This window comes from Brevundimonas sp. VNH65 (assembly GCF_049445955.1).
Classification (GTDB): Bacteria; Pseudomonadota; Alphaproteobacteria; order Caulobacterales; family Caulobacteraceae; genus Brevundimonas.
Genome location: NZ_JBMSDX010000001.1, coordinates 329,387 through 385,696 on the forward strand (window position 1 = coordinate 329,387; position 56,310 = coordinate 385,696).

The 56,310-nt window shown below is 68.7% G+C and carries 51 protein-coding genes (2 of these 51 only partly in view); 24 read left to right on the forward strand and 27 right to left on the reverse strand.

Features of this window, described 5'->3' with window-relative positions:
- The 3 genes in view from ACO2Q1_RS01620 to ACO2Q1_RS01630 are tightly spaced (at most 57 nt apart) and all read right to left on the reverse strand, a layout consistent with a single transcriptional unit that may run on beyond the window.
- On the reverse strand, positions 1-763 hold the start of the coding sequence (locus ACO2Q1_RS01620) for an ABC transporter ATP-binding protein (protein WP_423327796.1). It extends 1,079 nt beyond the left edge of the window; 763 of the gene's 1,842 nt are visible here — the first part of the coding sequence; its start codon is at positions 761-763; the stop codon falls past the left edge of the window.
- A 57-nt stretch (positions 764-820) separates the two neighbouring features.
- Positions 821-1,087: a Txe/YoeB family addiction module toxin gene (locus ACO2Q1_RS01625; RefSeq protein ID WP_423327797.1), complete on the reverse strand. Its 267-nt coding sequence runs from the start codon at positions 1,085-1,087 to the stop codon at positions 821-823.
- Positions 1,084-1,338 carry a type II toxin-antitoxin system Phd/YefM family antitoxin gene (locus ACO2Q1_RS01630; protein WP_423327798.1) on the reverse strand — a complete coding sequence of 85 codons (255 nt, stop codon included), beginning with the start codon at positions 1,336-1,338 and terminating at the stop codon, positions 1,084-1,086. Before ACO2Q1_RS01630 ends, ACO2Q1_RS01625 begins: the two co-directional genes overlap by 4 nt.
- Positions 1,339-1,412: 74 nt before the next feature.
- On the opposite strand from ACO2Q1_RS01630, the gene ACO2Q1_RS01635 reads away from it, so the two are divergent.
- Positions 1,413-2,078, forward strand: coding sequence for a fused DSP-PTPase phosphatase/NAD kinase-like protein (locus ACO2Q1_RS01635; protein ID WP_423328233.1), 666 nt, complete (start codon positions 1,413-1,415; stop codon positions 2,076-2,078).
- Positions 2,079-2,082: 4 nt separating this feature from the next.
- Here the strand turns inward: ACO2Q1_RS01635 and ACO2Q1_RS01640 are convergent, their stop codons facing one another.
- From ACO2Q1_RS01640 to ACO2Q1_RS01670, 7 genes are all read right to left on the reverse strand, one after another.
- Positions 2,083-2,292, reverse strand: coding sequence for a hypothetical protein (locus ACO2Q1_RS01640; protein WP_423327799.1), 210 nt, complete (start codon positions 2,290-2,292; stop codon positions 2,083-2,085).
- Positions 2,289-2,525 carry a hypothetical protein gene (locus ACO2Q1_RS01645; RefSeq protein ID WP_423327800.1) on the reverse strand — a complete coding sequence of 79 codons (237 nt, stop codon included), beginning with the start codon at positions 2,523-2,525 and terminating at the stop codon, positions 2,289-2,291. Before ACO2Q1_RS01645 ends, ACO2Q1_RS01640 begins: the two co-directional genes overlap by 4 nt.
- Positions 2,526-2,544: 19 nt before the next feature.
- Positions 2,545-2,781, reverse strand: coding sequence for a DUF4170 domain-containing protein (locus ACO2Q1_RS01650; protein ID WP_423327801.1), 237 nt, complete (start codon positions 2,779-2,781; stop codon positions 2,545-2,547).
- Between the two features lie 91 nt (positions 2,782-2,872).
- Positions 2,873-3,667, reverse strand: coding sequence for a 3'(2'),5'-bisphosphate nucleotidase CysQ (locus ACO2Q1_RS01655; RefSeq protein WP_423327802.1), 795 nt, complete (start codon positions 3,665-3,667; stop codon positions 2,873-2,875).
- Positions 3,664-5,013 carry a TldD/PmbA family protein gene (locus ACO2Q1_RS01660; RefSeq protein WP_423327803.1) on the reverse strand — a complete coding sequence of 450 codons (1,350 nt, stop codon included), beginning with the start codon at positions 5,011-5,013 and terminating at the stop codon, positions 3,664-3,666. Before ACO2Q1_RS01660 ends, ACO2Q1_RS01655 begins: the two co-directional genes overlap by 4 nt.
- Before the next feature lie 50 nt (positions 5,014-5,063).
- On the reverse strand, positions 5,064-6,104 hold the full coding sequence (locus tag ACO2Q1_RS01665; protein ID WP_423327804.1) for a glycerophosphodiester phosphodiesterase family protein: 1,041 nt from the start codon (positions 6,102-6,104) through the stop codon (positions 5,064-5,066).
- Positions 6,105-6,146: 42 nt separating this feature from the next.
- Positions 6,147-7,058, reverse strand: coding sequence for an HpcH/HpaI aldolase/citrate lyase family protein (locus ACO2Q1_RS01670; RefSeq protein ID WP_423327805.1), 912 nt, complete (start codon positions 7,056-7,058; stop codon positions 6,147-6,149).
- 142 nt (positions 7,059-7,200) lie between these two features.
- On the opposite strand from ACO2Q1_RS01670, the gene ACO2Q1_RS01675 reads away from it, so the two are divergent.
- Genes ACO2Q1_RS01675 through ACO2Q1_RS01685 form a run of 3 tightly spaced genes read left to right on the forward strand, consistent with a single transcriptional unit; the run spans position 7,201 to position 10,269 of the window.
- Positions 7,201-7,902, forward strand: a complete 702-nt coding sequence (locus ACO2Q1_RS01675) for a hypothetical protein (RefSeq protein ID WP_423327806.1) — start codon at positions 7,201-7,203, stop codon at positions 7,900-7,902.
- Positions 7,899-8,993: a hypothetical protein gene (locus ACO2Q1_RS01680; RefSeq protein ID WP_423327807.1), complete on the forward strand. Its 1,095-nt coding sequence runs from the start codon at positions 7,899-7,901 to the stop codon at positions 8,991-8,993. Before ACO2Q1_RS01675 ends, ACO2Q1_RS01680 begins: the two co-directional genes overlap by 4 nt.
- Positions 8,983-10,269, forward strand: coding sequence for a hypothetical protein (locus ACO2Q1_RS01685; RefSeq protein ID WP_423327808.1), 1,287 nt, complete (start codon positions 8,983-8,985; stop codon positions 10,267-10,269). Before ACO2Q1_RS01680 ends, ACO2Q1_RS01685 begins: the two co-directional genes overlap by 11 nt.
- A gap of 2 nt (positions 10,270-10,271) precedes the next feature.
- On the opposite strand, the gene ACO2Q1_RS01690 is transcribed toward ACO2Q1_RS01685, so the two are convergent.
- Positions 10,272-11,180 (reverse strand): DUF2855 family protein, encoded by a 909-nt coding sequence (locus ACO2Q1_RS01690; protein ID WP_423327809.1) that lies wholly within the window; start codon positions 11,178-11,180, stop codon positions 10,272-10,274.
- 15 nt (positions 11,181-11,195) lie between these two features.
- Between ACO2Q1_RS01690 and ACO2Q1_RS01695 the strand changes: the two genes are divergently transcribed.
- From ACO2Q1_RS01695 to ACO2Q1_RS01725, 7 genes are all read left to right on the forward strand, one after another.
- Positions 11,196-12,542: a sensor histidine kinase gene (locus tag ACO2Q1_RS01695; protein WP_423327810.1), complete on the forward strand. Its 1,347-nt coding sequence runs from the start codon at positions 11,196-11,198 to the stop codon at positions 12,540-12,542.
- A gap of 20 nt (positions 12,543-12,562) precedes the next feature.
- Positions 12,563-14,491 carry a response regulator gene (locus ACO2Q1_RS01700; protein WP_423327811.1) on the forward strand — a complete coding sequence of 643 codons (1,929 nt, stop codon included), beginning with the start codon at positions 12,563-12,565 and terminating at the stop codon, positions 14,489-14,491.
- Entirely contained in the window at positions 14,488-14,973 is a 486-nt protein-coding gene (locus ACO2Q1_RS01705; protein WP_423327812.1) for a response regulator transcription factor, read from the forward strand. The genes ACO2Q1_RS01700 and ACO2Q1_RS01705 overlap by 4 nt, the downstream gene beginning before the upstream one ends.
- Positions 14,974-15,078: 105 nt before the next feature.
- Positions 15,079-16,632 (forward strand): putative bifunctional diguanylate cyclase/phosphodiesterase, encoded by a 1,554-nt coding sequence (locus tag ACO2Q1_RS01710; protein ID WP_423327813.1) that lies wholly within the window; start codon positions 15,079-15,081, stop codon positions 16,630-16,632.
- Between the two features lie 102 nt (positions 16,633-16,734).
- Positions 16,735-17,703, forward strand: a complete 969-nt coding sequence (locus tag ACO2Q1_RS01715) for an SDR family NAD(P)-dependent oxidoreductase (protein ID WP_423327814.1) — start codon at positions 16,735-16,737, stop codon at positions 17,701-17,703.
- Complete coding sequence (locus ACO2Q1_RS01720; RefSeq protein ID WP_423327815.1) at positions 17,700-18,680, forward strand: kinase; 981 nt, start codon at positions 17,700-17,702, stop codon at positions 18,678-18,680. Before ACO2Q1_RS01715 ends, ACO2Q1_RS01720 begins: the two co-directional genes overlap by 4 nt.
- Positions 18,681-18,690: 10 nt before the next feature.
- A complete protein-coding gene (locus ACO2Q1_RS01725) occupies positions 18,691-19,317 on the forward strand; it encodes a D-sedoheptulose-7-phosphate isomerase (protein ID WP_423327816.1) in 627 nt (208 codons plus the stop codon).
- Between the two features lie 5 nt (positions 19,318-19,322).
- Here the strand turns inward: ACO2Q1_RS01725 and ACO2Q1_RS01730 are convergent, their stop codons facing one another.
- The 3 genes from ACO2Q1_RS01730 to ACO2Q1_RS01740 all read right to left on the reverse strand — a co-directional run bounded on the left by ACO2Q1_RS01730 (position 19,323) and on the right by ACO2Q1_RS01740 (position 25,097).
- Positions 19,323-20,846, reverse strand: a complete 1,524-nt coding sequence (locus ACO2Q1_RS01730; protein WP_423327817.1) for a type IV secretory system conjugative DNA transfer family protein — start codon at positions 20,844-20,846, stop codon at positions 19,323-19,325.
- A complete protein-coding gene (locus ACO2Q1_RS01735; protein WP_423327818.1) occupies positions 20,821-22,272 on the reverse strand; it encodes a hypothetical protein in 1,452 nt (483 codons plus the stop codon). The genes ACO2Q1_RS01730 and ACO2Q1_RS01735 overlap by 26 nt, the downstream gene beginning before the upstream one ends.
- 62 nt (positions 22,273-22,334) lie before the next feature.
- Entirely contained in the window at positions 22,335-25,097 is a 2,763-nt protein-coding gene (locus ACO2Q1_RS01740; protein WP_423327819.1) for a M14 family metallopeptidase, read from the reverse strand.
- 163 nt (positions 25,098-25,260) lie between these two features.
- Here ACO2Q1_RS01740 and ACO2Q1_RS01745 point away from each other — a divergent pair, with 163 nt between their 5' ends.
- On the forward strand, positions 25,261-26,571 hold the full coding sequence (locus tag ACO2Q1_RS01745) for a sugar MFS transporter (RefSeq protein ID WP_423327820.1): 1,311 nt from the start codon (positions 25,261-25,263) through the stop codon (positions 26,569-26,571).
- Positions 26,572-26,646: 75 nt separating this feature from the next.
- On the opposite strand, the gene ACO2Q1_RS01750 is transcribed toward ACO2Q1_RS01745, so the two are convergent.
- The gene (locus ACO2Q1_RS01750) at positions 26,647-27,063 is read right to left on the reverse strand and encodes a cupin domain-containing protein (RefSeq protein WP_423327821.1); all 417 of its coding nucleotides are present in this window, start codon (positions 27,061-27,063) and stop codon (positions 26,647-26,649) included.
- 5 nt (positions 27,064-27,068) lie between these two features.
- Positions 27,069-28,511 (reverse strand): aldehyde dehydrogenase family protein, encoded by a 1,443-nt coding sequence (locus ACO2Q1_RS01755; protein WP_423327822.1) that lies wholly within the window; start codon positions 28,509-28,511, stop codon positions 27,069-27,071.
- Positions 28,512-28,756: 245 nt separating this feature from the next.
- On the opposite strand from ACO2Q1_RS01755, the gene kdgD reads away from it, so the two are divergent.
- From kdgD to ACO2Q1_RS01770, 3 genes are read left to right on the forward strand one after another with little or no spacing between them, the layout of a single operon-like run.
- Positions 28,757-29,701, forward strand: coding sequence for a 5-dehydro-4-deoxyglucarate dehydratase (gene kdgD, locus ACO2Q1_RS01760; protein ID WP_423327823.1), 945 nt, complete (start codon positions 28,757-28,759; stop codon positions 29,699-29,701).
- A 39-nt stretch (positions 29,702-29,740) separates the two neighbouring features.
- Positions 29,741-30,649: a LysR substrate-binding domain-containing protein gene (locus ACO2Q1_RS01765; RefSeq protein WP_423327824.1), complete on the forward strand. Its 909-nt coding sequence runs from the start codon at positions 29,741-29,743 to the stop codon at positions 30,647-30,649.
- Between the two features lie 22 nt (positions 30,650-30,671).
- Positions 30,672-32,267, forward strand: coding sequence for a carboxylesterase/lipase family protein (locus ACO2Q1_RS01770; RefSeq protein WP_423327825.1), 1,596 nt, complete (start codon positions 30,672-30,674; stop codon positions 32,265-32,267).
- Positions 32,268-32,433: 166 nt separating this feature from the next.
- On the opposite strand, the gene ACO2Q1_RS01775 is transcribed toward ACO2Q1_RS01770, so the two are convergent.
- From ACO2Q1_RS01775 to ACO2Q1_RS01795, 5 genes are all read right to left on the reverse strand, one after another.
- Positions 32,434-32,772 carry a hypothetical protein gene (locus ACO2Q1_RS01775; RefSeq protein ID WP_423327826.1) on the reverse strand — a complete coding sequence of 113 codons (339 nt, stop codon included), beginning with the start codon at positions 32,770-32,772 and terminating at the stop codon, positions 32,434-32,436.
- 8 nt (positions 32,773-32,780) lie between these two features.
- Positions 32,781-33,128 carry a hypothetical protein gene (locus tag ACO2Q1_RS01780; RefSeq protein ID WP_423327827.1) on the reverse strand — a complete coding sequence of 116 codons (348 nt, stop codon included), beginning with the start codon at positions 33,126-33,128 and terminating at the stop codon, positions 32,781-32,783.
- Positions 33,129-33,429: 301 nt separating this feature from the next.
- Positions 33,430-34,629, reverse strand: coding sequence for an SGNH/GDSL hydrolase family protein (locus ACO2Q1_RS01785; protein ID WP_423327828.1), 1,200 nt, complete (start codon positions 34,627-34,629; stop codon positions 33,430-33,432).
- A gap of 815 nt (positions 34,630-35,444) precedes the next feature.
- Positions 35,445-37,289: a hypothetical protein gene (locus ACO2Q1_RS01790; protein ID WP_423327829.1), complete on the reverse strand. Its 1,845-nt coding sequence runs from the start codon at positions 37,287-37,289 to the stop codon at positions 35,445-35,447.
- 2 nt (positions 37,290-37,291) lie between these two features.
- A complete protein-coding gene (locus ACO2Q1_RS01795) occupies positions 37,292-38,626 on the reverse strand; it encodes an MFS transporter (RefSeq protein WP_423327830.1) in 1,335 nt (444 codons plus the stop codon).
- A gap of 390 nt (positions 38,627-39,016) precedes the next feature.
- Between ACO2Q1_RS01795 and ACO2Q1_RS01800 the strand changes: the two genes are divergently transcribed.
- Positions 39,017-41,821: a TonB-dependent receptor gene (locus ACO2Q1_RS01800; protein WP_423327831.1), complete on the forward strand. Its 2,805-nt coding sequence runs from the start codon at positions 39,017-39,019 to the stop codon at positions 41,819-41,821.
- Between the two features lie 356 nt (positions 41,822-42,177).
- Here ACO2Q1_RS01800 and ACO2Q1_RS01805 read toward each other — a convergent pair whose 3' ends face one another.
- The 4 genes from ACO2Q1_RS01805 to ACO2Q1_RS01820 form a co-directional block, all read right to left on the reverse strand.
- Entirely contained in the window at positions 42,178-44,460 is a 2,283-nt protein-coding gene (locus tag ACO2Q1_RS01805) for a CHASE2 domain-containing protein (protein WP_423327832.1), read from the reverse strand.
- Positions 44,461-44,467: 7 nt separating this feature from the next.
- The gene (locus ACO2Q1_RS01810; protein ID WP_423327833.1) at positions 44,468-45,841 is read right to left on the reverse strand and encodes a FecR domain-containing protein; all 1,374 of its coding nucleotides are present in this window, start codon (positions 45,839-45,841) and stop codon (positions 44,468-44,470) included.
- Complete coding sequence (locus ACO2Q1_RS01815; protein WP_423327834.1) at positions 45,838-46,527, reverse strand: response regulator transcription factor; 690 nt, start codon at positions 46,525-46,527, stop codon at positions 45,838-45,840. The genes ACO2Q1_RS01810 and ACO2Q1_RS01815 overlap by 4 nt, the downstream gene beginning before the upstream one ends.
- 90 nt (positions 46,528-46,617) lie before the next feature.
- On the reverse strand, positions 46,618-47,334 hold the full coding sequence (locus ACO2Q1_RS01820) for a Crp/Fnr family transcriptional regulator (protein WP_423327835.1): 717 nt from the start codon (positions 47,332-47,334) through the stop codon (positions 46,618-46,620).
- A gap of 155 nt (positions 47,335-47,489) precedes the next feature.
- Between ACO2Q1_RS01820 and ACO2Q1_RS01825 the strand changes: the two genes are divergently transcribed.
- Positions 47,490-47,729: a hypothetical protein gene (locus tag ACO2Q1_RS01825; RefSeq protein WP_423327836.1), complete on the forward strand. Its 240-nt coding sequence runs from the start codon at positions 47,490-47,492 to the stop codon at positions 47,727-47,729.
- Here the strand turns inward: ACO2Q1_RS01825 and ACO2Q1_RS01830 are convergent.
- Positions 47,677-47,946, reverse strand: a complete 270-nt coding sequence (locus tag ACO2Q1_RS01830) for a DUF6894 family protein (RefSeq protein ID WP_423327837.1) — start codon at positions 47,944-47,946, stop codon at positions 47,677-47,679. The genes ACO2Q1_RS01825 and ACO2Q1_RS01830 overlap by 53 nt on opposite strands.
- 99 nt (positions 47,947-48,045) lie before the next feature.
- Between ACO2Q1_RS01830 and ACO2Q1_RS01835 the strand changes: the two genes are divergently transcribed.
- The 7 genes from ACO2Q1_RS01835 to ACO2Q1_RS01865 all read left to right on the forward strand — a co-directional run bounded on the left by ACO2Q1_RS01835 (position 48,046) and on the right by ACO2Q1_RS01865 (position 55,093).
- Entirely contained in the window at positions 48,046-49,038 is a 993-nt protein-coding gene (locus ACO2Q1_RS01835; protein ID WP_423327838.1) for a LacI family DNA-binding transcriptional regulator, read from the forward strand.
- A 104-nt stretch (positions 49,039-49,142) separates the two neighbouring features.
- Positions 49,143-50,294, forward strand: coding sequence for a fumarylacetoacetate hydrolase family protein (locus ACO2Q1_RS01840; RefSeq protein WP_423328234.1), 1,152 nt, complete (start codon positions 49,143-49,145; stop codon positions 50,292-50,294).
- Positions 50,291-51,049, forward strand: a complete 759-nt coding sequence (locus ACO2Q1_RS01845; RefSeq protein WP_423327839.1) for an SDR family NAD(P)-dependent oxidoreductase — start codon at positions 50,291-50,293, stop codon at positions 51,047-51,049. The genes ACO2Q1_RS01840 and ACO2Q1_RS01845 overlap by 4 nt, the downstream gene beginning before the upstream one ends.
- A 64-nt stretch (positions 51,050-51,113) precedes the next feature.
- Positions 51,114-52,550, forward strand: a complete 1,437-nt coding sequence (locus ACO2Q1_RS01850) for a sugar porter family MFS transporter (protein WP_423327840.1) — start codon at positions 51,114-51,116, stop codon at positions 52,548-52,550.
- Between the two features lie 3 nt (positions 52,551-52,553).
- The gene (locus ACO2Q1_RS01855) at positions 52,554-53,426 is read left to right on the forward strand and encodes an SMP-30/gluconolactonase/LRE family protein (protein ID WP_423327841.1); all 873 of its coding nucleotides are present in this window, start codon (positions 52,554-52,556) and stop codon (positions 53,424-53,426) included.
- On the forward strand, positions 53,423-54,283 hold the full coding sequence (locus ACO2Q1_RS01860) for an aldose 1-epimerase (protein WP_423327842.1): 861 nt from the start codon (positions 53,423-53,425) through the stop codon (positions 54,281-54,283). Before ACO2Q1_RS01855 ends, ACO2Q1_RS01860 begins: the two co-directional genes overlap by 4 nt.
- 57 nt (positions 54,284-54,340) lie before the next feature.
- Positions 54,341-55,093: a FadR/GntR family transcriptional regulator gene (locus ACO2Q1_RS01865; RefSeq protein WP_423327843.1), complete on the forward strand. Its 753-nt coding sequence runs from the start codon at positions 54,341-54,343 to the stop codon at positions 55,091-55,093.
- 11 nt (positions 55,094-55,104) lie between these two features.
- On the opposite strand, the gene ACO2Q1_RS01870 is transcribed toward ACO2Q1_RS01865, so the two are convergent.
- Positions 55,105-56,310, reverse strand: partial view of a family 43 glycosylhydrolase gene (locus tag ACO2Q1_RS01870; protein ID WP_423327844.1) — the 3' portion only. Its footprint extends 423 nt past the window's final position; the window shows 1,206 of its 1,629 coding nt (coding positions 424-1,629); its start codon lies beyond the right edge, outside the window; it ends in the stop codon at positions 55,105-55,107.

A 56,310-nucleotide genomic window follows, 5' to 3' on the forward strand; every position in this document is an offset into this window, starting at 1 on the left:
GACGGGCGACGACCTCGCCGACGCGGGCCTGTTCGGCGGCCTCGCGGTTCTCGATCTTGATGAGCCGGACGCCGTCGAGGTTCTCCATCAGGGCGGTGGAGAGGGTCTCGGTCTCCTTCATCGCGCCGGTGGTGGCCTTTTTGGTGCGGCGCGAGAACCGCCGCATGACGAGCGAGATCAGAGGCACGCCCAGGAGGACGATCAGGGTCAGGCGCCAGTCGATGAAGGCCATGGCGGCGATGACGGCAACCAGGGTCAGGCTGTGCTGGGTGTAGTTGACGACGCCGTTGGTGAAGGCCTCGCGCACCAGATTGGCGTCGAACAGGACCTCGGAGACGAAGGCGCCGGAGTGGCGGCTGCGGAGGCGGCCGAGGTCGGCGCGGATCATGGCCCCGAACAGGCGGATCTGGATGTCGCCGACGATGCCGTGGCCGAGGCGGTTGACCAGGGCCGCCTGACCCAGCGACGCCAGGGTCCAGACAAAGGCGACGCCGACGATGGCCAGGGGGATGACGACCAGGGCCTGGCCCGGCGCGATGTCGATGAAGCCCCACAGCTTCATGGGGGCGGTCTGGTTGAGGAACAGGCCGTTGATGGCCGGCTCCAGCAGTTTCAGCGTCAGGGCCGACAGACCGCCCGCCGTGGCGGCGCACAGCATCGACAGGAACAGGGCGGCCCGGTGATGCGAGAGATAGTCGCGCCAGATGCGCGCCAGGAGGGGGCGGAGGGGTTCCTTCTCTTCGTGGCCGGCGGGCGTCGTCATCGGAGGGAGGTCGGACGGACGGACGGGGAAGTCAAGCGGAGAGGCCTGGCGGCGCGATCAGTAGTGGAACCGGCACTGGACGATCTCAAGCTGCTGATCCGGCGGGGAGCCGGATACACGGTAGACGAGGCGATGTCCCTGATTGATCCGACGCGACCACCAGCCCTTGAACTCGTTCTTGAGCGGTTCAGGTTTGCCCAGGCCTCTGAAAGGATCCCTTCGGGCCTGTTCGATCAGGGTGTTGAGGCGAGCCAGGGTGTCAGGGTCTGTCTCCACCCAATGCAGATATTGCGCCCAGGCCCGGCTGGTGAACAGGACCTTCACGGCTCGATCAGGTCACGCTCCGCCGCGTCGCCGGCTTCGAGTTCGGCGATCGACGCCCGCAAGGCCTGGGCGTTTGCGGGCGTGGACAGCAGGTATTGGGTCGCTTCCATGGCGTTCCAGTCCTCAAGCGACACGATGACCACCGCCTCGCCCCGTTTGCGGGCGACCACGACCGGGCTGTGGTCGTTGACCACCTGATCCATGACGGACTTCAGATTGGCGCGGGTCTCGGAGAAGGTCAGGACGTCCATGAGATGAATATGTACGATATCCTGTACATTTCAAGGCGGGTGACGGTGTGGCGACCAGTCGCTATCTGAAGCTCATGGCGCGATACGATCTTTCGACCCGTTGGGGCCGGTTCAGGGCCCATTGGGACTATGTGTGGGGGGATCACGCCTTCCTGCGGCGGTGGTTCATGAACGCCCACTGGCTGGGGCCGGATCTGGTCAGGACCAACCAGCCGTCGCCGCGTCAGCTGGCCTATTGGAAGTCCAAGGGGATCAGGACGGTCATCAACCTGCGCGGGGCGCGGGACGAGGCCTATTACTGGCTGGAGAAGGACGCCTGCGAGCGGCTGGGGCTGACGCTGATCGACGCCCCGCTGGATTCGCGCGATGCGCCGGAGGGCTATCGGGTGCGGCGGGCGAAGGACCTGTTCGAGACGATCGAATATCCGGCGCTGATCCACTGCAAGTCGGGGGCGGATCGGGCGGGGCTGATGGCGGTCTTCTATCGCCACTTCCATCTGGGCGAGCCGATGGCCGTGGCGATGGAGCAGCTGTCGAAAAAGTACCTGCATCACCGCGAGGGGCTGACGGGGGTGCTCGACTATTGGGGCGAGAAATATATCCGCGAGGTCGAGCCGACGGGACGCGGCGTCCTGGAGTGGGTCGAGGGCCCCGACTATGACCCCAAGGCCGTCCGCGCGGAGTTCAAGGCCGGATGGTGGGGGACCCTGCTGACCGAACGGCTGTTGAAGCGGGAGTAGGGCGTCAGCCCCAGGGACCGGTCTTGGGGCGGTCGTTGTCTTCGCCGGCCAGTTCGGCGTCGCGGCGGGCCTTGCGGGCGGCCTCCCAGTCGCGGAACCATTTGATCGAGCGCTTCTCGCGCCGGAGCGCCGCGATCCAGAGGGCGAGCACGGCCAGCAGGCCGCACAGGGAGGCGATCTCCTGGCCGCCCATTTCCAGTCCGAACAGGGTCATGGGCGAGGCTCCGGCGCCGGGGCGGCGACATGGCTGAAGGGGTCGGCGGAGGGCGCGACGAAGACGTCCGGCCGCTGGACCGACGGGGCGGGCGTGGACAGGGCCTTGGTCAGCGGCGATCGCCGCGCGCGGCGCGCGGCGTCGCGCGCCCAGGCGTCGATCAGCGGCACGGCCGCCGCGACGATGCCGACGCCCAGTGCGATCAGGAAGAGGACGACCAGGAGCGGGGTCATGGAGCCTCGCCTCCCGTCCTCAGTGGGCGGCGTCGCCGCGCGGGTCGATCATCTTGTGCGCGTGCAGGATGAAATACCGCATGTGGGCGTTGTCGACCGTGGCCTGGGCCCGGGCCTTCCAGGCGTCCTTGGCCTCGGCGTAGCTGCCGTAGGCGCCGACGAACTCGACCTTTGACAGGTCGCGGAACACCGGGGCGTCCAGGTGGCGGAGCTCGCCGCCGATCACGAGGTGAAGAAGTTGCGGGGCGTCGGTCATCACGGGTTCCGTCAGAAGGGTCTCGGGGAGGCAGAGAGCGCCTATTGCAACGACTTTGGGCCGGAATGCAGGCGCCCCCGACCAAAGTCGCTCAGTTTCCGAGCGGAATATGCCGAGTACGGGCGATGATCAACGGATGGAGCGCCGCGGTTGAGCAGACCATGCCTGGTTGGCGAGGATCGGGGCGGTTGAAGCGCCAGGGTTCGCCGTGATGATCGGTGACGATCGCCCCCGCCTCGGCCGCGATCAGGGCGCCGGCGGCGACATCCCAGTCCCAGCGCGGGGTGAAGGCGACGGCCGCGTCGAACAGGCCGGACGCGACGAGACTGAGACGGTAGGCGAGGGCGTTGCGGTTCTCGAACCGCAAGGGCGGCCAGGGCTCGGGCCAATAGAGGTCGCGAAAAATCTGGGCGCTGGCCAGGACGCCGGCGCCTTCCAGGTCGTAGGTCGAGGACGCCTGGATCGGTCGGCCGTTGAGGAAGGCGCCGCCGCCGCGTGTGGCGACGTAGGTCTCGTTCAGCATGGGCGCATGGACCACGGCGGCGACGATCTGGCCGTCCTCGACCACGGCGATGGGAATGCACCACCAGGGCCGGTCCTTCATGAAGGCGACGGTGCCGTCGATGGGATCGACGACGAAGATGCGGCGCTTCTCCAGCCGGTCGGGGGTGTCGGCGGTTTCCTCGGACAGCCAGCCATAGTCGGGACGCGCCGACAGCAGCAGGTCCTTGAGGAGGGCGTCCACGGCGTAGTCGGCGCTGGTCACCGGCGAACCGCCGGGCTTGGATCGGACGGAGACCCCCTTGGCGCGCTCGGCCAGGGCCAGGGCGCCGGCGTCCAGGGCGGCGGCCCGGATCAGATCGAGATCGGGGCCGAAGTCGCTCATTTTCCGGCGATCGCCACGGCGTCGAAGAGGAGGGACGGGCTGTTGAAGCCGCCGCGGAATTCCAGATCGGAGCCGGCCACGAGGCGGGCCCAGAGGTCGATCAGGTTTCCGGCGACGGTGACCTCGCTGACCGGATGGGCAAGGTCGCCGTTCTCGAACCAGAAGCCCGACACGCCGGCGGACCAGTCGCCGGTGTTGGCGTTCAGGGACGGGCCGAACATGGAGGTCACCAACAGGCCGGTTCCCGCCTGACGGCGCAGGGCTTCGGCGTCGGCTTGGCCCGGCGAGAGGTGCAGATTGTGGGTCGAGACGCCCGACGGGCCCGCCAGACCGCGCGAGGCGTGGCCGGTGCTGGCCAGACCGAGCTGGGCGGCCGAGGCGAGGTTGAGCAGCCAGGTGGTCAGGACGCCGTCGTCCACCAGATTGCGGCGTTGAACCGCCACGCCCTCGTCGTCAAAGGGGGCGGAGCCGAGACCGCGCGTGCGAAAGGGGTCGTCGATCAGATCGACGCCGCCGGGCAGGACCTTCTGACCCAACCTGTCCTTCAGGAAGGAGACGCCGCGCGCGACCGAGGGGCCGGAGATGGCGCCGAGCAGCGGCGACAGGACCTGGGTGGCGACGCGGTTCTCGAAGATGACGGGGGCGGTGGTCGAGGAGATCTTGCGGGCGCCGACGCGGGCGACGGCGCGGCGACCGGCCTCCTGGCCGATGCTGTCGGCGTCGGGCAGGTCGGACAGCCAGCGGGTGGAGCGGCTCTCGCCGCCGCGTTCCATGGCGCCGTCCTTCTCGGCGATGACGCCGACGCCCAGGCTGAAGGCGGAGCCGCGGTAGGTTCCGTCGAATCCGGCCGAGGTGACCAGCCGCCATTCGCTGGTCGAATGGGAGGCGTGGCCGCCCTCTGACCGGGCGACGCCGGGCACGGACAGGGCCGCGGCCTCGGCCTGGGCCGCGGCGGCTTCCAGATCGGCGGCGGTGCGGTCGGAAGGGTCGAACAGTTCGAGGTCGGGATAGGGTGGAGCGCTGAACTGGTCAGGCTCGGCCAGGCGGGCGTAGGGATCGTCGGGGGCGAGGCGGGCCATGGCGACGGCGCGCTCAACCAGGCGATCGAGGGTCGTCTGGGACAGATCGGAGGCGGAGACGGTCGCCTGACGCCGGCCGACAAAGACGCGAAGGCCGATGTCGCGCGATTCCTCGCGTTCGACGTCCTCCAGGTCGCCATTGCGGACCCCGACCGAGGCGGCGCGGCGTTCGGAGGAGACCGCCTCGGCCGCATCGGCGCCGGCCTTGCGGGCGGCGGCGATCAGGTCGTGCAGGCGTTCGGTGGCGGAAGGCGAGGCGTCGGACATGGGCCGGATATGGCCGACCGCCTTCGCGACTGCAATGCAGCGACGTCGGATCAGTCCGGCGCGGCGCCCTTCAGCAGGCCGGGGAAGTCCGAAAACAGGGCGTCGGCGCCGAGGTCGGCGAAGGCGCGGGCGTAGGCGGTCATGTCGCCGTGGGCGGCCGGGTCGTCCGTGCTGCGTAACTCGGCCGGGAGGAAGAGGTTCTCGGCGCGCAGGGTCCAGATCGAGACCTTGAGGCCCGCCGCATGGGCGTCGGCGATCAGGGCGGTGGGGGCGGTGGTTCGGCCGTCCGCGTCGCGCGGTAGAACAAGGCCCGTCTCGACACCGATCCATTGGGCGTAACGGGAGATGGCGGCCAGACCCGGAGGCGTAGCCATGGCGGCGTAGGTGAGGTCCGGGCGGTCGACGGGGCCGCCGGCGGAACTCATCAACTGCAGCAGGGGCGTGTCGACGCGGGCGGAGAGACGTTCCAGCGGCCCGACCTCGAAACACTGGACCAGGACCGGGGCGTCGGCGCCGGTCAGACCCTCGCGATGCAGGGCGGCGAGGAAGGCCGCCTCCATGTCCAGACCCAGGGCGGCGAAATGGGAAGGGTGTTTGAGCTCCGGCGCGACCCAGAGGGTGCGGCCGGTGCGTATGGACTGCTCGCGGGCGATGTCGACGACGTCGGCGAAGGTCAGGATGCGCTGGTCGGCGAAGGCGGTGTTGGCGGGCCGCAGGGCGGGCAGGCGCTCGCGGGCGTGGAGGGTGCGGAGCTCCTGAAGGGTGAAGTCCTCGGTGAACCAGCCGGTGACCGGGCGGCCGTCGATGGCGCGCGTGGTGCGGCGATCGGCGAACTCGGGGCGGTCGGCGACGTTCGTGGTCTCGCCGATCTCGTTCTCGTGACGCACGACCAGATGGCCGTCCTTCGACATGACCAGGTCCGGCTCGATGACGTCGGCGCCCTGAGCCACCGCCAGCTCATAGGCGGCGCGCGTATGCTCGGGTCGTTCGCCGGAGGCGCCGCGATGGGCGATGATCAGGGGAGACGTTTGGGCCAAGGCGGGCTCGACAAAGAGAAGCAGGAGAGTGGCGGCGAAGAGGGCGCGGAACATGCGCCCGCTCATAGGGGCGCCGGGCGACGCGGCGATGACGGATCAGCCCGCGCGGGCCAGCAGAGTCCGGGCCTGGCGGATGGAGGCGACGTCGATCATGCGGCCGTCCAGAGTGACGGCGCCGCGACCCTCTGCGGCGGCCTGGTCCATCGCATTGAGGATGCGCCGAGCCTGGTCGAGCTCGGCCTCGGCGGGGCTGAAGACGGCGTTGATCGTCTCGATCTGGCCGGGGTGGATGGCCCACTTGCCGTCGAAGCCCAGGGCCGCCGTGCGTTCGGCAGCGGTCTTCAGGCCCTCCAGATCGGCATGGGCGGACCAGGGGCCGTCGAGGACGCGCAGGCCGTTCGCGCGGGCCGCGACCAGCAGGCGCGAGAGGGGATAGTGCCAGGGATCGCCGGGATAGGCGGCCATGCCCTCGCCGATGACGGTGGTGCGGGCGCCGGTCGAGGCGGCGTAGTCGCCGGGGCCGTAGTGCAGGGCCTCGATGCGCGGGCTGGCGGCGGCGATGGCCTCGACGTTCATCAGGCCCTCGGCGCTCTCGATGATCAGTTCGAAGCCGACGGGATTCCTGCGGCCGAACTCGGCCTCGACCTGGGTGACCAGCCGGTCGAGCGCCAGGACGTCGCCGACATTGTGGACCTTTGGCAGCATGATGAGGTCCAGCCGGTCCGACGACTGGGCCAGGACATCGACGACGTCGCGCCAGGTCCAGATCGTGTCCCAGGCGTTGACCCGCACCGACAGGGTCTTGTCGCCCCAGTCCAGTTCGCGCACGGCCTGGGCGGCGTTGATCCGGGCCTGGTCCTTGTCGGCCGGGGCGACGGAGTCCTCCAGATCGAGAAAGACCACGTCGGCGTCGCCGGCCGCCGCCTTCTCGATGAAGCGCATCGAGGAGGCCGGGACCGACAGCTGGCTGCGGTTGCGGCGGACAGGGACGGAGGTCTGGATGAACATGGCCGCCTAGATGCGCCGGAAAGGGCGGGAGAGGCAATCCGTGGGGTGACGGCCGGGGATAGGGCGTCGCACCAAGGGATTGTTGCGAAACGGCGTTCGGCTGCTAACGTCAGTCGGGACAGACGTGGAGGGAGGCGAAGCGGTGAGGACGGTACTGGCGGTTGCGACGACCCTCGGCCTCGCCGCAACGTGGGCAGGGCAGGCGTCGGCCCAGGCGCGGGTGCGGCCGATCAACGACCGCATCGTGGAGGTGTTTCGCCCGACCGTCGATCATTCCGGCAATCGCGCGCTGGGCGTTGTGGTGCGCCAGGAGACGATCCCGAACTTCGCGGCCGTGACGATCCGTCTGCCTCGGCCGATCGACGCCCAGGTGTGCATGACCGTGACCAGCGTCGACGGGCGCTACACCGCCAACGCCACCTATCGGGTGAAGACGTCGGACCGCACGGCCATACTGGAGTTTCCGACCGGCAAGCTGGGCCGGGAGGCGCGGTATGACGGCGTCGATCTGGCGGTCAGCGCCAGGGTGGGGTCCTGTCAGACGACCGCGCCGGTGCTGGTGGCGACCTGGACCAGCGCCAGTCCGACGGCGGACGTCGGGTTCGCGGTCAATGCGGGCAACGGCGCCTCGGCCTTCATGATCGAGCCGGGACGGGGTCGGGTCGCCTGCGACTCCCTGCTGCGCAGCCGGCCCGGGCGAGCCAGCGCGGCGATGACCCACATCTGCTGGGTCAGTTCCGCGAGACTGGGCGACAATCGCGACATCCGCGTGTTCCGCGAGACGCCGGCCGGCCGCGACACGGAGATCGTCTTTCCCCTGTATGGCGCGGCGCCGCGTCGGTGACCGCGTCGCCGCCGACACCGGAACCGGAGACGGCCCCCAAGGCGCCGACCCGATGGCGGCGGGCCGCGATCCTGGCGACAGGGGTCGCCCTGGTGCTCGGGGCGCTGACCGTGGCCTGGCTGGTCTTTCTGGCCCCGGCGTTTCGCGTGTCGCCGACGCTGGAGCATGAGGCGACCACCTCGATCGTCGAGTTCGAGGTCCTTGAGCGGCCCGAGACGGTCTGGAACCTGCCGGAAAAGACCGCCCTGCTACCGGGGATCGAGAACGACGAACCGGTCACGATCGAGAAGGCGCTGGGACTGGGGCCGTTGGTCATGCCGCGCGGGACGTCGGTCCGCGTCGTACGTCTGAGGGGCGCTCCGCTGGCGTTGAGGATCGAGGGAACGGATGGCGAGCCGCCGTATCTGCTGGACGCGACCGGTCGGACCGAGCTGCCGGTGGGCAGCCGGATCCAGGTCGGGAGGCCGGGCCTGACAACCGGCGCGTCGGGGCCGACGGAGGGGTGCCCGGCGCCGTTGCCGCATCTGACCTTCCGCGCCTCCGGATCGACCATCGTAGGGGCGCCGGTGGCGTTCGACGCCTTCGACGATCCCGAGACCCTGGCCTTCTTCACGCCGGAGCAGTTCGCCGACCGGATGCAGCCGCCGATGCTGGAGGCGGGTCGGGTGACGGTGTTCGGACGGACCCTGATCCGCAAGGAGACCTATCGCGCCGACCAGTTTGACCTGCAGGCCGGGGACGTGGTGCGGATTCCGCCGCCGTCCGCCAAGACGGGGGCGTCCGGGGAGTTCATTCTGCAGGTTTCGGGATGCGAGCCGCTTCGTGTGTACGGCCTGGCCAGCGCGCACGGGATGTCGATCCTGCGCATGGGGGGCGACGCCACCGAGATCCGGTTGTCGGCGTGGCATATCGTGACCCGGGAGCCGACGGTGTCGTTCGTCCTGAGCTTCGTGGCGCTGCTGGTCGCGGTGCTGACCGGGATCAAGGCCTACGATGACGTGCGGAAGATCTGGATTCGGTGCTGGCGGGCGCGCGCGGAGCGCCCGAAGGGAGGCGCCGGCGATCCCGGCGGGAGTGAGGATGTTCCGTAGAATCCGACTGATGGCTGTCGCGGCGGTGATGTTCGGGGCTCTGGCCGGGCCTGCGGCCGCGCAGATGGTCTATATCGACGCCGGGGACGGCGCGGAGGGGCGGGGCGTGGCGATGCGCGCCAACGGGCGGTGTTACGCCCTGGCGCCGGCGCATGTGGCGAACCTGGGCGGAAGCTTCACCGTGCGCGGGCTGGGGCGGACCACCAGTCGGGCCAGGGTAGTCAAGACGTTCGACAATTCGGAAGCCGGCGCTCCGGTGGACCTGGCGATCTTCGAACTGGAGCCCGGCGGCGATGTAGCGTGCGACCAGGCCCTGCCGGACACCCAGACAATCTCGCGGACGTTGCAGGCCGCGTCGCAGGTCATCCTGCAAAGGGTCAATGCGCGCGGAGAGTTGCGAAACTCGCCGGCGCTGATCCGGAACGTGTCGCCGGGAGATCTGTCTATGTCGGTGAGCAGCGATCCCGATGATCAACTGCACCAGGGCGACAGCGGGAGCCTGGTGGTCGCGGACCGGGTGCCGGTCGCCATGTTCGTGTCCAAGACCGAGGACGGCGGCTCCGCGCGCTATATCGCCATCCGGCTGGATACGATGCTGGCCCTGGCCAACAACTATTTCGCCAGCCTGCGGGCGCCGGTGCGGGCGTTTCAGTACCGGTCGTTCGAGGTGGTGGATCAGACGGCGACCGGATTGCAGGCTCGGCCGTCGGGGACCGCGGCGACCCTGCCGAGGTTCATCGCCTCCCTGGCGCCAGAACTGCGCGCGGAAACCGAAAGACTACTGTCCGGCACGCGGGGCTTTCCGCCGATCGACAACCAGTCGAGCGCCGACCAGGTGGCGACCGGCGCTCATCTGAGCCTGGCGGTGATCAATGTCGACGCCGTGCGCAATTCATGCCGGTCGCGTCGCGGCAAGCTGTTCGGCATCGAGACGACCTATTTCGAGGCGACGACCCCCGGGTCCATCTGCATCAACGGTTTCCAGCAGTTCCGCAGCATCCTGAGGATCACCTTCCGGATGTCCGGCATGGCCGAGGAGGGGACGGGCGGGGCGCGCGCGCCGATCGTCAGCCAGTTCAGCCTGGTGGTTCCCGATGACACGGGCCAGATCACCCTGCCGCTCACCGGCGAGCTCAGCCAGCGGCTGTGCGCCGCGACCAAGGGAGCGGTCGAGCGGCTGGCCCCGGTGCGGGGACGCCCGTCCGGGGGCGGGCTGTTCACCTCGAACGAAATCGTGCCGAATCTGGCCAATCAACGGCTGCGTGTGGCCTGCTGATTTCAGCGGGTGAGGCGCACAATCGCCCCTTCGGCCGGGTCGCCGCCGTGGTCGGCGAGGGCGCGGACGACGCGGGCGGCGGCCTCGAGCCCCTGATGTTCGACGAGGGTGATCCAGGGATGGGCCGGGTCGGTCACGTGCTGGAAGAAGGTCTTCTGGTCGGCCAGGAAGCGGTCGTAGAAGGCGTGGAGCGTTCCGCGCTCACGGTGGCGGTCCAGGGTGGTGGCGGCGAAGAAGAACTGTGGCCTTGGGCCGACCAGTTCGGGGTCGTCCGTCGGGAAGGCGTCGCCGAGGGTGGAGCCGACAAGGCAGTCATAGGTCAGGTCGTCGCCGAACCGGGCGTGGACGCGACGGCGCAGATCCGGATCGCCGGCGAGGTCGAGGTAGAGGGTCGGGACGCCGGTCGGCAGGGTCTCGATCCGGTCGTAGAGATCGACGGAATCGTAGGCGCCGAGCCCTTCGACGAAGTCACGATTTCGGGCGCTCGTCAGGGCGATGACCTCGATGTCGTCATTTCCCAGCGCCCAGGCGGCGCCGTAGGCGGTCTTTGACGAGGCGCTGGCGACGACGATGCGTCGCGCGCCGAAGAAATCGTTGTCCCGCAGGAAGTCGACCGCCGTGTAGGAGGTGACGAACAGGGGGCGGAAGATCGCCTCGGCGTTTTCCAGGGCGGGGTCGTAGTGCCGGTCGGCGGCGCACAGGACGTAGCGGTTGTAGATGTCCGGCACGGCCTTCCGCCAGGGCGAGGCGTCGGCGAAGCCGCCGCGCGAGTAGCCGAAGACGCGGGCGCCGACGTCGATTCCCTCTGCGCGTGAGGCCACGACGTCGGCGAAGCCCCACACCGGCATGAGGCCATAGCCGTCGCGGCCGGTGGGAAAGACCTTCCAGTAGCCGATCGCGTCGCTCGTCACGAGCAGTCGGACCTGATGAAGATCCGCACCTTCATCTTCCTGCACCTGCTGGGGCCGGCGATGGGGCAGTCGGTCATCGTCTTCCTGTACAAGGCGTCGACGGTCGTCACCTGGCAGTTCTGGGTGCTGGAGGCGGCGGTGGCGTCGTTCTGGGCGGTGCCGCTGCTGGTCAAGCATTCCAAGTCGCTGGCCTGGCCGACCTTCACCTCGGTCCAGGTGCTGGTCTTCATCAGCCTGTTCGGCGCCTATCACTACGGCGGGATCAGCTCGCCTTTCCTGCCCTGGCTGCTGATCGCCCTGCTGCTGGGCTTCTTCTATATGGCCGAGCGCACGCGCACCGTGCTGACGGGCGTGATGATCCAGCTGCTGGTCTTCATCGGCGCGCGTCTGGTGATGGGGGATTTCCCGGAACTGCTGCCGCTGGCCAGCCTGAAGACGGTGAACCTGATCTCCATCCTGGCGGCGCTGGCCTACATCACCATGCTGTCGATGTACTATGAGACCGTGATGCGGGCGAGCGCCGGCCTCGAGAAGTCGATGCGGGAGCATATGGCCAACGCAGAGGTCCTGCGTGACGCGATGCAGAAGGCCGAACAGGCCAGCCAGCAGAAATCGATCTTCCTGGCCAAGATGAGCCACGAGCTGCGCACGCCGCTGAACGCAGTGATCGGCTACTCCGAGATGCTGCGCGACGACCTGGAGGACACGCCGGCCAACAGCCAGCGCGCCGACGATCTGGACCGGATCAACGCGGCCGGTCGCCATCTGCTGGCCCTGGTCAACGACGTGCTGGACCTGTCGCGTATCGAATCCAACCGCGAGGAGGTCGTGATTGAGGCGGTCGACGTCGCCCAGCTGGTGCGCGAGGTCATGGCGACTGCGGCGCCGCTGGTGTCGAAGAAGGACAACCGGCTGGTGTTCAAGATGGCCGGCGAGCCGGGCGTGATCGGCGCGGATGCGCTGAAGCTGCGCCAATGCCTGCTGAACCTGCTGTCGAACGCCGCCAAGTTCACCTCGCGCGGGACCATCACCCTGAGCGTGGCGCGCCACGAACGCGTGGACGGCGACCGGCTGGTGCTGGAGGTGCGGGACACCGGAATCGGCATGAGCGAGGACGGCCTGAAGAAGCTGTTCCAGGCCTTCAGCCAGGCCGAGGCGGACACGTCGCAGAAGTTCGGCGGCACGGGCCTGGGCCTGGCGCTGACGCGGCGGTTCTGCACGCTGATGGGCGGCTCCATCAATGTGGAATCCAAGCCGGGGCAGGGCTCCTGCTTCATCATCGACCTGCCGGCCCGCGCCGTCGATCCAGCGCCCGCGCGCGACGACGAGCCGGCGGCTGCCGCCCTGGCGGGAGCGGCCTGAACATGAGGACGGACAGTGGAGTGACGACGCCTGCAAACCCGAGCGTGTGGCGCTCGCCGGTGTCCCGGACCATCTGGGTCTGGACCGCCGCGACGTCCGGTCTGGCCGGTCTGACCACCCTGGCGGGGATCGTGATCTTCGCCGGCGTCGACCGCGTGGACATGGCCCTGGTGCTGTTGGCCGGTGCGGCGTGGCTGGTGCTTTCGGGGCTCGCCTCTCAGGTCGCGGCCTGGCGGCTGTCGATCCTTCTGGCGGCGCCGGCGGATACGCTGACCGCCCTGGATCGCATCGGCGCCGGCGAAAGGGCCGGCGGCGATTCCGAGCCCTTCACGGACGATGTCCGCGATCTCGCCAAGGCGTTCGACCGGCTGCGTGACCGGCTGGTCCGCGCGGCGCACGAGCGCAACGGCCGGGTCAGCGAGCTGACCCGCGCCCTGGACGCCGCGCGCGAGGTTGGCGAGGCGCGGGCCGGCTTCTTCGCGGGCATGAGCCACGAACTGCGGACGCCGCTGAACGCCATCATCGGCTATGCGATGCTGCTGGCCGAAGACGCTGCGGAAGCCGGAGACGAGGACGCCGTGCGCGACCTGGACCGCATTCTGCAATCCGGTCGCCGCCTGCTGGGCCTGATCAACGACATTCTGGACCTGTCGCGCATGGACGCCGGGGACATCGTCATCGAGCGCAGCGCGGTCGACGTCGTGGCCCTGATGGAGTCGGTGGCCGATGGGCTGAGAGACGAGGCGAACCGCAGCGGGGCCCGGGTGAACCTGGCCGTGGGGCAGAGGGCGCGCGTGCTGCTTGGCGACGCCGTGCGTCTGCGCCAGTGCCTGGCCGCCCTGACGGCCCAGGCGCTGCAGCACAATCCGGGGCGCGAGATCGTGATCGAGGCGGTGGTCGCCGAGGATGACGCCGCGACGATCCGGTTCCAGCTGAATGACGACAGCGCACGCCTGGCCTCGGCCGTCGTGGCCGCGACCGAGATCCAGGAGGGCGAAACGCCCCGTTCGGCCATGGATGCCGACACCCTGGCCGCGACCGTCGCGCAGAGGCTGGCGGAGTTGATGGGCGGTCGTTTGTCCGCCGAGGTGCGCGCCGACGGATCCGGCGTCGTCATTGTCGGGGTTCCCCTGAACGGCGGAGCGCCGGGCGAGGCGGTCGCGGCGCCCGACGCGGCGGTCGAGCCGGCTCTGACGGGTCTGATCCGGGACGCATCGGAGCCGCGTCTGGTTCTGGTCATCGATGATGACGAGCCCACGATCGACCTGCTGACCCGCTGGATGCGGGGACAGGGGTATGCCGTCATCTCGGCGATGAACGGGGCCCAGGGCCTGTCGCTGGCGCGCGCGCGTCGGCCGGACCTGATCATCCTGGACATCTTCATGCCCGGTCAGTCCGGCTATGAGGTGCTGGCCGCGCTGAAGGCCGATCCGCTGCTGCGCAACACGCCGGTGATCATCGCGTCGAGCGACGACAACCGCCGCCTGGGGCTGGAGGCCGGCGCCGCCGAGGTGCTGGTCAAGCCGCTGTCGCGCGACCGGCTGAGGAACGTCCTGGACGTGATCGGCGAGCAGGTGCGCGGCGACATCCTGGTCGTCGACGACGATCCCAATGTGCGCGAGATCGTGCAGCGATACGCCAGCCAGGCCGGCCTGAGCGTGCGCGTGGCCAAGGACGGCGCCGAGGGGCTGGAGCTGGCCCGCCGGCAGGCGCCGGGCGCCATCGTGCTGGACCTCTGCATGCCGGGATCCGACGGCTTCCAGATGATGGAGGCGCTGTCGGCGGACGAAAGCCTGTGCCAGGTGCCGGTGATGGTGCTGTCGCAGCTGGACCTGACACTGGCCGAGCATCACCGGATCCGGGAGGCGGGGCACGTCTTCCATCCCAAATGGACCGCATCGCCGTTGCAGATCGTCCAGAACATCAAGACCCTGGTCGCGCCGCGATGACTGAACATGTTTCGACCCAACGCCGGGTCCTGATCGTCGACGACGTCGAGGACAACCGCAACGTCCTGGAGCGTCATCTGCGACGCGCCGGCTTCGCCACGGACACCGCCGTCGACGGGATGAGCGCCCTGGCCATGGTGACGGAAAGCCAGCCGGACGTGGTCCTGTTGGATTGGATGATGCCGGGCCTGTCCGGGCTGGAGACATTGCGCGCGATGCGGGAGAAGTTCGACGAGAACGAACTTCCGATCATCATGTGCACCGCCCTGGGCGAGGAGACGACGATCGTCGACGCCATCAAGGCGGGGGCCAATGATTATGTCATGAAGCCCATCAGCATGCCGATCCTGATGGTGCGCATGAAGTCGCAGCTGGCCCGCAAGGACGTGGTCGAGCTGTTGCGGCGCGAGAACAGCGAGCTGGAGTCCAGCCTGGTGCAACGCACCCGCGACCTGCTGAACGTCCGCAAGGACCCGGCCTGACGCCCCCGCAGGAATGCGGGTGCAACTTTCCCGCGCACAACCTTTCGGCGGCGGTAAGGGATTTCGCAACGACTGATAGATAGGGTCTTCCGCGTGGGAAACCTGATGAAATCCTTGCGCGGCCTGGACGACCGGACCTATCGGGCGATCATCGCGGGCTATGTCGTGGTGCTGGTCGCCGTCGGTTTGGCCCTGATGGTCGGGCGAGGCGCGGCCGCGCCGGCGGTCGGCGCCCTGGTGGGGCTGTGCATCCTGGTGTCCCTGGGTTTCTTCGCGGCACATCACCTGTCGCTGGCGATCGAGAACCGGCGGCTGTCGCACGAGGGGCGGCACCTGGACGTCAAGGCCCACAGCGATCCGCTGACCGGCCTGATGAACCGCGTGGCGTTCAACAATGTGCTGGCCGAACGCAGTCGGGATCATGTGTCGGGCGAGCTGGCGATCCTGTTCTTCGACCTGAACCGGTTCAAGGAAATCAACGACAGCCTGGGCCACAAGGTCGGTGACCTGTTGCTGGGCCAGGTCGCCCTGTGCCTGACGGAAAATCTGCCGGGGGCGGTGGCCGTGGCGCGGATGGGTGGCGACGAGTTCGCCGCCATCCTGCCGGTCACGCGGGACGTGACGCCCGAGGCCTGCGGCATCGCCATCGCCGAGGCGCTGAAACAGCCCTTCCTGCTGGAAGGGCATCTGGTTCAGACCGGCACCGCGATCGGCATCGCATACGGCAATCTGGCCTATGACGATGGCGACGACCTGCTGAAACGCGCCGACATGGCGATGTACGAGGCCAAGGCCGCCGGACTGAACACCTATCGCGTCTTCGACGACGTGATGGAGGAGCGGATGTCGAGCCGCGTCGCCATCCGCAGCGAGCTGGGCCGGGCCATGGCCGAGGGCGAGCTGTCGCTGGCGTTGCAGCCGCTGGTCTGCGCCCGCACCGGCGAGCTGAAGAGCGCCGAGGCCCTGCTGCGCTGGCGGTCGCCGCGCCTGGGCAATGTCTCGCCGGGCGTGCTGATCCCCATCGCCGAAGAGAGCGGCCAGATCATCGAGCTGAGCAACTGGGTAATCGACCAGGCTCTGGAGCACATCCGGACCCTGGGCGACGTGCCCGTCGGCATCAATATCTCGCCCCTGCATTTCCGCCATAGCCAGTTCGCCCAGATGCTGGCGGACAAGATGCTGAAGGCCGGGGTGCGGCCGGACCTGCTGTATGTGGAGATCACCGAGGGCGTGCTGATCTCGCATATGGAAGCGGCCAAGCGCGCGATCGGCCAGCTGCGGGACCTGGGCGTCAAGGTCTATCTGGACGACTTCGGCACGGGCTATTCGAGCCTGAGCTACCTTCAGAACTTCGAGTTCGACGGGATGAAGATCGACAAGTCGTTCCTGCGCAATCTCGACGAGCGCAAGCAGGCGACCCAGATCATGCGGTCGGTGATCGACCTCGGCCACAGCCTGAACCTGACGGTCGTGGCCGAGGGGATCGAGACCGACTGGCAGGCCAGGCTGTTGCAACTGCTTAATTGCGACCTGTTGCAGGGCTATCATTTCGCCACGCCTATGCCGATCGACGACCTGCTGACCTGGCGGGACGCGCGGCGCGAGGGCGCGGGTGCAGCGGGCGACGGTGCGGCCTTTTCCGCGCGAATGGCGATCTGACCGGCCAGGCGTCGCCGCGCATTTGCGAAACGGCGTCAAGGCGGTAAGACGGCGCTCCTTCTGTCGGGCCGGGCCCGTGATCGAACCGGAGTCGCCGCCGCCATGTCCCCGAAGACCCAGATCGTGACCGGGGCGGCGGGCTTCATCGGCAGCCGGCTGGTGGATGGGCTGCTGGCCCTGGGGCACGAGGTGGTCGGGATCGACAACCTGTCGCGCGGCCGCCGAGAACATCTGTCCGAAGCCGAGACGACGGGGCGGTTCCGTCTGGTAGAGCTGGACCTCATCGATGAGACGGCGCTGGACGCCGCGCTGGCGTCGGCGGGGCCGGTCGACACGGTCTGGCATCTGGCCGCCAATTCGGACATTCCGGCCGGGGTGGCTGACGCGCGCATAGACTGGCGCGACACCTTCATGACGACCTTCGCCGTCGTGGAGGCGATGAAGCGGCAGGCCGTACCGCGGATCGTGTTCGCCTCGACGTCCGCCGTCTATGGGGCGCTGGATGAGGTCCTGGACGAGACGACGGGGCCTCTGCTGCCGATCTCCAACTATGGGGCGATGAAGCTGGCGGGGGAGGCGGTGATCAGCGCGGCGGCCGAGTCTCATCTGACCCAGGCCGTGATCTGCCGGTTTCCGAACGTGGTCGGGCCGCGCGCTACCCACGGGGTGATCTATGACCTGGTGGGCAAGCTGCTGGGACAGGCGCGCGAGCTGGAGGTTCTGGGCGACGGGCGGCAGTGCAAGCCGTATCTGCATGTGTCCGAACTGGTCGAAGCCATGATCCACCTGTGGTCGAGCCAGACCGAACGCCGCGTGCTGTGCAACATCGGTCCGGAGGATGACGGCGCCACGGTGAAGGTCATCGCCGAGGCGGTGGTCGAGGCGGCCGGCGGTGGGACCCCGCTGCGCTACACCGGTGGCGACCGGGGCTGGCTGGGGGATGTGCCGCGGGTGCGTTACCGGGTCGATCGGCTGAAGGCGACGGGCTGGTCGCCGAGCCTGTCGTCCGAGGACGCCGTGCGCCGGGCCGCGCGGGAAGTGGCGGCCGAGCGAGGCCTGATCCCGGCATGATCGTTTCCCGAACGCCCCTGCGCGTCAGCTTCTTCGGCGGCGGCAGCGACCTGCCGGTCTATTATCGTGAGCACGGCGGGGCGGTGCTGAGCGCGTCGATCGACAAATATGTCTATCTCTGCCTGAACCGGGGCTTCGGCGACGGCGTGCGGGTGGCCTATTCCAAGACCGAGGAGGTCGCGCACGCCTCGCAGCTGGAGCATCGGCTGTTCCGCACGGTGCTGACCAAGCTGGGCGTCGAGGGCGGGGTGGAGATCGCCTCCATCGCCGACATTCCGTCGCGGGGCAGCGGCCTGGGTTCGTCGAGCGCCTTCACCGTCGGGTTGTTGAACGCCGTGCACGCCTGGCAGGGACGACGTCCGACGCGCGAGGCGCTTGCAGCCGAGGCCTGCGAAGTCGAGATCGATCTGTGCGGCGATCCGATCGGCAAGCAGGACCAGTATGGCGCGGCGATGGGCGGCCTGAACTTCATAAGGTTCAATGCCGACGACAGCGTCGTGGTCGAGCCCCTGCATGCGCCGCGAGCCACGCTGGACGAGGTGCACGGGTCGTTGATGATGTTCTACACCGGCCTGACGCGGTCGGCGGGCGATCTGCTGCAGGTGCAGTCGGACAATCTGGCGGCCGATCCCGACAAGCGCCGGGCGACGGCGCGGATGGCGCGGATGGCCGAGGAGATGCGCGAGGCCCTGACCGCGGGCGAGGCGGCGGCGATGGGCGAGGCGCTGCACGAGGGCTGGATGTTGAAGCGGGCGATGGCGGCCAATATCTCCTCGGGGTTCCTTGACGACGTCTATGCGGCGGCGCGCGCGGCCGGAGCGACGGGCGGCAAGCTGCTGGGCGCCGGGGGCGGGGGTTTCTTCCTGTTCTGGGTTCCCGAGAACCGGAAGGACGCCGTGCGCGCGGCGCTGCCGAACCTTCGCGAAACCCCCTTCACGCTGGACACGGTCGGCGCCAGCATTGTGCTTCAGTCCTGACGGATACCCGATGAGCCTGTTCCCAAGCCGCGCCTATGACGACGCGGGCGCCTACGCCGAGCACTATTTCGCCCAGGTCGCGAAGGGGACGGCGGCCGTGGATCGGTCGGCCGTGGCCGCCGCCGGACGGTTGCTGGCGCAGCGGATCCATGATGGCCGCCGCCTCTATTCGTGCGGCAACGGGGGATCGGCGGCCATCGCCAATCATCTGGTCTGCGACTGCCTGAAGGGCGTGCGCACCGGCGGGGTGCTGAAACCCAAGGTGCATAGCCTGATTTCGACGATGGAGCTGACGACGGCGATCGTGAACGATTTGGGGCCGGAGGAGATGTTCTCCTATCCGCTGGAGTCGCTGGCCGAGGCGGGAGACGTGCTGATCGCCATCAGTTCGTCGGGCGAGTCCGCCAACATCGTGCGCGCCCTGGAGACGGCGCGTCGGATGGATGTGGCCACGGTCGCCCTGACCGGCTTCGACGGCGGGGCGGCGGCGAAGCTGGCGGATGTCTCGATCCATGTGCCGGTGCACAACTACGGCGTGGTCGAGGACGTTCATCAGTCGATCATGCACGTACTGGCGCAGTATCTTCGCCACTCCCACCTGGATCCGACGATGCGTCTGGGCGAAACCCGGTTCTGAGGGGATCAGGCCGGCGGGTCGGTTCGGCGGGCCTTGAGCCGGGCGACCAGGTCGATCGGGGCCTCTGGCGCCGACGGATCGCTGTCCGGCGCAGCGGCGCGGGAGAAGACCCGTGTGACCGTCCGCGGCGCGCGCTCGACCGGGCGGCTGGCGTCGTGGAAAGGATTGGGATCGTAGAGTCCGGCGAAGATCGGATCGTTGCGGTAGTCCGGCAGACGCGCCAGCACCGGCATGTCGCCCGAGAGCTGCAACAGCATCTCGTTGTCCTCGAGGTCCAGAAGCTGCTCCGGCGGGTGATAGCCGACCAGTCCGGCCATGGCCCGCGCCGCCAGCATGGTGTTGGCGCCGAAGCATTGGACCGCGCGACAGTTGTTGACCATCGACTGCCAGTCGTTCGGATACAGGTTCTGGATCTGGCTGGCGTCCTGCCAGAAGCTCCAGGTCTGCAGGCCGTATCCGCGCATCAGGGTGATGGCCCGGCGCAGCGAGTCGAAGGCGCCGAGCTGGGCCGCCTCGTCCAGCATGAAAAGGGTCGACTTCGGCGGGCGGCCGTTGCGCGTCGAGATCAGGGTGATGAGGGTGTGAACCCACAGACGCAGCAGTCGCCCGTGGCTGTCGAGATTGTGCGGCGGCAGGACGAGATAGATCGACAGCGGTTCGCCCCGCGTCACGGCGCCGAGATCGAACGAAGTCTGCCGGAGGGTCGGCGCCACGGCCCCGCCGCGCACCACGTCGACGATGCTCTGGGAGAAGGACAGGATGCCGCCGATGGTGGTCAGGGCGCCGATGCGAAGCATCCGCCCGATCTGGCGCGCTTCCTCGTTGCGGGAGGCCTCGAGCGCTGCGAGCACGGTGCCCGCCAGATTGATGTGGCTGTGGCCCTCTGCGGCGCCTGTGTAGGTGGCCAGTTCGCCGACGGCCTGGTTGACCAGTTCGCGCACCGTCTCCAGCGTCCGTCGGGACGGCGGCAGGTCGCTCATCACATGCAACAGCACGCCCAGCACGAAGGTGGCGCCGCGTTCCTGCCAGTAGCGGCCGTCGCCGGAGTTGGAGCCGAGTTCGGGCGGCGTCAGCGCCGAGACGATGGCCATGGCGTCATCGACGAACGTCGGCCCGTCCGGGTCCAGGATGTCCAGCGGATTGAGGCTGGCGGTGGTCAGGCCCGTCACGCCCATGGGGTCGATGACGGCGACCTCGTGCCCCATCTCACGGCGACGGCGGGCGGTGATGAGAGCGTTTTCGCCCTTGGGATCGATGACGATCACCGGACCGTCGAAGCGCAGCAGGGCGGGGACGATGCAGCCGGTGCCCTTGCCCGCGCCGGTGGGGGCGATGGTCATCAGATGCCCTTCCTGCTCCATCAGGATCGGGTCGATGAAGGTCGAGGCCTCGATGGTGGCGTCGTCGCCGAAGCTGAAGCCGATCGGGTTCTTGCGATGCTCGAGCTCCAGAGACCAGCCGACGATCAGGCCGGGCTTCTCGACGGCCGGCGGGAGATGGCGTTCACTGGTCGAGGGCGTCAGGGTCATAGGGGAACTCCACTGGCGGGATGGGCGCGTCGAGCCGGACGAGCAGGCCGTCCATGACCTCTGCGCGGATCGGGGCGCTCGGCAGAAGCATCTGGTCATCGACCATCTCCATCTGGCCGTCCGGCGAGAGCTGGAAGTCGGCGATGAAGACGCCGCCGCCGTGAACGACCGGCGTCCGGAGCCTCCATCCTCCGTTGGGCAAGGCGCCGAGTTCGGTGAGCGGCGCGGCGAGCGGCCCCAGATGGTCCCTCGCCCATGCCGGCTCGGCCAGGCGATGGTCGACGTCGTGGGCGGTCTCCAGCGGCTGGAAACGTCCGTCGTTCGCCCGCACCCAGTTGAGGAACAGCAGGGCGTAGTCGCGCCGGGCTTCGGGCGTATCCAGGCCGGCGCCGAAGCGGTCGTTCAGATTGTGGATCGGTGCCGAGGTTCCGTCGGCGATGAAGACGCCGTCGGCCAGCACGATGGCGGAGATGATTCCGGGCTCGCCGCCGGCGCCGTAGCCCTGGATCTCGACCGCCAGAAGCCCGCCGTGACAGGCGAGCGATCGTGTCCGGACGCGATCGCAATAGTGGTGCAGCACCACGGGCGTCTCGGTCTGGCCCAGACGGACGGCGGCGCCGACGACCCGCATGACCGCCAGGGCGTCGTCGGGTCCAAGCTCCGTCCATTCCCCGGCAAGCAAGGGGGGAAGCCGCCAGGGGCCGCGCGGGTGGGAAACGGCGTAGGCCAGGGCCTCGTCCTGTTCGGAGGTCAGGTCGAACGCCGGCGGGCCGTGTCGATCCATCCAGACGGCCGCGATATTGCCGGCCCAGGCCTGCTGCGGCTCTTCCGACAGGGTGTCGAAACCGCGCGCCGTCGCCAGTTCGAAGGTGCGTGCGGCGATCGCGCGAAACTCGGAATGCGCCAACAGGCGGTCGATCTGTGTCGAGGCGACGCGACGGATCGGCGCGCCCTGCTGCACCCGGTCACATGCGGCGAGATAGGGCGAAAGGCCGACCAGCTCCTGATCCAGAAGGGCGTCAGGCGCACTCGACAGGAACATGGCCGCCTGGCGGAACAGCGCCGCGACGTCCAGCAGGGCGGGGTTGCCCTGAGCCGCCAGCCCCTCGGCCAGTTGCGCCGCGTCGCGCAGCATCCGGGCGCCGATCTCGCCGTGCGACCAGCGCCTGTCGGAGGTGGGATCGACCAAACCTTCCAGCTTGACGTGGACCCCGCTGACGACGGGATCTCCGCGAGGATCCTGGGCGACGTGGTCCGCCATCATCCGGTAGGTCTCGGCGTTGCGACGAAACGGCTCGGCAAGCGATGCGTTCGAGTCCGCCAGACTGTCGGACATTTCCGCCGCGCGACGCAGCAGATGGGCCGCCATGTCGGCGACCCGCTGGGGCCCCTGCGGCGGCGAAGCGCCATTCGCACCGTTGGTCATGCTGGACCTATCCTTTCAGGTGATTGGTCGGATGTCCTGGGCGCGGCGTCAATCATTGGATGCTATGGCGCGGCGGCGGCCGGGCCGTAGAGCAGGGCGTTGAACAGCAGGCGGACGGAGGCGCGGGCCTGGGCTCGGTTGACCACGTCCGGGCCGAGCACGATCAGCCGACCCTCGCCGAACGGAAGGTCCAGCACAGCTTCCGATCCGGCCAGTTTTTCAGGGCCGATGGCCCATCCACTGGAGACCGACATCGTCTCTGGGTAGCGAACGATGGAAGCGGCGCCTTCGACCGGCCTGAACCCCGCGTTGCGGTTGAAGAAGACGTCCAGCGCCGGCGTCAGGCCGAAGGCCAGGGGCTGGGCCGGGTTCGTTTCGGTCTTCAGGATGGCGCCGGGGATGAAGAACTGTGTCGAGGGCAGGGGGCGGCGTTCGGTGCCCTCGCCCGTCGCGAGGACGTCGGTCACAGGCGCGCCCAAGGCCGCGGCCAGGCGATGAGCCGAACCGATCGTCACCACGCTGCCGCCCGCGCGCGCGAAGGCCTCGATCTGGGGCAGGGTCTTTTCGGTGGTGATGTAACCAAGCCAGGGGCGGTAGTCGGCGGGAATATCGGCCGCGTCCGGCTGGCCGCGTTGCGCCGAGGCGGAGAGGTTCTGGGGGATCATGTCGGCGGCGAACAGCAGAACATCGAAGCGGGCGTTCAGGTCGCCGGCGTCCAGCGTCTGGGGATAGACGACCTCGAACGGATATTCGAACTGCTCCAGAAGCCAGCGGGTCCAGCCCGAGGCCATTGAGCCGCCGTAGCGATCAACCAGGCCGACGCGGACCGGCTTCAGGGCAATGCTGTCGCCGGATGGCGCGCGGCCCACAGCGATGGCGTCGAGGCCCAGATCACGGACGGCGGTCTGGAGGATGGCGCGGCTTTCGGGCGTGGCCCGGATCCACAGGGCGCCGGGCGCGAGGGTCTGGCGGCCGACACGGGTCTCGGCTTCGCGCCAGGCCACCGACTGGCCGGCCTTGAGCAGACGATTGGTGAGGATGAAGCCGTTGATCGCCTGATGGTCGACCAGCCAGCCGGCGTTTCCGGAGCCGGTGATGCGTCCCGCAGGCGGTGTCAGCCGGTCGGGGACGCGTTCGGTGGGGGCTGTGAAACCGCCGAGGATACGGTCGAACTTCACACCCATCTGCAGGGCCAGGGTGTAGCCGGTGGCGTCATAGGGGAGGGCGGGCGGACCGCCGGGGTACTGCAGGTCGTGCGGATGGTCCTGGGGCTCGAACATGTCGAGGACATGGGGGCGATAGGCCTGGGCGGTCTTCACCACGAAGGAGCCGGCCGGATAGGTCTTGCCGTCGACGGTGAAGGGGGCGGTGGCGCGCTCGACGTACACGCCGGTCTTGATCAGGCTGTTCAGGAAGGCGATCGCATTGGGCAGATCGGCCTGGTTTGACGGGATGACGTAGGCGCGAGGGTCGCGTTCGGCGGGATCGCGCAGGACCTTGTCATACAGCGCCGGGTCCAGACGGTTGCGGCCTGGGCCCTCGGCGGGCGCCGCAGCGGCTTCCAGCGCCTCGACACGGGACGGGGTGATGCGCCAGGTGTCGGTGTTCCCGCGCGCGATGGCGTTGTCGCCCATCTTCCAGATGTTGAAGAGCAGCCGGTCCTTGTTGCGCGAGGCGTAGTCTAGGACGGCGCGGTTGATCGACAGGGAATAGTCGATCGACTGGCGAAATCGCCACTCCTGGGGGGCGACGGGCGCGGGCAGGTCGTTGCGGGGCAGTTGCTGGTCGGCGATCAGCGGGATGCGGCTGGGCGTCGGGTGGCCGATGATCTCGGTCAGCAGGCCCACGGCGTTGTGGAAGTAGGTCACCGACCGCTGCATGCCGTTGTTCCAGGTCGAGTAGCTGGCGCCCGAACGCATGGTCGACCCCGGCTTGCCCTCGGCGATCAGGCGGCTGTGCATCGCCGCCCCGACCTCGGACAGCGTGCCCATGACCAGGGGGTCATAGTTGTAGTTGAAGGGGTCCCGGAACGGCGGCATGAACACGACGGTGCCCGCAGGGCCGGTCTGGTGGTGGTTGTAGATGATCTGCGGAAACCACTCGTGGAACAACTGGCGGTTGACGTTCGTCGTCTCGCGCATCGCCGACAGGTAGTAGTCCCGGTTGTTATCGTGGCCGACGTAGGCCTGATACAGGCGCGGGATCGTGTTGAACTCGCGCCTGGCCGGGTCTTCGTTGCGCATGTACCAGTCGGCGACCAACTCCCAGCCGTCCGGATTGAGCGGCGCGAACAGGATGACGACATCGTCCAGGATGCGCAGAGCCTCGGCGTCGGTCGTGGTCAGATATTCATGGATGGCGGCGATCAGGGCCTGGGGCGGAACGACCTCGGTCGAGTGCAGGCCGCCGTCGATCCAGACCACGGCCTTGCCCTCGGCGGCCATGGCGCGGGCGGCGGCCTCGTCAACGCCTTCGGCCTTGGCCAGTTGGCGCGCGATCTCCTGATAGCGATCCAGCCGGGCGATGTTGGCGGGCGAAGAGACGACGGCGACGTACATGGTCCGCCCTGCGGTCGACTGGCCGATCTCCATCAGCTTGATGCGGTTCGACTGGCCGGCGACCGTCTTGAGCCAGGCCTCGAAGGCCGTGTAGTCGATCAGCCGGTAGTCGTCTCCGACCTCGTGGCCGAACGCCTCGCGGGGCGAGGTGACAGGCGTGGGGGCGTCAGGGGTCTGCGCTATGGACGGCGCGGCGAGACCCGCCAGCAGCAGTCCGGCGGCAAGGCCGAAGCTGCGGAATCTGCGGGCGAACGACAGGTACAACACGGGCGGACTCCGGATTCGACAGGACGTTACGGCTGGTAACATTGTGTAGCGGTCCGCACGAGGTCTTGCGAAACGCATTGATCCCGACATGCGGGACATTCACAAAAGTAGCGCCGGTCCGCCTCCATCACATCAACAAGAGATCGGCGACCGGGAGCTATCCATGACCACCGACACCGGCGCCGACGGCGCCGCACCGGCCCAGGCCGGACCGGCGAAGGGCGCAACGGCCGCCTTCGCCTATGTGACCACCCTGTTCTTCGCCTGGGGTTTCGCCACATCGCTGATCGACCCGCTGATCGCGGCCGCCAAGCGGGTGTTCGACCTGACGACGGCCGAGGCGTTCCTGACGGCCTCGGCCTGGTTCATCGCCTATGGGGTGGTGTCGTTGCCGGCGGCGTCCGTGCTGGCGAAGCTGGGGTACAGCCGGTCGATCATCGGCGCCCTGATCGTCATGGTGCTGGGCTGTCTGATCGTTCCGGCGGCGACGGCGGCGGACTGGTATCCGGGCGTGCTGATCGCCCTGTTCGTCATCGCTTCCGGCGTGACCCTGTTGCAGGTGGCGGCAAACCCGCTGGTGGCCGAGTTGGGCTCACGCAAGAGTTCGCACTTCCGGCTGAACTTCTCTCAGGCCTTCAACTCGCTGGGCACGACGGTTGGGCCTTGGCTGGGCTCGCACGTGCTGCTGACGGGCGGGGTGTTCGCCGCCGGGGCGGTGGTCACCGCCGCGACCCGCCAGGAATCGCTGCGCAGCATCGATTTCGCCTTCCTGGGTATGGGCGCCTTTTTCGCCCTGGTCGCCGCCTTCATCTTCAGCGCCCGCAAGGCCATCAACGCCTCTGCGCCGAAGACGGTCGGCAAGGCGGTGTCTCCGCTGAAGGCCCTGTCGTCGCCCTGGGCGGTGTTCGGCGCCTTGGCCATCTTCTTCTACGTAGGCTCGGAAGTCTCGATCGGCGGGATGATGACCCTGTTCCTGGAAAGCCCTGACGGTCTGAACGTCTCGATCGAGACGGCCGGCAAGATGGTCGCCTGGTACTGGGGCGGCGCCATGGTCGGCCGGTTCGCCGGCAGCTTCCTGATGAGATTCATCCCGGCGTCCGCCATGCTGGTGTTCTGCACGGTGGCGGCGGGGCTGATGTGCTTGCTGGTGACCCAGGTGAACGGCCCAACGGCGGCTTATGCGGCCCTGTCGATCGGCCTGTTCAACTCGATCATGTTCCCGACCATCTTCACCCTGACGCTGGAGCGGTCTACGGCGCCGACCTCGGCGACCTCGGGCCTGCTGGTGTTCGGCATCATCGGCGGCGCCTTCCTGCCGTGGATCGCGGGGAAGGTGGCGGATGCGGCGGGAAGCGTCTCACCGGCCTTCATCGTGCCGTTGCTGGGCTATGTGGCGCTGACGGTCTTTGCGATCGCCTGTTTTCGGACCCGGCCGACGAATACCGAGGCCGCAGGAACGGTGTCGGGTCACTGACGCCGACCTGAAGGACCAAACAAAACGCCGCCGGGGCGTCCCGGCGGCGTTTTTCATTGTGCGGCGTCGCACGTCTCAGGGCAGGCGGCGGCCGAGAGGGTAGGCGATGATGAGGACCAGAGGCTCGTCGCCGACCTGTTTGATGCCGACATCGGCGCCTTCATAGAGATAGGCGGCGGTTTCCGGTCCCATGACCTCGGTGCGGCCGTCCGAGGCGACTTCGCCCTGGCCAGAGACGACGTAATAGACCTCGTCGTGGGTGAGGACGTGCAGGCCGATCGAGGCGCCCGGATGCAGGATGCGTTTCCTGAACTCGAAATTGCGACCGGGCGCGGCGTCCGACAGGCGAAAGGCGGTGGAGTGTCCGACGCCGTTGTGGGGCGGCGGGTTCTGTTCGACGCGGACGTCCGCCTCGCGCACCACCACCATGGGCGGCGCCGGCTGGGCCGGTGTCGTCTGCAGCAGCAGGGCGGCGAGGGCGGAGGCCAGCATCGGGATCAGCTCCAGCTGTAGGACGTCTTGGTCTGGGTGTAGAATTCGAAGGCCGCGAAGCCCTGTTCACGTGCGCCGTAGCTGGAAGACTTCGTGCCGCCGAAGGGGACGTGATAGTCGACGCCGGCGGTCGGCAGGTTGACCATGGTCATGCCCGCCCTGGCCCGACGCTGGAAGTCCCGCGCGTGCTTGAGGCTGGTTGTGACGATTCCGGCGGCAAGGCCGAACTCGGTGTCGTTGGCGACGTGCAGCGCCTCCTCATAGTCCTTCACCCGGATGGTCGAGGCGACGGGGCCGAAGACCTCCTCGGTGTTGATGCGCATCGAGGGCGCGGTGTCGGCGATCAGGGTCGGCTGCACATACCAGCCCGGCGTGTCCAGCTGGGGCCGGTCGCCGCCGGTAACCAGACGGCCGCCGTCCTCGCGGGCGATCTGGATGTATTTGTAGCTGGTCTCCATCTGAGCCTCGGAGACCGCCGGGCCGATCTGGGTGTTGGGGTCCAGCGCGTTGCCGACACGCAGCGCCGCGACCTTATCGGCCAGGGCGGCGACGAACCGGTCGTGGATGCCGTCCGTGACGATCAGGCGGCTGGAGGCCGTGCAACGCTGGCCGGTGGCGAAGTAGGAGCCGTCGAGAGCGACCATCACGGCGCGCTCGATGTCGGCGTCGTCCAGAACGATCAGGGGGTTCTTGCCGCCCATTTCCAGCTGGACGCGGGCCTGGCGTCCGGCGGCGCCTTGCAGCACGCCCATGCCGACACCCTGGGAGCCGGTGAAGCTGATCCCGGCGACATCCTTGTGATCGACCAGGGCCTGGCCGACGCCGCCACGGCCGATGACGAGGTTGAACACGCCCTTGGGCAGGCCGGCCTCGACCAGGATGTCGGCCAGGGCCGCGGCCGTCGCGGGCGTGAGGCCGGCGGGCTTCATCACCACGGTGTTGCCGAAGGCGAGGGCGGGCGCCGCCTTCCACGCCGGGATGGCGATGGGGAAGTTCCAGGGCGTGATCAGGCCATAGACGCCGACGGCCTGGCGATAGGTCTGGACCTCCACGCCGGGGCGGACGCTGGGGAGGTTCTGCCCGTGGAGGCGCAGGGCCTCGCCGGCGAAGTATTTGAGGATGCGGCCGGCGCGGACGGTCTCGCCGATGCCTTCCGGCAGGGTCTTGCCCTCTTCGCGCGACAGCAGGCGGCCGAGTTGCTCGCGGCGTTCCATGACCAGGGTTCCGGCCTTGTCGAGCACGTCGGCGCGGACTTCAGGGCTGGCCTCGGACCAGGCGGGGAAGGCGGCCCTGGCGGCGGCGACGGCGGCGTTCACCTCGGCATCGCCGCCATCGGGAGTGAGCGCCACGATGTCGTTGGTGTCGGACGGATTGTGGCTTTCGCCGGCCCGGGCTCCGTCCACGCGCTCGCCGTCGATCAGGTGGGTGAGGTGAAGAGTGTCGGTCATGATCTCGGCTCCGGATTGTGGCGCTTATTTAGTCATACAAATCAGGGACGCCAGCCCTGGCGTGCGTGCGGCGCATCAACCCGGTCCGGATACGCGCTCGGGGCCGGACGATCATGTCAAAAGCCGCATCGGTCGATAGCGGCTTTGGCTTAGACCGCATGGGTAGGCGGAGATACCGTCAGTCTCAGGGCGCGACACAGCGCCGCGCGGCGCGCCGCCCCATAGAGATTTGAGGAAACCGAAAAATGTCACGTATGACGCCCGCGGAGCTTGCCGCGACCCTCGGCGGCGGCCTGCTGTCCTTCCCGGTGACTCATTTCGACGCGAACCAGCAGTTCGTCGAGTCGGCCTATCGCGACCATTGCGCCTGGATGCTGGAGCGTCCGCTGACGGGTCTGTTCGCGGCCGGCGGGACCGGAGAATTCTTTTCCCTGACGCCGCCGGAAGTCGAGGCCGTGGTCAAGGCGGCGGTGGCCGAGACCGCCGGCAAGACCCCGGTCGTGGCCGGCGCCGGTTACGGCACCGCCATCGCGGTCGATCTGGCCAGGTCGGCCGAGGCGGCCGGCGCCGACGGCATCCTGCTGTTGCCGCCGTTCCTGATGGTGCCGGGGCAGGAAGGGCTGGCGGCGCACGTCGAGGCTGTGTGCAAAGCCACCAGCCTGGGCGTCATCGTCTATAACCGGGACAACGCCATCCTGAACGCCGACACGCTGGAGAAGCTGTGTGAGCGCAATCCGAACCTGATCGGGTTCAAGGACGGCGTCGGCGATATCGAGCTGATGATGCAGGTCTATGCCCGGATGGGTGATCGGCTGACCTATGTCGGCGGGCTGCCGACGGCCGAGACCTTCGCGCCCGCCTATCTGGAGATGGGCGTCACGACCTATTCCAGCGCCATCTTCAACTTCGTGCCGGACTTCGCCCTGGACTTCTATCGGGCGGTTCGCGAGCGCGATCATGCGACCATCATGGCGGGGCTGCAGGATTTTGTGCTGCCCTATGTGGCGCTGCGCAACAAGGGCAAGGGCTATGCGGTTTCGATCGTCAAGGCGGGGATGACGGCCATCGGCCGGTCGGCCGGGCCGGTGCGGACGCCGCTGGTCGATCTGAAGCCCGCCGAGGTGGACGAGCTGAAGGCGCTGATCGCGCGCGTTCAGCCGCAGGCGCCCAAGCTGGCGGCCAACGGCTGAGGCGGCCTAAGCTTGGCCCCCGGATTCGGAGGTCGAGCCATGACCATGTTCGAACTCAGCCAGCTGCGGTGTTTCGTGGCCGTGGCGGAGGAGTTGCACTTCGGGCGCGCCGCCCAGCGTCTGAACATGACGCAACCGCCGCTGAGCCGGCAGGTGCAGTTGCTGGAGCGCATCCTGGGCGTGGTCCTGCTGGACCGGACCAGTCGATCCGTGCGGCTGACGCCTGCGGGCCGGGCGTTCCTGATCGAGGCGCGGCGCATCCTGAGGCTGTCGGAGAGCGCGGCCCTGGCGACGCGACGCATCGCCAGCGGCGACGCGGGCAGGGTGGCGGTCGGCTTCACGGCGGCCTCGGGCTACAGCTTCCTGCCGCGGCTGGTCGATCTGGCGCGGTCCAGGCTGCCGAATGTCGATCTGACGCTGAGGGAGCTGGTGTCCGGCGAGCAGGTCGAGGCCTTGCTGACCGGGCGGATCGATCTGGGGCTGGTGCGGCCGCCGCTGACCCGGCCGGAGTTCGACAAGATGCGGGTTCTGACCGAGCCCCTGGTCGCCGCCCTGCCGACCGGCGACCCGCGACTGGCCAAGGACACCATCGACCTGGAGGATTTCGACGGCCAGCCGATGGTGATGTATGCGCCGGAGGGGGCGGGATATTTCCACCTGATGTTGACCGGCATGTTCGATGCGGCGGGGGTGTCGCCCCAGCACGTGCAGCACATGAGCCAGATCCATTCGATCCTGGCGCTGGTCCATGCCCGGATCGGGGCGGCGGTGGTGCCCGAGGCGGCGATGCGGCTGCATTTCGAGGGGGTGGAGTTCCGGCCCCTGGCGACGCCGCCGGAGCGGCCGGTCGAGCTGTTCGTGGCCTGGCGACGCGACAACGACAATCCCAGCCTGAAGCCGTTGCTGGACCTGATCGAGGCCCAGGTGAATCCGGCGGACACGGGCTGAAGCGGCATCAAGGGAGGTGCGTATGACCCGGAACGGGCGGACGACACGGCGAGGCGTTCTGGCGGCGGGAGGCGGACTGGCCCTGGCCGGTCTGGCGGGGGCGACGACGGCGGGAGGCGTTCGGGTGCGGCGCAATGCTCCGCTCGGTCTGACACGTCATGGGCCGGTCAGCGGCTACCTCGACCAGGGAATCAACGTCTTCAAGGGCGTTCGGTATGGGGCGGACACCTCGACGCGGCGCTTTCAGCCGCCGGTCGCGCCAGAGCCCTGGACCGATGTGCGGGACGCCACTGAATACGGCCCGGCCAGTTTCCAGAAGAGCGACGAGCCGAACCCGTCCGAGGACTGTCTGTTCCTGAACGTCTGGACGCCGGGGCTGGCCGACGGGGGCAAGAGGCCGGTCATGGTCTATGTCCATGGCGGGGCGCACGCCAACGGGTCGGGATCGAGCCCGCTATATGACGGGGTGAACCTGTGCCGGCGCGGCGATGTGGTGGTGGTGACGCTGAACCACCGGCTGAACATCTTCGGCTATAACGGTCTGGGCCAGCTGGCGCCGGGCCGGTTCGCGGCCTCGGGCAGCGTCGGCAATCTGGACCTGATCCTGGCGCTGGAGTGGGTGCGGGACAGCATCGCGGCCTTCGGCGGCGATCCGGGCAATGTCACCGTCTTCGGCCAGTCGGGCGGGGGCGGCAAGCTGGTGACCCTGATGGCCATGCCGCGCGCGGCGGGCCTGTATCACCGGCTGATCACCATGAGCGGCCAGCATGTCACCGCCATGGGGCCGCAGCATGCGGAGCTGCGGATCCGCCGGGTGCTGGACCATTTCGGCCTGACGCCCGAGCGGGCCGGAGAGCTGGCGACGATGCCGGCGCAGCGTCTGATGGAGGCGCTGACGCTGAAGGACCCGATCGAGAAGGGTGACATGTATTTCTGGTCCGTGATGGATCACGACATCCTGCCGCGTCACCCGTTCGTGCCCGACGCGCCGCGCGAGAGCGCCCATATCCCCATGATCATCGGCAACACCCATGACGAGTTCGGCGGCGGGGCGGCCGGCGGGCCGGGCGCGCCGGAGATCACCTGGGACAATATCGCCCCGCGTCTGGCGCCCGAGTTCGTGCTGGACCTGAACGCCCAGTATGTCGTCGACTGGTATCGCCGCACCTTCCCGCAGATGACGCCGCGCGAGGTGTTCGTGGCCGCCGTGACGTGCGGCCGGTCGCGGCCCGGCCACCTGATCCAGGCCGAGGAGCGGGCGAAGCTGAACGGCCCGACCTGGATGTATCAGCTGGACTTCGCCTCGCCGGTCGAGCCCTGGCGGGGGGGCTATCATGGGTTCGACATCGGCCTGGCCTTCGACAATATCGACAAGCCGGGGTCGAAGGCGGGGTCGGGGCCGGACGCCCGCAGGGTCGCGGACGCCATGAGCGAGACCTTCATCGCCTTCGCCCGCACCGGCGACCCGAACAACGCCGCCATTCCGCGCTGGGACCGCTACACCCTGCCCGAACGGGCGACGATGATCTTCGACGTGAACAGCCGGTCGGAGAACGATCCCCGGTCCGAGGAGCGCCGCCTGTTCCAGACCGCGCCGTTCCTGAAGCAGGGCACCTGACGAAAAACGGAGTCGGGAGAGTCCGGATGCGCCGCGGATGTCAAAGAGCGGCGGGGATTATAGGGGCAGATCGGCGGGCGGCCGGAAGATTGCGTTTTCCGCGCGGAAAGGGCTGTGATTTCAAGGGGCGGTGTTGTGGATCCGGTCCAGGAGGGGGGCTGGCCGCTCATGACAGGCCGCAGTCCGAGCCGCTCGTGACTTCGAGTTCTGTCGCCAGGTGAGGCGTGACGTAACCGCCTCGTCGCACCTTCCCCGAGCGGCAAACCAGCTCGACTTCGCCTTCACCGTCCAGCTTCGGAATTCCGAAAAGCCGCCGTCCCGGTATGCGGTGGAGTGATTGGGTTTGGCCGCCGCTGGTTACAATCCGAGCGGAAACGACCTGTCCATCAGGATCGTGAACAGTGACGGAGCCTGCGAAAACGACGACGAGGACGACGGCGAGAATCCCGATCACGACGGTCGAGATCGCGAGCAGCTTCAGGACGTTTATCCAGCGTAAGGTCATGGTCGACCCTATAACCCGTGCCTGCGGCGCAAAGGGCGAGTGTCGGCCCGTCCGGCTCTGGAAATACGATACGCCAGGAAACCGCCCAGGCAGGCACCCGCCAATACAGCGATTGCCTGCGAACCTAGGAAGATCAGCGCGAAGGCCCAATCCGGAAGGTCGAGAAAGCGGCCGATGACAGGTCCAAGGGCGAGCAGAACCGCGCCGGCCGTCAGAAGCGACGCCCAATATCCGAATGTCGGGACGAGGATCACATAGGCCGAGAGCCAGCGGGTCGATCTGAAGACGAAAAGGACCAGCCCGGTCACGCAGGCCAGGAGCCAGAACGGGGCGGCGATAGCGTAGACCATGATCATCTGCGGCCCCCTTCAGGGATCCTGAAGTAGACCACAGAAATGCAGCGAGGCCAGTATGGGTTTGGCTGCGCCCGGATTGCGCGAAAAGGATTGCTTTCTCTGCCTCCGTGCACCCCGGCGAAGGCCGGGGTCCAGATTTCAGAGTGCGGCGGGGGACATCTCGCCGGAAGCGGACTGAGCCTGACGGAATTCGCGATCTGGACCCCGGCCTTCGCCGGGGCGCCTGGTGGGGGAGGGGGGGGGCGCCGCGCCCATCCGCGATGAGGAGGAGATGAAGGCGTCGCCTTCTCTGCGCGCGCCGTCAGTCGCAGGCGTCGAGCGGGATGGCGTCGGCCATGCTCTGGTAGCCGGCGTCGGAGGGATGGAGCCAGTCGCCGCTGTGGAGGCCGGTCCGGAAGCGGGAGGGCTGGTCGGGGTCACGGACGGCGGCGTCGAAATCGACGACGGTGTCGGCCTCATTGCGACCGTCGCTGCGCAGCCAGGCGTTGACGGCCTGGCGGGTCGCCTCGCCCTGGTCGGTGAAATAGTTGGCGCCCTCGAACGGCGGGATGGTGGTCAGCACCACGTTCAGCCCGGCGGCGCGACCGCGCGCGATGACTTGACGATAGCCGGCGATCAGGTCGGCGGCGACGACGGCCTCATGGGCGTATTCGGGTCGCGCCGGACGGCCGATATCGTTGACGCCTTCCAGCAGGACCAGGCAGCGCGCGCCGGAGACGGCGAGGGCGTCGGCGTCCAGCCGTTCCAGCCCAGATGGTCCGGAGCCCTGATGCAGCAGGCGGTTGCCGCCGATGCCGGCGTTGACCACGGCCCAAGGGCGGCCGGCGGCGACCATCCGTTCCGACAGCCGCTCCGGCCAACCGCGCACGAGGGGCGAGGGGACGGCGCCCGTGCCCTCGGTGATGGAGTCGCCCATCGCCACGATCACCGGGGTCGGGGCGGACGCCTCAATCTCGATGGCGGTGACCAGTCCGCGCACGCGCTGGCGCAGGGCGTCGGCAGGAACGGGCAGGCCGGTCGCATCGCCCTCGCGCACCACCTGACGCAGGCGGTGGACGGGCAGGGCGGTCCGGGCCGGGTAGAAGACGCTGACGGTGACGCGGTCCAGGGCCCGGACAGGCAGGGCTACGGGATCGGACAGGCGCGGGGAACCAACCGGCAGGGTCAGGCCGGCGGCGCCGTCGAAGGTCACGGCGACCGGGGCGGCGTCATTGATCGAAACGCTGACCGCGCCCAAGACGACGGGGGCGCCGCCGTACAGGTTGGACACGCGCAGGCGCAGGCGTTCGCCGGAGGCCGAGACCGTGGTGGTCTGGCTGACGGTCTGATTTGTCACAGCCTCAGGCCCCAGCGGTCCCCGCACATCGTTGGGGTTGGGCCGAGACGCCGGCCCGCTCGGCCCGACGTTCGAGGACGGCGCCCAGGTCCATCCGGCGACCCAGTCGGGCGCGGCGGGCGACGGGGCGAGTAGGGCGGCCGTTAGGGCGAGAACGGTCAGCATGACGGACTTCAGCCAGGGGTGGAAAGGTCAGGCACGGGTGGGGAGCAGGCGCTATTCTCGAAGTTCGGATCGCCAGTAAAATCCCGTCTCGTCCACCTCCAGAAGGATCCCGAAGGCAGGGTCCAAAACGACCGTGCCATTGTGCATTATGTCGTCAGGGTTACCATCTTTGCTCGCGTCACCGGAAACCAAGACAAATCTGCGGCCAACAGCGCCGTCAAGCGTGAGTCCCAAGCTAGCGAGGTCTTGAAGTGTGCCGTTTGTTGGACGGTATCCTCGCTCCGTCATGCGAGCGTTGAAGTCGCAAAAAATCTCGGGATGGGGCGATATCGTGCGGGCAGTCATACGAGCAATCTAACTTGAGCTCGGAAGGTCTCAAATGGGTCGGACGCTGCCGCAACGACCAAGCCTGAAACCCGTGCTTCCTTATCCCAGTTGGGAGAAGGTGGCCCGGAGAGCCGGATGAGGGGACGGTCTGGCCGTCGGCGCACGCCGTCGCGCGGGCCGGAGACACGGCTGACGCCGACCCCACCGTCCGTCCCCTCACCCTTGAGCGCCAGGACGACGGCTTCGCCGCCGTGCGCTCAATCCCTCTCCCAACCGGGAGAGGGTCGCACCCAACTTTCCTTCTCCCTGTTGGGAGAAGGTGGCCCGCAGGGCCGGATGAGGGGACGGTCTGGCCGTCGGCGCACGCCGTCCCACCGGCCGGGGAACGGCTCACGCCGACTGCGGCGATTGTCCCCTCACCCTTGAGCGCCAGAACGACGGCTGCGCCGCCGTGCGCTCAATCCCTCTCCCAACCGGGAGAGGGGGGCTCAGCGCGCCCAGGGGAACTTCAGCGTGGGCTGATTGACGAAGCGGTTCATGCCGAGGGTCAGGCGGGTGCCGGAGGAGGGAGCCAGGGTGACGGTGAGGGTCGAGCCCTGCACCGGCTGGGCCTTGCCGTCGAGGGTGGCGCGGGTGAAGTCGTGCTCGCCGTAGCCGCCGGCCTGGATGATCACGGTGCGGGAACGGGTCGGGGACAGGTTGACCAGGGTGACGCTGGTCTCGTCGGCCTTGAGATCGTCAACGAGAGCGGCGACGTCCTGGGGCACGCCGGCGCGGCGGGCGTCGGGGTCGAAGTAGCGCAGGCGGGCGTAGAGGGGCGAGCCGCCGGCGGGGGCGGAGGTCGGGCCCCAGGCCGGGCGGGCGATGTGCAGGGCGCCCATCATCTGGTGCATCAGGGAGGTGACGGCGGCCGGGTTCTGGTCCAGCACGGCGTCGGCCAGGCGGGTGTCGGGGGTCGTCGTGTCCTCGCGCTGTTTGCGGGCGCGATCGGCGACCTTCTTCAGGTCGGCGCGCAGGGCGGTTTCGGGCCAGGTCGGATTGCGACCCTCGAGGTAGGCCACCCAGGGATGGTCGGGCGCGCGGGCGCGGTCCGACGGTTTCATCGAGAACCACCAGATGTCGAGGCTGTTGGCCTGGTTCAGGCCGTCGCGCCAGCCGTACCAGCCGTTCGGGCCGTACATGGTCGGGGTCTGGAGCTTGCCGCCCTCTGTGCGGCGCTGGGCGTTGATGCGATCGGTCTGGCGCCGCCAGGTGTCCAGATACTTGTCGTCGCCGGTCAGAAGATAGGCGTTGAAGAAGCCCAGGATGGTGCGCGGCACGCGGTTGCGGTTCTCGCGCTGGCCATTGACGGGATTGACCGGCGAGAAGCCCCAGCCGTAGGCGCCGCCCCACCAGTTCCCGTCGGCGGCCGAGCCGATGACGCCGTCCAGGCCGACGTTCGAGGGCAGGATGTCGTTGTTGTCGCGCGCCCGCTTCGCCCAGGCGTCGACATAGCCCAGCAGCCAGTCGCGATACTTGGGTTCGTGCTCCAGCATATAGGCGTTGAGCGCCAGGGTGGTGGCGAACAGGTTCAGCGGATGATCGCCGACGACGTCGGTGTATTCCTCGTAGTGCAGCAGGAACTCCTCGTAGGAATCCTCGCCGTGGCCGAGGTGGAAGCCGCGGGTGTCGAAGGGCTCGCCGGCCCAGTCCAGGGCGGTGGCCTTGCGCAGCATGGGGCCGCGCGAGCCGTTCATCAGACTACGGATGATCCTGTGTTCGGGGTCGTAGTTGGGGGCGTCCGGATCCTCGCCCATGTAGAAGCCGGCGAAGCGGCGGGCGCGGTCGCGGAAGCGCGGGCTGTCCGGATCGGAGAGACCCTGGACGTTGAACAGCGTCATCTCTTCGGCGTGATGCTGCCAGTCGTTCTGGACCGCGAACTCCTTGTAGAACATGCCCTGGCGGCCGATTTCGATCTCGGTCGTCTTGGCCTCGGTGAACTGGCGCAGGTGGCCTTCCCAGGCCTGGGTGTACATGGCCTTGACCCGGTCGGAGCCGCCCAGGGCGTGCAGCAGGGGCCAGTCGTTGACGTTCTCGATCGTGTCGTCCGGCCCGTCGTTGGCGCCCCACCGCTCGAAGTGGAGGAAGTAGCCGCGCTCGTCGAAATAGCGGGCGTAGAAGACCTCGCAGGCCTCGGCGTTGGCGCGCAGCAGTTCCCGCTGGAGAACGGCCCAGGTCGGGACCTCCATCGGCGTGGCGATGTGCAGAGGGGCGGCCCGGGCGCGGCCGGCGACGCCGAATCCGAGAGCGGCGACGCCGGTTCCGGCCAGAAGACGACGGCGATCGGTGATCATGCTCAGCCCTCCGCCGACTTGAGGGTGAGGCGTTCGATCTTGCCGGTGATCAGGAAGTAGGCGGCGATGACCAGCAGGCAGTGCAGGCCCACGAACCACAGGCCGCCGTCGAAGGAGCCGGTGGCGTCGACGATGTAGCCGATGACGATGGGGGTCACGATGCCGGCGGTGTTGCCGAAGGTGTTGAAGATGCCGCCGGTGACGCCGACGAACTCCCGCGGGGAAGTGTCGGACACCACGGCCCAGCCCAGGGAGGCGATGCCCTTGCCGAAGAAGGCCAGAGCCATGACGAAGATGATCAGCGCCGAGTTGTCGATGTAGGCGCAGGCGATGATCAGGGCCGACAGGATCATGCCGATCAGCAGCGGCGTCTTGCGGGCGATGGTCAGGGAGCCGGTCTTCTTGAGCAGGGCGTCGGAGATGACCCCGCCCAGAACCCCGCCGACGAAGCCGCACAGGGCCGGGGCGGCGGCGGCGAAGCCGGCCTCGAGGATGTTCAGGCCGCGCTCGCGCACCAGATAGATTGGGAACCAGGTGACGAAGAAATAGGTCAGGACGTTGATGCCGTACTGGCCGATGAAGACGCCCATCAGCATGCGGCTGCCCAGCACCTGTTTGACGTTGGCCCATGTGAAGGGGGCCGATTTGGCCGCGCCCTTGCCTTCCATGTTCACCAGGCCGCCGCCGGCGGCGATGTAGTCGACCTCGGCCTGGTTGGTCATCGGGTGTTCGGCCGGGCTCTTGATGAACCACCAGAAGACGCCGGCCGCCACGACGCCCAGGGCGCCCATGACGAAGAAGACCGAGTGCCAGTCATAGGTATGGACCAGCCAGCCCATCAGCGGGGCGAAGGCGACGAGCGAGAAATACTGGGCCGAGTTGAAGATGGCCGAGGCGGTGCCGCGCTCCGAGCCGGGGAACCAGGCGGCGACCAAACGGGCGTTGCCGGGGAAGGAGGGGCTTTCGCACAGGCCGACCATGAAGCGCATGACGAACAGGCCGGTGACGATCGTGCTGCCGACCAGGAAGCCGGAAAAGCCCTGGACCAGGGTGAACAGCGACCAGAGGATGATGGCCAGGGTGTAGATCAGCTTGGTGCCGAACTTGTCGAGCAGGGCGCCGCCGGGAATCTGGCCCAGGACATAGGCCCAGGCGAAGGCCGAGAGGATGAAGCCCATCTCCTTGGCGTCCAGACCCAGGTCGGCCGAGGCGGCGTCGCCGGCGATCGAGAAGGTCGCGCGATCGGCGTAGTTGATGGTCGTCAGCAGGAAGATCAGCAGGATGACCAGATATCGAATCCGGGTCGGGCGCTGGGGGACGGCGGGCGTGTCGGTCATCGTCGGTCGTTCCTCTCGTGGAAGGAAGACGGATGTCGCGACGCCGGAACGGTCCGACCCTGACCTTCGCTCCCCCGGGCGTTGGGCCCTGAACGGCGCTTCTATGCGAGCGCCTTCTTCTTCGTAGTGGCACGATAGGGGCGGGCGCGCGAGCGGTCCAAGCCAATACCGATATCGACTGATCCATTCCCGGTATCAATCGTGGAGGCCCTATCGGTGCTGATCCGGCATCGGTTGATCCACTCTTGGGATTGGCCTCGCCGTCCGGGGCGATCCTAAGGTCTGATCGACGTCACCGACACCGTCGGGACGAGCAGTTCAGCGGCCCGATTCCGGGGCCGAGGCATAAGGACCCGCGAAACGCGGGCGATATGGGGAAGGATCAAGACGATGCGCACCACGCATGGATTCCGGGTTTCGCTGCGCGCCGGCGCTTCGCTTCTGGCCGTGGGGCTGGCCTGTGCGGCCGGCGCGGCCCAGGCCCAGACGACTCCGCAGGATGAAGACGCCACCCAGGTCGAGGAGATCGTGGTCACGGGCTTCCGCGCCTCGCTGGCCAACGCCCTGAACATCAAGCGGCGCGAGAACGGCGTCGTCGACGCCATCTCGGCCGAGGACATCGCCGACTTCCCCGACTTGAACCTGGCCGAGTCGCTGCAGCGTATTCCGGGCGTGGCCATCACCCGCCGGTCCGGCGAAGGCCGCCAGATCTCGGTGCGCGGCCTGGGTTCGGACTACACCCGCGTCCGCGTCAACGGCATGGAGGCCATCGCCACCTCGTCGGGCACGTCCAACTCGGGCGGTACGAACCGGGGCCGCGGTTTCGACTTCAACATCTTCTCGTCCGACCTGTTCTCCAACCTGATCGTGCGCAAGACGGCCTCGGCCGAGGTGGACGAGGGTTCGCTGGGCGCCACGGTCGATCTGAACGCCTCCAAGCCGTTTGACGCCTCGGGGCCGCGCCTCGTCCTGTCGGCCCAGGGCAGCTACAACGAGCTGGCCGGCGACGTGACTCCGGGCGTGTCGTTCCTGGCGTCGAACCGCTTCCTGGACGGCAAGCTGGGCGTTCTGGTCTCGGCCTCGTACGACGAGCGTCACCTGATCGAGGAAGGCGCCAACATCACGCGCTGGACCTTCGGCGGATCGAACGGCGGCTGGAACGCGGCCTCGACCGTGCCGGGGCTGGTGACCGGCAATCAGCCCGGTCAGCTGAACTATGTCGTGACCGGCTACGGCGAGGACGCCGAGCGTGGGATCTATGCGCCGCGCATTCCGTCCTACGCCAGCTATGACACCTCGTCGGAGCGCACGGGCCTGGCGGCGTCAGTTCAGTTCCGGCCGACCGATTCGACCCTGTTCACGGTCGAGGGCCTGTATTCCAACTTCAAGGGCGTGCGCCTGGAATCGCAGTTGCAGGCCCTGGGCCTGAGCCGGCCCGGCGCCGGCAAGCCGCAGTCGATCATCCGCACCGGCACCCTGGACGGCAACAATCTGGTCCAGGCCGTGATCGACAACGTCGACCTGCGAACCCAGTCCAGCCACAACGAGCTGAACACCGAGTTCAAGCAGGTCACGGCGGTCGTCGAGCACGAGTTCTCGGACCGGTTCCGGGTGAAGGCGACCCTCGGTCGATCGGAGTCGGCCTATGAGGATCCGATCGCGACGACCCTGACGTTCGAGCGGATCGACTCCGACAACTTCTCCTATGACTTCCGGCCGCGGATGATGGAGATGAACCTCGGGTTCGACGCCACAGACCCGAACGCCTGGGCCGCCGTGCCCGGTTCGTCGGAGCTGCGTCTGACGCCGGAGTATGTCGACAACGCCTTCACGACCTACAAGGTCGCCACCGAGTTCGATCTGAACGAGCGCCTGACGCTGAAGTTCGGCATGGACTACAAGCGGTTCGACTATGAGACCGGTGCACGGCAGCGGACCAGCACCTCGAATGTGCCTGCGATCGCCGCCGGCGCCGACATCGCCGCCATGACGCGCCTGTTCAAGTTCGACGCCGGCCTGGGCCTGCCGAACTCGGCGCTGAGCACCTGGCTGGCGCCCGACCTGCAGAAGTATATCGACAAGTACGACATCTACAGCGGGACCGGCATCTGGGCCCTGCGCGAAAACGTCGGATCGACGGCGCGGGTGAAGGAAGAGACCAGCGGCGCCTATGTTCAGCTTGACTTCAGCTTCGACGCCTTCGGCCTGCCGTGGCGCGGTGACGCCGGCTATCGCTACTTCAACACCGACCTGACGTCTGGCGGCAACGCCGTGGTGGGCGGGGGCTTCCAGTTCGTCACTGTGCAGAACAGCTACGACATGTGGCTTCCGGCCGCCAATCTGTCGGTCGATCTGCGCGAAGACCTTGTCGCCCGTATCAGCGCCGCCGAGACCATCGCCCGTCCGGGCATCGGCAGCCTGTCGCCGGGCGGCTCGGTGACGGTTCAGGGCGCCAACCGCAACTATTCCTCGGGCAACCCCTTCCTCGATCCGACCAAGTCGAAGAACCTGGACCTGTCGCTGGAGTGGTATCCGCAAAGCGGCGCCATCCTGGCCCTGGGCGTCTTCTACAAGGACATCGACACCTTCGTTCAGACCCTGCGTCGGGAAGCGCCGTACAACACCCTGGGCCTGCCCAACTCCTTGCTGGACGGCACAGTCGCGACCCCGGACATGGTGTTCGCGGTGACCCAGCCGGTGAACTCGCCGGGCGGTGAACTGAAGGGCTTCGAGATCAATCTGCAGCAGCCGTTCACCTTCCTGCCCGGCTTCTGGTCCGATTTCGGCCTTTTGGCCAACTACACCTACGTCGACTCCAGCATCGACTATCTGACCTCCACGGCGCCGGGCGCCGCCACGGTCAACGCCACCCTGACCGGTCTGTCCAAGACCGCCTGGAACGGCACGCTGTACTACGAGAACGACAAGTTCAGCGCCCGCGTGTCGGTGGCCTATCGCGATCAGTATCTGACCGGCGTGCCCGGCAGCGACTTCAACAACGTGATGGGCACCAACGCCACGACCAACGTCGACGCGCAGATGTCCTACAACATCACCGACCAGGTGCGGGTCAGCGTCGAGGGCCTGAACCTGACCGACGAATACGCCGACCTGTACGTCGACGAGGACAACCGCCTGAACGCCTACACCCACACGGGGCGGCAGTTCGTGGTGGGCCTGCGCTACACCTTCTGACGCGGGCTTCTCCTCCCCGTCGGCCTTGCGCCGGATCTCGAAAGAGGTCCGGCGTTTTTTCTGGCGTCGCCTGCCGACAGGCGATGGAGGCGGAGCGAAAGGGAAGAGGGAAAAACAGCGTGGCCCGGCCGGTATGTGGGGGCCAGCCGGGCCACTTGTGCCCCCTGCGGCGAACCGCAGGGAACAGTCGGGGGCCTGGCCGGAGCGGCGAGGCCGATGTCGGGGGAGGGGAGCGTCCGGCGGTTCCGCCAGGTCCGTCCCAACCCGTGAGCGATATATGGACCCGTCCCGCGGCCGTTGTCAGCCTTGCCTTTGCAAACAAGTGTAACGGTTCGCGAGCCGTGCGGCCGACGGCGTCAGTTCCCGGCAAGTCCTTCGCCTGAAAGGGGAATTTCCAGGATGAAGGTCGCGCCGGGAGCGGGGTCGCCGAGGGTCAGGCGCCCCCCGTGGCGGCGGGCGACCTGGTCGACGAAGGCGAGCCCCAGGCCGGCCCCGGCGCGGTCGTCGGCGCCGTGCTGGAAAGGGCGGACCAGCCGGTCGAAGGTGGTCTGGTCCAGCCCGGGCCCGGCGTCGCTGACGGTCGCGGCGACCCGGTCGTCGTCGGTGGTGAACCGGACCTGGACCACGCCGCCCTCGGGACTGTGTTTCACCGCATTGTCCAGCAGGTTCATGAGGGCGCGGGTGATGAGGCCGCGGTCGGCGTCGATCTCGATCTCGGGCCGCTCCATGACCTCGATGCGGACGCCGCGAGCCCGGGCCGTCGGCCACAGGATGTCGGCGGCCTCGACCGCCAGATCGCTGAAGCCCAGCGGCTCCAGCATCAGGGGGCCGGCCTCGGCGCGGGCGAGACGGACGTAGTCGTCGGCGAGTTTCAACGTGCGGCGGGCGTTGTCGGCGATGCGGCCGAGCAGGCGCGGATCGGCGCCGGGGCTGGCCGTTTCCGGATCGCCGATCAGGCTGAGAATGGCGGTCTGGGGCGCGCGCATGTCGTGGCCGAGAAGCTGGAGCGCCTGTTCCCGTTGACGCTCGGCGGCGCGCAGGGCGGTGACGTCGACGAGCCGCACGATACGGCGCGGTTCGGCGCCGTCCGCGAGGGGGGCCGCGTCCAGACGCAGACCGCGCCCGTCGTCCAGGGTCGCCTCGCCGCCGAGATCGAGCGCGGCCGCCAGATCCGGGTGCAGGCGCGACAGTTCGGTGCGGATCGCCGCCCCTTCCAGAGCCTCGCGCTGGAACAAGGCGCGGGCGCGCTGGTTGGCGTAGAGGACGGCGCCGTCGGCGTCGATGACGGCGGCCGCGTCGGGCAGGCTTTCCAAGGTATCGGAGACGAAGCGGTTGCGGCCCCGCAGTCGGTCCACCGCCTGGCGCATGGCCTGAACCTGACGGCCGACGACGTCCTCGCGGATGAAGGGCCGAGCAGGGTCCGACGACGCCGCCGCCTGGGCCGTCGTATCCTGCACGAAGCGGCGCAGTTCGGCGTCAAGGTAGCCCGAGGTGGCGGCCAGGCGGCGCCAGCTCCACAACGGACAGGCCAGCGCCAGGGCCGCAGCGGCGGCGAGCGGCGAGGCCCAGAGGCCGAGGCTGAACAGACCGGCGGAGCCGGCGAAGACCGCTGCGATCAGAACCCCCGCCGCCGCCAGACCCCAGCGCGGCGACAGGATCAGGAAGGCGAGAAGCAGGACCAGGAGCGTCAGGACCACCGTCGTCGGGGACAGCCAGCCGGGCGCCGGTCGGATGTCGCGGCCCGACAGCAGGGTGTCGGCGAGAGCGGCCTGGATCTCGACGCCGGGCATGAGGACGCCGCGCGGAACCGGAACCGCATACCGGTCGCCCTGTCCGTCCGCCGTCATGCCGACCAGCACGATCCGCCCGGCCAGCAGGGCGGGCGGCGTCTCGCCATTCAGGACGTCGGCGTAGGAGATGGTGCGGAAGGCGCCCTGGCCGGACGGAAAGTGCAGGCCGATGGGACGGGCCTGAACGGCGGTCCCCTCGTGGAAGCCGGCGGCGGCGGGGCGAGCGGGGCGGAGGCCCGCCACGTCGAGGGCGCAGGACACCAGGTGCGGCCAGCGGCGTTCCCCGGCGCGCAGCTCGAGCGGCAGGCGGCGGACGACGCCGTCTTCATCCGGGCTGAGGTTGACCTGTCCCAGGCCGGCGGCGGCGGCGGCCAGGATGGGCTGGGGGGCCTGTTCACCCCAGGCGGCGCCGTCCACGCCCATGGGCTGGACCGCGACCGGCAGGCAGACGCGGCCGGATCGATCCATGGCCGCCGCCAGCACAGGGTCGGCGGCCGCAGGCTCGACCAGCAGCAGGTCGAGGGCCACGGCGGCGGCGCCGGCCTGGGTCAGGCGGTCGATGAGCCGCGCGTGGGTGTCGCGCGACCAGGGCCAGCGACCGAGGCTCTGGAGGCTGGGGTTGTCGATGGCGACGACCACGATGCGATCGTCGGGGGCCGGTCGGGCCTGGACGGCCATGAAGGCGTCGTAGACGAGGCCGTCGGCGCGACGCAGGGCCCCGCTGCGGTCGAGGACCAGGGCCAGGAGGGCGCAGACCAGCAGGACCCCCGCCGCCTCCAGCAGGCTGCGCCGGGCCAGGGGGGCGGCTGTCGATGAGCGGAGCAGGGTGGAGAGCCGCGCCAGGGTCACGACCCGGCTACCGGACCACGAGCGTCTGCGGAGGAGACCAGACGTCGACCAACTGGCCGAGCACCGTCCGGCTGGACCGCACGCGCCATTCGTAACGGCCGGGCGTCAGATCGGGAACGTCGATCCGGCCGGTCTCCAGACCCGAACGGTCCAGAACGGGCTCGGCCTGGCCGTCGCGGGTCAGGACGAAGCGGTAGCGGGGCTCGGCGGCGCCGTGCGAGGTCCAGCGGAAGGCCGCGTCGCGCCCCTGAACGTCCGCCGCGAGATCGTCGAGGCGGTTGCGGACGCGCAGGAGGTCATAGACCGAGCGTGGGCCCTCGAGGCCTTCGGACGTCAGGGCGCTGACGGCGACGACGTGGAAGCCGTCGGGCAGGGCCCCGAGCGAGACACGGGCCTGACCGGGTTCGCCCTCGAACTCCGCCAGGACGCCGGTCAGCGCCGTGTCGGTCGCGAGGACGGCGCGGTAGCGGGCGGCGCCGGGGACGGGGACGATGTCGAGGACCGCCTCATCGCCGCTGAGGGCGGTGTCGGGCGCGGCGAGGTAGGGGGCCGCGGGCAGGGCGGCGACGGCCAGGCCAGAGGCGGTGGCGACGGCGCCGAAGCCCGGGGGCAGGACCTGCAGCGCGCCGCCGGCCTCCACCGCGACGGCGCCGCCCAGCACCTCGGTCGTGGCGCGGCCGCTGTCGCTGTCGAAGCCCGAGCGGAAGTCGGTGCCGCGCACGGCCGACACCGAGACCGGCGTGCGCACGGAATAGGCGCCGTTGCGGCCGACCGAGGCGACCCGCGACTCCATCCGCCCCTGCAGCAGGGTGAAGACGCGCTCCGGGTCGCCCGAGGCCGCATCGGCGCGCAGGCGGTCGATGCGGACGCGGGTGTTGGAGGGGACGGCGACGGCGCTGCCGTCGGCCAGGGCGAGGCGCAGGCGGGCGTTGGGGCCGGTTTCGATCAGGGCGCCCTCGGCGACCGGCTGGTCGAGGCGGACGGGCACGGGGCGACCGGCCTGGGTGATGGACACCTGGCCCTGGAAGCCGGCGATGCGGGCGGTTTCTGTGCGGGGAGTCGCCTTCAGCATTTCGGCGGGAATGCGCAGGACGCCGCCGACCGGCAGACGGAGAGGGTCAGTGATCCCGTTCAGGGCGGCGATGCGCGGCCAGTCGGACGGACGGCGCAGAAACCGCTCGGACAGTTCGCTGAGGGTGTCGCCGGGCCGGATGACGTGGCGCAGCATGCCGTCATCTGCGGCCTGTGCGGCGGCGCGGGCGGCGGCGGGACCCGAGGCGCCGAAGCCCGACCCGGCGGCCAGGGCGGCGGCGACGGCCGCCACGAGTCCGAGAGAGCGGCGTCGCGGGCGAGCGGTGGTCATCGGGCGGGCGGCGGTCAAGGCGTCAGGGTCTCCAGCCGGTAGCCATAGCTGTAAACCGGCGTCAGACGAAAGCCGCGTTCGGGCCGAAGCTCCAGTTTGGACCGGACGCGGGAGACATGGACGTCCAGAGAGCGGCTGTTGACGTTGGGATCGCCGCCCCACACGGCCTCGATCAGATAGCTGCGCGCCAGGGCCCGGTGCAGGTTGCGGAAGAACAGGCGGGCGAGCTCGAACTCCTTGTGGGTCAGTTCGACGGTGCGGTCGTCGAAGGCGACGGTCAGGCCGAACGGATCGAAGACGTGGTCGGCGAGCGTCTCGGTGGCGTTGCGCTGCTCGGGCGGATAGGCGCGGCGCAGCAGGGCCTCGACCCGGGCGGTCAGGACGGCCGGGGAGGCGGGCTTGGACAGGAAGTCGTCCGCGCCGGCGTTCAGACCCTCGACCACGGCCTCGTCGTCGCTGAGGCTGGTGAGCAGCAGCATGGGCGGGGGCTGGTCGGTGTTCATCCGCACCCAGCGAATGACCTCCAGGCCGCTGCGGTCCGGCAGGCGCCAGTCGAGGATCAGCAGGTCGAAGGTCTCACGGCGCAGGGCGGACATGAGGGCGCCGCTGCGCGAAAAGGTGGTCGCGCGCCGGCCGGCCCCCTCCAGGGCGGAGGTCACCGCCGCCAGATGGTCGTCATCATCGTCGAGCACGCCGATCTTCATGGCGCGATCCTAGCATCCTGCGCGCGCCGGAAACGGGGCGCCGGCGGTCAGCATGGCCCGGAAACGTAAACGACTGTGAAATTCTGCGCGTCAGACGGGAGCGGAATGCAACCTGAGATAGGCCGGATCGAACTCCGCCACGGCGGCGAGGCGGTCCCAGTCGAGAATCTGGACCTGAAATTGGCTCCAGGACACCAGGCTTTCGGCCCTCAATTGCGAGATGAGGCGGTTCACATGCACCGTCGACAGGCCCAGGACGTCGCCGAGCACGGACTGGGTCAGGGGCAGTTCGAAGGCCATGCCGCGTACATGGCCGATGACCTGAAGCCGCAGGAACATCTCGCACAGCAGATGCGCCAGGTGGGCGAGGCCGGATCGGCGACCCATGGCCACCAGCCATTGGCGATGCACGGCGGCGTCGATGATGGTGTCCAGCCACAGCAGCCGGGTCAGGTGCGGATAGCGTTCGGTCAGTTCGATCAGACGGGCGTGAGGGGCGGCGGCGTAGACGCAGTCCGACAGGGCGACCACCCCATGGTCCATATGCTTCATCAGCAGGCTGTGGAGATCAACGAAGTCGCCGGCGACGTTGATCTCGGTGATCTGTCGACCGCCGTCGGCCAGGGTCGAGTAGCGGCCGGAGAAGCCGCTGAGCAGCAGGGTGCTCTGGGTCGTGATGGCCTTTTCGGGAACGATGTCCGTGCCCGCCGCGGCGCGCCGGGGCGGCTCGAGGATGCCGTCCAGGGCGGCCATCTCCTCGTCCGAAATAATGTCGCGACGTCGGAGTTTTTCGACGACGGCGTTCATGGGCGCTCCTGCTTCCACGCCCCACCCTGCGACTCAATGCGGGAAAGGCACAGCTTGTTTCCTGAACTGATCCGCCGAATGGCGATTTCACATATGTTAAGGCGGGTTACGCGGCGGACAGTAAGGTGGGGATGAAGCGTCGGAGGAGATCGACCTTGGACGTCTACCACTGCCTCGTCACAACCCGCCCCGGCGCCGTTCCGGAACTGCGCGACCTGTCCTGCGAGTCGGAGGCGGAGATTTCGGCCGCCGTCCTGCTGGCGGTGCGGGAATGGCGTTCCGTCGAGCTGGTCGAGGTGTTCCGCAACGGCGAGGCGACGGCGACCTATTCCCGCGATCAGCTCAGCCCTGGGGCTGACCTGGGCGCCACGGCCAGTCCGGCGGCGGCGACGTAGAGGTCGAGGTCGCCAGCACCGCCACGATCCGCCCGCCCTCTTCCTGGACCACAAGGGTGAAGTCGCCGGCGCGCCAGATGTCGGGCGCGCCATAGCGGAACAACTCGCCGAGCGTGGTCACGGCTTCCGCGCGCGCGGCCGCGTCGTCGGGGAATTCAGCGCCGACCTCGTCCAGTGAAGGATGGCCGTCGCGGGTGTGGAAGTAGTAGCGGGGCACGGGTCGAAAAGCCTCTGTGTGCTTCAAGAATCGACAAAAAGCCGTTTGGTTTCAGCGCGGCCATTGACGAAATCGGCATCGTGCCGTCATCCGTGAACCATGAGCGGGGTCAAGATCAGCGACGTGGCGCGCCTGGCCGGGGTGTCGGCCATGACCGTGTCGCGGGTCGTCAACGGACGGGGCGCGGTCAGCGCGGCCACGCGCGAGCGCGTCGAGGCGGCGGTGCGAACGCTGGGCTATTCGCCGAATGCGGCGGCGCGCAAGCTGGCGACGGGCCAGGCGGACCGGATCGGCCTGATCTATTCCAATCCAAGCCCGGGCTATCTGAGCGAGTTCCTGCTGGGCGCCCTGGCCGGGGCGCGGCGGATCGGCGCCCAGTTGATCGTCGAGCCGTGCGACGACGGGCCGGGGGGCGAGCGGGCGGCGCTGCGGCGTCTGGCCGGCGGCGGGGTGAAGGCGGTGATCCTGCCGCCGCCGCACGGGGAATCCGGGGAGGCCCTGTCGGAGGCGCGCGCGTTGGAGATGCGGGTGGCCGCCGTCGCGACCGGCGTGGCCCGGACCGGCGACGTCACCGTGCGGATCGACGACCGGGCGGCGGCGGCCGAAATGACGCGACGGCTGCTGAGCCTGGGTCACACCCGGCTGGGCTTCATCGGCGGCGCGACGGATCAATCGGCGAGCCGCGAGCGTGAAGAGGGGTTCCGGGTCGAGGTCGACGCGGCGGCGGCGCGAGGTCTGGTCGAGGCCGGGGACTTCACCTATCGCGGCGGTCTGGCGGCGGCGGAGCGGTTGTTGGCGCTGGAGGCGCCGCCGACGGCGATCTTCGCCGCCAATGACGAGATGGCGACCGCGGTGGTGGCGGCGGCGCACCGGCGTGGGCTGGACGTGCCCGGCGATGTCACGGTCGTGGGGTTTGACGACACGGCGGCGGCGACCTCAATCTGGCCGGCCCTGACGACGGTGCGGCAGCCTATCGCGGAGATGGCGGAAGCCGCCGCGTCCCTGTTGGGCGGGGCGGCGAGCGGTGAGCGGATCGACCATGTGCTGGCGCATCGGCTGGTCGAGAGAGGCAGTTCGGGACCGGCAAGCTGAGTGATCGTCGCGGCTTGACAGCCCTTCGGCGTCGCGCTCAATGTTATCGCTAACATATCGAGATCGGGGCGCGATGCGAGCGACCCCGGCGCGGCGAGGACATGATGAAGCTGACCGACATCCTGCCAGGCGACTGGCGCGACGCCGTCCTTGTGGGGCGGGTGATGACGGCCGAAGGGCCGAGCCCGGTGCTGCTGAAGGGCGGGCGGGTGATCGACGTGTCGCGATCCGGGCCGACGACCGCCGACCTGTTGGCCGAGGGAGGCGCCGCGGAGGCGACGGGGACGGAACTTGCGGAAATTGAGTATGCAACGATCAGCTCCGCCTGGGACGGAGCGGGCGATCTGACCCTGCTGTCGCCGCTGGACCTGCACTGTGTGAAGGCGTCCGGCGTGACCTTCGCGGTGTCGGCGCTGGAGCGCGTGATCGAAGAGCGGGCGCGGGGCGTGGCGGCCGAGGCGGCGGATATTCGCGCGCGTCTGTCGGAGCGGATCGGCGGCGACCTGAAGGCGGTCAGGCCCGGTTCGGATCAGGCGGCGGCCCTGAAACAGGCCCTGATCGCCGACGGACTGTGGTCGCAGTATCTGGAGGTCGCCATCGGGCCGGACGCGGAGATCTTCACCAAGGCGCCGGTGCTGGCCTCGGTCGGGTGGGGGGCGGAGGTCGGGGTGCGCGCCGATTCCGCCTGGAACAACCCCGAGCCCGAGGTGGTGCTGGTCTGTGATCCGGAGGGGCGAGCGGTCGGAGCGGCGCTGGGCAATGACGTCAATCTGAGGGACATCGAGGGACGATCGGCGCTGCTGCTGGGCAAGGCCAAGGACAACAACGCCTCGGCCTCGGTCGGGCCGTTCATCCGCCTGTTCGACGACCGGTTCAGTCTGGACGACGTGCGGACGGCGACGGTGACGCTGGAGGTGCGGGGCGAGGACGGTTTCGTGCTGGAGGGCGCCAGTTCGATGAGCCTGATCAGCCGCGATCCACTGGAGCTGGCGAAGCAGGCGTCGGGCGCCACGCACCAGTATCCGGACGGGTTCGCGCTCTACCTGGGGACCATGTTCGCCCCGGTGCAGGACCGGGACGCGCCGGGCGAGGGCTTCACTCACAAGATCAAAGATCGGGTGAAGGTGTCGTCGGAACGTCTTGGATCACTTGAGAACATCGTCACCACCTGTGATCGGGCGCCGCCCTGGACCCTGGGGATTTCGGGCCTGATGCGGAACCTGGCCGGACGTGGCCTGCTGGGAGGCGCGGCATGAGCGGGGCGATCTATCCGTCGTTGCGGGGCCGGGTCGTCGTCGTCACCGGCGGCGGGTCGGGCATCGGCGCCGGAATGACGGAGGCGTTCGCCCGCCAGGGGGCGCGGGTGGCGTTCCTGGATGTCGCGGATGCGGACTCCCGGGCGCTGGAAGCCCAACTGGCGACGCTGGATCCGGCGCCGGTGTATCGCCGATGCGATCTGACGGACATCGAGGCGCTGCAGGCCTGTCTGGCGGAGATCGCCAAAGACCTGGGGCCGATCGAGGTGCTGGTCAACAACGCGGCCAATGACGACCGCCACAGCCTGGCCGAGGTCACCACCGCCTATTGGGACGACCGGATCCATGTGAACCTGCGTCACCTGTATTTCGCGGCCCAGGCCGTCGCGCCGGCGATGAGGGCTGCGGGCCGGGGCGTGATCCTGAACCTGGGGTCGATCAGCTGGCACCTGGGTCTGCCGGACCTGTCGCTCTATGAGACCGCCAAGGCGGGCATCGAGGGCATGACGCGGGCTTTGGCGCGCGAGCTTGGGGCGGACGGGGTGAGGGTCTGCTGCATCGTGCCGGGCAACGTCAGAACCCCGCGTCAGATGAAGTGGTACACGCCCGAAGGCGAGGCCGAGATCGTCGCCGCCCAATGTCTGAAGGGCCGGCTGGAGCCGCGCGACGTCGCCGCCCTGGCGATGTTCCTGGCGTCGGACGACGCACGTTTGATTACAGGGCACCAGTTTTTCGTGGACGCGGGCTGGCGCTGACACCAGCCTCGGACACGCGAGGATTCAGGGCCGACAGAGCCCTAAGGGAAGGGAGAGTTTCAAGATGGCGGGACCGACAGGGGGCGCCGACGCCCCGGATCTAGCGGGGGCCGACAAGATCAATATGGGCTTCATCGCCCTGATCGTCGCGGTGGCGACCATCGGCGGCTTCATGTTCGGCTATGACTCCGGCGTCGTGAACGGCACCCAGAAGGGGCTGGAAGGCGCCTTCAGCCTGGATGAGGCGGGTCTGGGCGTGGCGGTGGCGGCCCTGCTGCTGGGCTGTGCGGTCGGGGCCTTCGCGGCCGGACGTCTGTCGGACATGATCGGACGCAAGGGCGTCATGCTGTGGGCGGCGGTGCTGTTCATCGCCTCGGCCCTGGGCGCCGGTTTCGCCGATGCGTCGAGCCACTTCATTATCGCCCGCTTCATCGGCGGTCTGGGCGTGGGCGCGGCCTCTGTGCTGGCCCCGGCCTATATCTCGGAAGTCACCCCGGCGGCGATCCGGGGACGGCTGTCGAGCGTGCAGCAGATCATGATCATCACCGGCCTGACCGGCGCCTTCCTGGCCAACTACGCCCTGGCGAAGTCGGCCGGCGGATCGACGGAGGAATTCTGGGGCGGCATCCCGGCCTGGCGCTGGATGTACTGGCTGCAGGTCATCCCGGCGGGCATCTATCTGCTGGCCCTGACCCTGATCCCGGAAAGCCCGCGCTATCTGGTGGTCAAGGGGCGCGACGCCCAGGCCGAGGGGGTGCTGGCGCGCCTGTTCGGCGCCGAGGCCGCCGGCCGCAAGGTGGCCGAGATCCGCGCCAGTCTGGCGCATGACCACAAGCCGAAGCTGTCGGACGTGCTGGATCCGATCTCGAAGAAGGTGCGGCCGATCCTGTGGGCCGGCCTGATCCTGGCCGTGTTCCAGCAACTGGTCGGCATCAACATCGTCTTCTACTACGGTGCGGTGCTGTGGCAGTCGGTGGGCTTTTCCGAGAACGACGCCCTGCTGATCAACATCCTGTCGGGCTCGCTGTCGATCCTGGCCTGCCTGGGCGCCATGGCGGTGATCGACAAGATCGGGCGCAAGCCGCTGCTGCTGGTCGGTTCGGCGGGCATGGCGGTGACCCTCGGCGTCATGGCCTGGTGCTTTTCCCAGGCGCAGATGGTCGACGGCGCCCTGAGCCTGCCGGAGAGTATCGGGCCGGTCGCCCTGGTGGCGGCCAACGCCTATGTCGTCTTCTTCAACCTGAGCTGGGGCCCGGTCATGTGGGTCATGCTGGGCGAGATGTTCCCGAACCAGATGCGCGGCTCGGCCCTGGCCATCGCCGGCTTCGCCCAGTGGATCGCCAACTTCGCCATTTCGGTGTCGTTCCCGGCCATGGCGTCGGGTCTGGGGCTGACGGTGACCTATGGCTTCTACGCGGTCAGCGCGGTGATCTCCTACTTCCTGGTCCAGGCCTGGGTGAAGGAGACGCGCGGGCGCGAACTGGAAGAGATGACGGGCTGAGCCATGGCGATCGAAGGGTGTTCGGCGCCGGAGCTGGTCTGGGACGTTCGCGCCGAACTGGGCGAGGGGCCGGTGTGGGACGCCGGACGCGCCTGCGTCTGGTTCGTCGACATCAAGGGGCGCAAGCTGCATCGCCACGATCCGGCGACGGGTCGCAACGACAGCTGGGACACGCCGGATCAGACCGGATTCGCCCTGCCGGCGGACGACGGGTCGCTGATCTGCGGGGTTCGGGGCGGGCTGCACCGCTTCGACCCCGGGACCGGCCGGTTCGAGATGATCCTGCCGGTCGAGACGGACCGGCCGGGCAATCGCCTGAATGACGGCTATGTCGATCCGGAGGGCGGGCTGTGGTTCGGGTCGATGGACGACGCCGAGGCGGCGCGGACCGGGGCGCTGTATCGCTGGTTCGGCGGCCGGCTGGAACGGCATGACGACGACCACGGCATCACCAACGGCCCGTGCCTGAGCCCCGACGGGCGGACGCTGTACCACCACGACACGGCCGACCGGACCATCTTCGCCTATGACCATGAGGCGGGACGGATTTCGAACCGGCGACCGCTGGCGATTCCGCGAAAGGGCTATCCCGACGGGCCGGCGGTCGATGCGGACGGCGCCTTGTGGATTGGGCTGTTTCACGGCGGGGGCGTCGGCCGGTTCGCGCCGGACGGGACCGAGCTGGAGACCCTGGCCTTTCCTGTGCCGACGGTGACCAAGGCGGCGTTCGGCGGCGATGACCTGAAGACCGTCTATGCGACCACGGCGTGGAAGGGGCTGGGGGCGGAGGCGAGGGCGGCGCATCCGACGGCGGGGGGGCTGTTCCGCTTCACCGTGACGACGCCCGGCCTGGCCCCGAACCGGATCCGGCTGTGATCCGGCTGGCCGCCGGAGACTGGACGGCGGGGGTCCGGCCCGAGCTGGGCGGGGCCGTGGTCTTTCTGCGGAAGGGCGATCTGGATGTGTTGCGGCCGACGGCGGAGGGGGCGGTCGATCCGCTGGAGACGGCCTGTTTTCCTCTGACGCCCTACGCCAACCGGATCGCGGGCGCGCGGTTCCGGTTCCGGGGACGCGAGGTGTCGATCCCGACCCTGGCGGCCTTCACGCCACATGCCCTGCACGGCGACGGATGGCTGAAGCCCTGGACGGTCGAGCGCGCGTCGTCGGATCGGGTGGTGCTGGCGCTCGACGGCGGCGGGGACGATCACTGGCCGTGGGCCTATCGGGCGCGGCAGTCGCTGGCTCTCAGCGACGAGGGGCTGGAGATCGTGCTGGAGATGGAGAACCGGTCCGGGGACGAGATGCCCGGCGGACTGGGGCTGCATCCCTATCTTCCGCGACCGGCAGGCGCGCGGCTGACGGCGGCGACCACCGGGGTCTGGACCGGAGCCGACATCGTGCCGGACCGGCTGGCGGCTTCGGCCGGGATCGCGGACTGGACCGGGCAGGCGGTGGACGCGGCGGCGGCGGCCGTTTCCCTGATCGACAACGCCTATGAGGGCTGGAACGGCGTCGCCGAACTGGCCGACGACGGCGGCGTGACGCGGATTTCGTCGGATGCGGATCGGCTGCATGTCTATGCGCCGCAGGGGCAGGGGTTCGTCTGTCTGGAGCCGGTCACGCATCGGCCGGACGTCTTCAACCAGGCCGAGCCCGGTGAGGGCGGGTTCCGGGTGCTGGCGCCGGGCGGCCGCATGACGCTGCGAATGACGGTCGGCCGGACCGCTGCCTGAATCATCATATGATCATATCGGTTTGCGACGGCGCGGACCGGCGTATAGTCACGCCCGATGAGCTCCCTGGATCAGGCGGATGAGGCGCGGCGCGGCGTGGAGCGCGCGCTGTCGGGCCATGCCCAGATCGTGCGCGCCCTGGGCGAGGACATCCTGGCGGGCCGGTATCCGGCCGGGGAGAAGCTGCCGCCGGAACCCGAGCTGCTGGCGCGGTTCGGCGTGTCCCGCACGGCCCTGCGCGAGGCGTTCAAGACGCTGACGGCCAAGGGGCTGCTGATCGTCAAGACGCGGGTGGGGACAAAGGTCGCCGGGCCGGATGGCTGGAACTTCTTCGACGCCGATGTGCTGGCCTGGAAGGTTCGGACGGGGATGGACGCCGATTTCCGGCGGCATCTGGCCGAGGTGCGGCTGGCGGTCGAGCCGGCGGCGGCCGAACTGGCGGCGCAGAAGCGCACGGATGACGATCTGAAGGCCATGCGCGACGCCGTGGCGGCGATGCGCGCGGAGACCCGGTCCGAATACGGCTTCGCCCGGGCCGACCTGTCGTTGCATATCGCGGTGGGGGCGGCGTCCAAGAACCCGATGATGCGGTCGCTGGCGGGGGTCATCGAGACGGCCCTGCTGGAGGCCTTCACCCTGAGCCCGCCGGTGCGCCAGCCGGAGCTGCATCGCGACACGGTCGACGCCCACGAACGGATCGTCGACCGGATCGAGGCCCGTGACGGGCCCGGCGCGGCCGAGGCCATGCGGGCCGTCATCGACGCCGGCTATGTGCGGGTCGAGGCGGAGAATCGATCTCCGCCTCGCTGATTCCCGGGCGGCTAAAGAGCCTGGTATTTGAAGTTGCGGAAGCGGGCCTCGCCGGAACCGGCCGAATAGAGGCCCGGCCGCAGCATCATGAAGCCGCCGCGCACATTGTGGTGGTAGCCCGAGACCTCCATCTGGCGGTCGAATTTGGACCAGGTCCGGCCGTCCGCCGAGGTGTGGAAGGTGACGATGTGCCGGTTGTTGGTCAGGCGCATGAACATGCGCTTGCCCAGCGGATTGGCCGGTCGGCCACGCTCCATGCCGTACTGGTGGGTGACGAAGCGCGTCTTGTCGAAGCCGAGGCCGGCGTAGAGGGCGCTGTCGTAGAAGAGCAGCAGGCCCGCCGTGGCGCCGTCGTCGATCTCGATCTCGCATTCGATCTGATAGGCGTGCTCGCCCTGGACGAAGGTGAGCGGCGAGCAGTCCTTGGGCGCGGTTCCCTTGGCCGGCAGGTGCAGGGTCCCGCCCTGGCGGCGGAAGCGGGCGCGCTCGTCGGGGCCGGGATTGTAGAAGCTCCACTGGGTGCCGAACTTGTCGGTCGAGAAGTCGTCGGACAGGGCCATGCCGTGCTTCTGGCCGGCGATGCGGGCGGGCTTGGCCATGGGGGTCGAGAGATCGCCGCCCGCCGCTTCCGGCCAGCCGTCGTCGGTCCAGGTGATGCGGTCGAGCAGGGTCTGGCGGCCCAGGGTCCAGTAGCCGTTCTCATAGCCGTGATAGACGGTCCACCAGTCGCCGTTGGGGCCCTCCACGAAGGTGGCGTGGCCGCGTGACCACCATTTCTCGCGCGCGTCGGCGGTGCGGACGATGGGATTGCGCGGGTGATCCTGCCACGGGCCGAAGACGGATTTCGAGCGGGCCACGATGACCATGTGTCCGGTCGGGGGACCGGCGGTGCCGCCGACGGCGGTGATCATGTAGAACCAGTCGCCGCGCTTCATCACCTTGGGACCTTCGGGCGAGAAGCTTTCGACGTCCCAGTCGTCCGGATAGCGCCAGGGGTCATAGACGTGTTTGGGTTCGCCGACGGTGGACAGGCCGTCGTCGGTCAGCTCGATCATGTCGCCGCCGGACAGGAACAGATAGCGTTTGCCGTCCTCGCCGACGATGTGGCCGGGATCGATATAGCCCTGCAGCTTCATGTCGATGGGCTCGCTCCACGGACCTTCGATCCGGTCGGCCCAGATCACATAGTTGGAGCGGTAGTCGGGGAAGCGGGCGGG

Bases quoted from the DNA above. Each gene is read 5' to 3' on its own strand.
- ACO2Q1_RS01755 (WP_423327822.1), bottom strand. From the start codon at position 28,511: ATGACCGACACTCTTCACCTCACCCACCTGATCGACGGCGAGCGCGTG.
- ACO2Q1_RS01765 (WP_423327824.1), top strand. From the start codon at position 29,741: ATGACCATGTTCGAACTCAGCCAGCTGCGGTGTTTCGTGGCCGTGGCG.
- ACO2Q1_RS01650 (WP_423327801.1), bottom strand. From the start codon at position 2,781: ATGACCGACGCCCCGCAACTTCTTCACCTCGTGATCGGCGGCGAGCTC.
- ACO2Q1_RS01750 (WP_423327821.1), bottom strand. From the start codon at position 27,063: ATGCTGGCCTCCGCCCTCGCCGCCCTGCTGCTGCAGACGACACCGGCC.
- ACO2Q1_RS01730 (WP_423327817.1), bottom strand. From the start codon at position 20,846: ATGACCCTGACGCCCTCGACCAGTGAACGCCATCTCCCGCCGGCCGTC.
- ACO2Q1_RS01795 (WP_423327830.1), bottom strand. From the start codon at position 38,626: ATGACCGACACGCCCGCCGTCCCCCAGCGCCCGACCCGGATTCGATAT.
- ACO2Q1_RS01775 (WP_423327826.1), bottom strand. From the start codon at position 32,772: ATGACCTTACGCTGGATAAACGTCCTGAAGCTGCTCGCGATCTCGACC.
- ACO2Q1_RS01695 (WP_423327810.1), top strand. From the start codon at position 11,196: ATGAAGATCCGCACCTTCATCTTCCTGCACCTGCTGGGGCCGGCGATG.
- ACO2Q1_RS01645 (WP_423327800.1), bottom strand. From the start codon at position 2,525: ATGACCCCGCTCCTGGTCGTCCTCTTCCTGATCGCACTGGGCGTCGGC.
- ACO2Q1_RS01785 (WP_423327828.1), bottom strand. From the start codon at position 34,629: ATGCTGACCGTTCTCGCCCTAACGGCCGCCCTACTCGCCCCGTCGCCC.
- ACO2Q1_RS01840 (WP_423328234.1), top strand. From the start codon at position 49,143: ATGAAGCTGACCGACATCCTGCCAGGCGACTGGCGCGACGCCGTCCTT.
- ACO2Q1_RS01635 (WP_423328233.1), top strand. From the start codon at position 1,413: ATGGCGCGATACGATCTTTCGACCCGTTGGGGCCGGTTCAGGGCCCAT.
- ACO2Q1_RS01770 (WP_423327825.1), top strand. From the start codon at position 30,672: ATGACCCGGAACGGGCGGACGACACGGCGAGGCGTTCTGGCGGCGGGA.
- ACO2Q1_RS01855 (WP_423327841.1), top strand. From the start codon at position 52,554: ATGGCGATCGAAGGGTGTTCGGCGCCGGAGCTGGTCTGGGACGTTCGC.
- ACO2Q1_RS01820 (WP_423327835.1), bottom strand. From the start codon at position 47,334: ATGAACGCCGTCGTCGAAAAACTCCGACGTCGCGACATTATTTCGGAC.
- ACO2Q1_RS01780 (WP_423327827.1), bottom strand. From the start codon at position 33,128: ATGATCATGGTCTACGCTATCGCCGCCCCGTTCTGGCTCCTGGCCTGC.
- ACO2Q1_RS01735 (WP_423327818.1), bottom strand. From the start codon at position 22,272: ATGACCAACGGTGCGAATGGCGCTTCGCCGCCGCAGGGGCCCCAGCGG.
- ACO2Q1_RS01715 (WP_423327814.1), top strand. From the start codon at position 16,735: ATGTCCCCGAAGACCCAGATCGTGACCGGGGCGGCGGGCTTCATCGGC.
- ACO2Q1_RS01630 (WP_423327798.1), bottom strand. From the start codon at position 1,338: ATGGACGTCCTGACCTTCTCCGAGACCCGCGCCAATCTGAAGTCCGTC.
- ACO2Q1_RS01685 (WP_423327808.1), top strand. From the start codon at position 8,983: ATGTTCCGTAGAATCCGACTGATGGCTGTCGCGGCGGTGATGTTCGGG.
- ACO2Q1_RS01800 (WP_423327831.1), top strand. From the start codon at position 39,017: ATGCGCACCACGCATGGATTCCGGGTTTCGCTGCGCGCCGGCGCTTCG.
- ACO2Q1_RS01725 (WP_423327816.1), top strand. From the start codon at position 18,691: ATGAGCCTGTTCCCAAGCCGCGCCTATGACGACGCGGGCGCCTACGCC.
- ACO2Q1_RS01845 (WP_423327839.1), top strand. From the start codon at position 50,291: ATGAGCGGGGCGATCTATCCGTCGTTGCGGGGCCGGGTCGTCGTCGTC.
- ACO2Q1_RS01670 (WP_423327805.1), bottom strand. From the start codon at position 7,058: ATGTTCATCCAGACCTCCGTCCCTGTCCGCCGCAACCGCAGCCAGCTG.
- ACO2Q1_RS01720 (WP_423327815.1), top strand. From the start codon at position 17,700: ATGATCGTTTCCCGAACGCCCCTGCGCGTCAGCTTCTTCGGCGGCGGC.
- ACO2Q1_RS01665 (WP_423327804.1), bottom strand. From the start codon at position 6,104: ATGTTCCGCGCCCTCTTCGCCGCCACTCTCCTGCTTCTCTTTGTCGAG.
- ACO2Q1_RS01790 (WP_423327829.1), bottom strand. From the start codon at position 37,289: ATGATCACCGATCGCCGTCGTCTTCTGGCCGGAACCGGCGTCGCCGCT.
- ACO2Q1_RS01745 (WP_423327820.1), top strand. From the start codon at position 25,261: ATGACCACCGACACCGGCGCCGACGGCGCCGCACCGGCCCAGGCCGGA.
- ACO2Q1_RS01835 (WP_423327838.1), top strand. From the start codon at position 48,046: ATGAGCGGGGTCAAGATCAGCGACGTGGCGCGCCTGGCCGGGGTGTCG.
- ACO2Q1_RS01710 (WP_423327813.1), top strand. From the start codon at position 15,079: ATGAAATCCTTGCGCGGCCTGGACGACCGGACCTATCGGGCGATCATC.
- ACO2Q1_RS01815 (WP_423327834.1), bottom strand. From the start codon at position 46,527: ATGAAGATCGGCGTGCTCGACGATGATGACGACCATCTGGCGGCGGTG.
- ACO2Q1_RS01660 (WP_423327803.1), bottom strand. From the start codon at position 5,013: ATGTCCGACGCCTCGCCTTCCGCCACCGAACGCCTGCACGACCTGATC.
- ACO2Q1_RS01705 (WP_423327812.1), top strand. From the start codon at position 14,488: ATGACTGAACATGTTTCGACCCAACGCCGGGTCCTGATCGTCGACGAC.
- ACO2Q1_RS01640 (WP_423327799.1), bottom strand. From the start codon at position 2,292: ATGACCCTGTTCGGACTGGAAATGGGCGGCCAGGAGATCGCCTCCCTG.
- ACO2Q1_RS01865 (WP_423327843.1), top strand. From the start codon at position 54,341: ATGAGCTCCCTGGATCAGGCGGATGAGGCGCGGCGCGGCGTGGAGCGC.
- kdgD (WP_423327823.1), top strand. From the start codon at position 28,757: ATGTCACGTATGACGCCCGCGGAGCTTGCCGCGACCCTCGGCGGCGGC.
- ACO2Q1_RS01655 (WP_423327802.1), bottom strand. From the start codon at position 3,667: ATGAGCGACTTCGGCCCCGATCTCGATCTGATCCGGGCCGCCGCCCTG.
- ACO2Q1_RS01850 (WP_423327840.1), top strand. From the start codon at position 51,114: ATGGCGGGACCGACAGGGGGCGCCGACGCCCCGGATCTAGCGGGGGCC.